This is a genomic window from Paenirhizobium naphthalenivorans, from assembly GCF_007992095.1.
Lineage (GTDB): Bacteria > Pseudomonadota > Alphaproteobacteria > Rhizobiales > Rhizobiaceae > Allorhizobium > Allorhizobium naphthalenivorans.
In genome coordinates this window covers 1-57,671 of sequence record NZ_BJZP01000019.1, presented here as the reverse complement: position 1 = coordinate 57,671, position 57,671 = coordinate 1, and the positions used below count along the sequence as shown (strand labels likewise).

Here is a 57,671-nt window from a genome sequence, read left to right as displayed (position 1 = left end):
CATTCCGGTCTACGAACCGCTGATGACGGCCGTCGATCTCGTCGCCCGGTCCTCGCTCGGCCTCGGGCTACTCATGGTCGGGGCAGGGCTAAGAATCATGGATGCCTTGCGACCGCACCCGAACGTCCTCATCGGAACGGCGCTCAAACTCCTGGTGTTTCCTGCGGTGATGACGAGTGTTGCCGTCCTGTTCGGTGTCGAGGGAGAAGTGCTGGCGATGCTGGCACTCAGCGCGGCGGTGCCGACGGCAATGAACGGCTATCTTCTCGCCAAGCAGATGGGCGGCGACGCCCCGCTTTACGCGGCAACGGCGACCGTACAGACGATCGCCGCTGTCTTCACCATTCCTATCGTCCTCTATCTCGTCGGTCAGCTCGCCGCCGGATAGAGCAGGTCGAGGACGTAACGCGCATCAAACCGGGCGTCGAGTACGCCATAGGTGTGACGCCAGCCGCCGGCGAGGCGCGATTCCAGGAAGGCGTCAGCGATCTTGCCGGCGCCCAGCTTGTAGAGTTCGGCGGCAGCGGCGGCGAGCGCCAATTGCTCGATCAGCAGACGGGCGGCCCCCTCGTCACGCTCGGCAAGAGCGGTTGCGGCGCGCAAGACCTCGACCGTCTTCTTGCCGGAAACACCGAGATCGCGCTCGAGGCCGGCAAAGATCGTCTCGAACAGATCCTTGCCACGACTCAGAACCCGCAGCAGATCGAGCGCCATAACATTGCCGGAGCCCTCCCAGATCGCGTTGACCGGGGCCTCGCGATAGTGCCGGGCGATCGGACGCTCCTCAATGTAGCCGCTGCCTCCGATGCACTCCATGGCCTCATAGATAAGAGATGGAGCGATCTTGCAGACCCAGTATTTGACCACCGGAGTCATTACCCGGGCATAGGCGGCGTCAACCGGGTTTTCGCGGGCTCGATCGAAACTGTCGGCCAACCTGAAGGCGAGCGCTGTCGCGGCCGCAACGTCGAGCGCCATGTCGGCAAGCACGCGCGTCATGATCGGCTGGTCGATCAGTTTCTTGCCGAAGACCGAGCGACCGCGCACGTGATGCACGGCTTCGGCCATCGAGGCACGCATGATGCCGGCCGAAGCAAGCGCGCAATCGAGGCGCGTCAACGTCACCATATCGAGGATGGTGTGAATTCCGTCGCCCGGTGTGCCGAGCAGGAAACCGAAAGTGTCAGAAAACTCGACCTCGGAGGAGGCATTCGAGCGATTGCCTATCTTGTCCTTGAGGCGCTGGAACTCCAAGCCGTTAGCCGAACCGTCCTCAAGCAGGCGCGGCACCAGGAAGCACCCCATACCGTCCTTGGTCTGGGCGAGCATGACGAAGGCATCGCTCATCGGCGCAGACATGAACCACTTGTGGCCGGACAGGCGATAAATCCCCTCGCCCACGCGCTCGCCCGACGAAATATTGGCGCGCACATCCGTGCCACCCTGCTTTTCCGTCATGCCCATGCCGATCGTCACCGCGGTCTTCTGCATGGCAGGCTTGTTGGACGAATCGTATTTGCGTGACAGGATCTTCGGCGCCCACTCCTTCTGCACATGCGGCGAGGCGACGAGGGCTGCAACCGAGGCGCTGGTCATGGTCAGAGGGCAAAGATGCCCGCATTCGAGCTGCGCGGTCAGGAAGAAGCGAACGGCGCGGGCCAGATGCTCGTGTCCGCGGGCGTCCGGCTGATTCTCCCATACCGACGAATGAAGCCCGACCGACATCGACCGGCGCATCAGGGCATGCCATGCCGGATGAAACTCGACGACGTCCAGCCGCTCGCCGCGAACCCCATGGGTGCGCAATTGCGGTGGGCTCTGGTTCGCCATACGCGCCAGTTCCTGTGCCTCGTGCGAGGTCACATACTTGCCGATGACATCGTATTCTTCGCGCAGGCCACGCGAAAGACCGGCACTCAGGTCTACCACCAGCGGATCGGAGCGATAGGCATTGATACCGGACCAGGGCTTGGGCTGGTTCAGTTCGGCGAGTTTTTCTTCAGTCCGGTTCATTGGGGTCATGCCGATCCTCTAGCGGAAATCGATTCGTTTTACATGGGGACCGCGCTTCTATCCACACTGCATGTGCTTGCCCCCCGGCCCCGGCTTCTTTATAGACCGCGTGACATCTCAGGAGGACGTCCATGGTCTTCTTTCCCCATCGCCATCTCATCGGCATCAAAGGCCTGACCGAGCAGGATATTACCTATCTGCTCGATAAGGCGGACGAAGCCGTCAAAATCAGCCGTCAGCGGGAGAAGAAAACCTCCACGCTGCGCGGTCTCACACAGATCAATCTTTTTTTCGAGGCATCGACCCGAACGCAATCCTCGTTCGAGCTGGCCGGAAAACGACTCGGCGCCGACGTAATGAACATGTCGGTCGGCAATTCGTCGGTGAAGAAGGGCGAGACGCTCATCGACACCGCGATGACGTTGAACGCCATGCGGCCGGACGTGCTGGTGGTGCGCCATTCGTCGGCTGGTGCCGCCGCACTGCTCGCCCAGAAGGTCGCCTGTTCGGTGGTCAACGCCGGCGACGGTCAGCACGAGCACCCTACCCAGGCCCTGCTCGACGCGCTGACGATCCGGCGCGCCAAGGGCAAATTGTCGCGCATCATCGTGGCGATCTGCGGTGACGTGCTGCATTCGCGCGTCGCGCGCTCCAACATCCTTCTGCTGAACGCCATGGGTGCGCGGGTCAGGGTCGTCGCGCCCGCGACGCTCCTGCCGAGGGGCATTGCCGACATGGGCGTGGAGGTCTTCCATGACATGAAGGAAGGCCTGAAGGGCGCCGATGTGGTGATGATGCTGCGGTTGCAGCGCGAGCGCATGTCCGGCGCCTTCGTGCCATCGGTGCGGGAATATTTCCACTTCTGGGGACTCGACGCCGAAAAGCTCAAGGTGGCCAAAGAGGACGCGCTCGTCATGCATCCGGGCCCGATGAACCGCGGCGTGGAAATCGCCTCGGAAGTGGCCGATGGCCCGCAGAGCGTGATCGAACAACAGGTGGAAATGGGGGTCGCTGTGCGCATGGCCGTCATGGAGACCCTGCTGGTCTCGCAAAACCAGGGTCCGCGTAGCGAAGGAATGGGCGCATGAACCGGCCTCTCGTCCTGAAGAATGTCCGCATCGTCGATCCGTCGCGCCAGCTCGACACGGTCGCCACCATCATTGTCGGCGAAGACGGTCGCGTGCTGGCGGCCGGCGCCGATGCGCAGAACCAGGGTGCGCCGGATGGTGCCGAGGTTCGCGATTGCTTCGGTCTGACCGCCATACCGGGTCTGGTCGATGCCCGCGTCTTCGTTGGTGAACCGGGCGCAGAGCACCGCGAGACGATCGCTTCGGCAAGTCGCGCGGCGGCGGCTGGCGGCATTACCTCCTTTATCATGATGCCGGACACAGATCCGGTGATAGACGACATTGCGCTGGTCGAATTCGTCAAGAAGACGGCGCGCGACGCGGCGATGGTCAACGTCTATCCGGCAGCGGCCCTCACCAAGAGGCTCGCCGGCGAGGAGATGACCGAGATCGGACTCCTGCAGAACGCCGGTGCCGTGGCCTTCACCAATGGCCGGCATGGATTGTCCGACAGCCAGCTGCTGCGACGGGTCATGACCTATGCGCGCGAGTTCGACGCCGTGATAGATCTTGAGCCGCGGGAAAAATACCTGGGCAACGGCGTGATGAACGAAGGGCTGTTCGCCAGCTGGCTCGGCCTGTCGGGCGTGCCGCGAGAGGCCGAAATCATCCCGCTGGAGCGCGATCTCAGGATCGCCGGCCTAACGCGGGCCAAATTTCATGCCGCGAAGATCTCGGTGCCTGAATCGGCGGAAGCGATCCGGTTGGCACGCGGGCGCGGCGCGAAGGTCACTTGCGGCATATCGATCAACCATCTGGCGCTGAACGAGAACGACATCGGCGAGTATCGGACCTTCTTCAAGCTCACGCCTCCACTGCGCGCCGAAGATGACCGCATGGCCATGGTCCAGGCGATTGCCGACGGCACCGTCGACATCATCGTCTCGTCGCACGATCCGCAGGACGTCGATACCAAGCGTCTGCCCTTTGCCGATGCGGCGGACGGAGCGGTCGGGCTCGAGACCCTTCTGTCAGCCGCCCTTCGCCTGCATCACAATGGCCATGTGCCGCTGATGCGGCTGATCGATGCCATGTCGACCCGGCCGGCCGAAATCTTCGGGCTCGAAGCCGGTTCTCTCCGGCCCGGTTCAAAGGCCGACATCACGCTGATCGACCTTGACGAGCCGTGGCTCGTTTCAAAAGAATTGCTCCTGTCGCGGTCGAAGAACACACCGTTCGAGGACGCACGGTTCTCGGGCCGGGCCGTTGCGACCTATGTCGCCGGCAAGTGCGTGCATTCTCTGTAAGACAGCCAAAGGGGGAGCTAAATGGCCAGCACCAGTTTTCTTGCAATAGGTTGGCCAGCGCTGATCGCCGTGCTGAGCCTCGGCTATCTGCTGGGCTCGATCCCGTTCGGCCTGCTGCTCACCCGCATGGCCGGCCATGGTGACCTGCGCTTGATCGGCTCGGGCAATATCGGCGCGACCAACGTTCTGCGCACCGGAAACAAGAAACTGGCAGCCGCGACCCTTCTACTCGACGCGCTGAAGGCGACCGCCGCCGCTGTGACCGCCCAGGCCATATTCGGTGGGAATGCCGGCTTGCTCGCTGGGTTTGCCGCCTTCATCGGCCACCTTTTTCCGATCTGGCTCGGGTTCAAGGGCGGCAAGGGCGTGGCGACCTATATCGGCACCCTGCTCGGCGTCGCGCCGCTGATGGTCCCTGTCTTCGCCGTGGTCTGGCTGACGCTGGCTTTCGTGACCCGCTACTCCTCACTGTCCGCTCTGGTTGCAACCCTTGTCATTCCGGTTGTGTTGTGGATACTGGGCATCCGTGACGCGGCCCTGGTCACAGCCGTGATGACGGCCGTCACCTACTGGCGGCACAAGGCCAATATCGAACGGCTGATCGCCGGAACCGAAAGCAAGATCGGCAAAAAGGGATGAGGTCATGCCGGAGGCAAGCGCAGGTCGAACCGGAATTGCGCTGACCGACCGGCAGAGAATCAACTGGCTCAGACTGATCCGCAGCGACAATGTAGGCCCCGCGACCTTTCGCGATCTCATCAATCATTTCGGCACGGCGGAAACCGCCCTTGCCATGCTACCGGAGCTCTCCCGGCGCGGTGGATCGACGCGCGCCATCCGGATCGCCACCGAGGCCGAAGCCGAGCAGGAACTGGAGACGGCCGCCCGCTTCGGCGCGTGCTTCCTCGGCATAGGCGAGCCCGACTACCCACTGGCCTTGCGACAGATCGACGGCGCGCCGCCGCTCCTTGCGGTGAAAGGCGACCTTTCGGCGGCAAGTATGCCGGCCGTCGGCGTCGTCGGCTCACGCAATGCCTCGATCAGTGGGGCGAAATTCGCCGCCCTGATGGCCCGCGACATTGGCCGGGCCGGTTATGCGATCATTTCAGGTCTCGCCCGCGGCATCGACACGGCCGCTCATCGAGCCAGTCTGGAGACCGGCACGATCGCCGCCATGGCAGGCGGACTCGACAAGCCCTACCCACCGGAAAATACCGACCTCCTGCACGAGATCTGTGACGGGCGGGGGCTGGCGATCTCGGAGATGCCATTCGGCTGGGAGGCCCGCGCCCGCGACTTCCCTCGCCGTAATCGGCTGATCGCCGGCGTCGCCCTCGGGGTGGTCGTCATCGAAGCGGCGGCGCGCTCGGGCTCTCTGATCACAGCGCGGCTCGCCGGCGATTACGGCCGGCTCGTCTTTGCTGTCCCCGGATCGCCCCTTGATCCGCGCTGCGAAGGCACCAATGGACTGCTGAAGGATGGAGCAACCGTCACCACGCGGCCGGACGATGTCTTGCAGGCGCTGGCCCCGCTCTCCCGGATTGATATCTTCTCCGGCCACGAGGCGAAGGAACCAGGCGACGAGGACCGTTCGCTGGCCTTGCCACCAAGCGACAGCGATCGTTCCCGCATCACCGATGCGCTTGGTCCGACACCGGTCGAGATCGACGACATTGTCAGACATACCGGGCTTGCGCCGGCCGCAGTCTATCTCATACTCCTCGAACTGGACATAGCCGGACGACTACTGCGGCATCCGGGAGGGCTTGTCTCCATTGCCATGATGGATTGACAGCGCGCGACGCCCCATCTGCAGGTCTCCCGCCTCGACATAGGCCATTTCGATCAGGTAACAGAGCATTTCCGCCCCCTCACTCTCGGCAACCGCGCGCAACTCGCCGAGCATCTGCCGTATGAAGGCTATGTTTTCCCGCGTGCGCGACTCGTTACCGCCCATCGTTTTCACGACCATGCTTTCCATCCAGATTTGTCGCGCAATGCGACTGCAACCCAATTACGAAAACGATAGGGCCATTTATTTTAAATTGCAATAACTCGCAACTCTATCAAAGGTTGCACTACGTTGCAGCCAGCAGAAAATACGCCTTCCCCCTTGACCGCGGCCGAATCCCCCTCCATGTCGGGGAACCGGTTTTCGGGACCACGCCGCCGTCGGCCCTGAGGGACGCCCTTTCCGCAGTACAGAGAAACGCAATGGATGTCGTAGTCGTAGAATCCCCGGCCAAGGCCAAGACGATCAACAAGTATCTGGGTTCCGGGTACAAGGTGCTCGCATCCTTCGGGCATGTGCGCGATTTGCCGGCCAAGGACGGTTCGGTCCGCCCGGACGACGACTTTGCCATGGACTGGGAAGTCGACAGCGCGTCGGCCAAGAGGATGAAAGAGATATCCGACGCCATGAAGGGCGCCGACGGCCTCATCCTCGCGACCGACCCGGATCGTGAAGGTGAAGCGATCTCCTGGCACGTCCTTGATCTGTTGAAAAAGAAAAAGGTGATCGGCGACAAGCCCGTCAAGCGCGTCGTCTTCAACGCCATCACCAAGAAGGCCGTGCTCGACGCGATGGCCAACCCGCGCGATATCGACGGTGCGCTGGTCGACGCCTATCTGGCTCGCCGTGCTCTCGATTACCTTGTCGGCTTCAACCTTTCGCCGGTGCTGTGGCGCAAGCTGCCGGGCGCCCGCTCGGCCGGTCGTGTCCAGTCGGTGGCGCTGCGGCTCGTCTGCGACCGTGAGGACGAAATCGAACGCTTCGTCGCCGAGGAATACTGGAACATCTCTGCGCTGCTGAAGACGCCGCGTGGTGATGATTTCGAGGCGAAGCTCGTCTCGCATCTCGGCAAGCGCATCCAGCGCAATTCGGTGACCAATGGCGAACAGGCCAACGGCATCAAGACACTGCTCGAAGGCGCGAAATATGTCGTCGACAGCGTCGAGGCCAAACCCGTCAAACGCAATCCCGGCCCGCCCTTCACCACCTCGACGCTGCAACAGGCGGCCTCCTCGAAACTCGGTTTCTCGGCGTCCCGCACGATGCAGGTCGCCCAGAGACTTTATGAAGGCATAGACATCGGCGGCGAGACGGTCGGTCTCATTACCTATATGCGTACCGACGGCGTGCAGATGGCACCGGAGGCGATCGACGCGGCGCGCGCCGCCGTCGCCGATCAGTTCGGTCCTCGTTACGTGCCGGAGAAGCCGCGTTTCTACTCGACCAAAGCGAAAAACGCCCAGGAAGCCCACGAGGCGATCCGCCCGACCGACTTCAACCGTTCGCCCGACAAGGTGCGCCGCTTCCTCGACGCCGACCAACTGCGTCTTTACGACCTGATCTGGAAACGCGGCATCGCCAGCCAGATGGCGTCGGCCGAGATCGAACGGACAACGGTCGAGATCCTCGCCGACAATAATGGCGATAAGGCTGGCCTGCGTGCCGTCGGCTCGGTTATCCGCTTCGACGGCTTCATCGCCGCCTATACCGACCAGAAGGAAGAAGGCGAACCGAGCGAGGACGGCGACGACGAGGGCCGCCTGCCGGAGATCAATGCGCGTGAGGCGCTCGCCAAGCAGAAGATCAACGCCAGCCAGCACTTTACCGAACCGCCACCGCGCTATTCGGAAGCGACGCTTATCAAGAAGATGGAAGAACTCGGCATCGGCCGCCCCTCGACCTACGCCGCGACCCTGAAGACCCTGAGCGACCGCGAATATGTCACGATGGACAAGCGCAAGCTGATTCCCCATTCCAAGGGGCGGCTGGTGACTGCCTTTCTCGAGAATTTCTTCACGCGCTATGTCGAGTACGATTTCACGGCTGACCTTGAGGAAAAGCTTGACCAGATCTCCGCCGGAGAGTTGAACTGGAAGGACGTCCTGCGCGAGTTCTGGACGAGTTTCTTCGCCCAGATCGAGGTCACCAAGGAACTGCGCGTCACCAATGTGCTCGACGCGCTGAACGAGGCTCTGGCTCCGCTCGTCTTTCCCAAGCGCGAGGACGGCTCCGACCCGCGCATCTGCCAGGTTTGCGGCACCGGTAACCTGTCGCTCAAGCTCGGCAAGTACGGCGCCTTCGTCGGCTGCTCGAACTATCCAGAATGCAATTACACACGCCAGCTCTCCTCCGAAGGCGGTGCGGATGCGGAGGCGTCCGGTTCCAACGAACCGAAGGCACTGGGCAAGGACCCGGCAACCGACGAGGAAATCACCCTGCGCAGCGGCCGCTTCGGCCCCTATGTCCAGCGCGGCGAAGGCAAGGAGGCCAAGCGTTCGTCCCTGCCCAAGGGCTGGACACCAGCAACAGTGGATTTCGAAAAGGCGCTATCGCTTCTTGCGCTGCCGCGCGAGGTCGGCCCACACCCCGAGACCGGCAAGATGATTACGGCCGGCCTCGGTCGCTACGGACCGTTCGTCCTGCACGACGGCACTTATGCCAATCTGGAAAGCATTGAAGACGTGTTCTCGATCGGCCTCAACCGTGCCGTCGCTGTATTGGCGGAAAAGCAGAGCAAGGGGCCTGGTCGCGGGCGGGCTGCCGCCGTGGCGCTCAAGGAAATGGGGGAACATCCGGACGGCGGTGCGATTACTGTTCGCGATGGCAAATACGGACCCTATATTAATTGGGGCAAGGTCAATGCCACGCTGCCGAAGGGCAAGGATCCGCAATCGGTGACGATGGAAGAGGCACTCGCCCTGATCGCCGAGAAGGCGGGCAAGAGCGGGACCAAGAAGACGGCGGCAAAGAAGGCGCCGGCCAAGGCCACCGCGAAACCCAAGGCAACCAAGGCAAAGGCTGCGGACGCTGATGCGGACAAGACCAAGCCAAAGAAAACAACCGCTGCCAAGCCGAAGGCCAAGGCGGCACCGAAAGCGAAAAAGAGTTAGAATTGAGCAAGACCCCGCGCGACCGCTCTCCCGATCCCGCCTCCGGCAACCGCAGGAGCCGGCGCGCGGAGGTCGCTGGCGCGAAAGGCAAGACGCCGACCATCATCCATGGCGAAATTCCGCCGCGCGAAGTGCTCCTGGAGTTCATCGCCGACAACCCGGACCGGGCCTCCAAGCGCGAGATCGCCAAGGCCTTCGGGCTGAAGGGCGAGCAAAGGGTCGAGCTCAAGGATGTCTTGCGCGCGCTGGAGGACGACGGCCTGGTGCAGAAGGATCGTAAGTCACTGAAGCGACCTGGCGCCCTTCCGCCGGTCACGGTGCTCGACATCACCACCCGCGACAAGGACGGAGAACTGATTGGCCGTCCGGCGGAATGGAACGAGGAATTGGGCGTCGCACCTGCGGTAGCCATCCGTCAGTCGAGCGCCGACCGCGCCAAGGGCAAGGCGCCCGTCGGCGGGCTGGGCGACCGGGTTCTTGCCAAGATCTTCCCCTCGAAGGACCGGGCCGGACCGGCCTATACCGCTCGTATTATCAAGGTCATCGACCGGCATCGCAATGCGCTTCTCGGTGTTTTCCGTGAAATGCCCGGCGGCGGCGGTCGGTTGATGCCGATCGAGCGGCGCGGCGAAGAAATGCAGATTGCCGCCAGCGATCTGGGCGAGGCCAAGGACGGCGACTTGGTCGAGGTCGAGATTGCCCGTACCGGCCGCCTTGGGCTGACGCAGGCACGCGTGCTCTCCGTCATCGGTTCGGTCGCCTCGGAAAAAGCGATCTCCATGATAGCCATCCATGCCCATGGCATCCCGCACATCTTTCCGCAGTCGGTCATCGCCGAGGCGGAGGCGGCCACCCCGGCCTCCATGTCGCATCGGGAGGACTGGCGCCATGTGCCACTGATCACCATCGATCCGCACGACGCCAAGGACCATGACGACGCGGTCTATGCCGAGCGCGACCCCTCGCCCGACAATCCTGACGGCGTGATCGTCACCGTGGCGATCGCCGACGTCTCATGGTATGTCCGGCCGAAATCGGCGCTGGACCGCGAGGCGGTGAAGCGCGGCAACTCGGTCTATTTCCCCGACCGCGTCGTGCCCATGCTGCCGGAGAGAATCTCCAACGATCTTTGCTCCTTGCGAGAAGGCGTCGATCGCCCAGCGCTCGCGGTGCGCATGACGTTTTCCAAGGAAGGCCGCAAGGCGGGCCACACCTTCCACCGCGTCATGATGAAGAGCGCCGCAAAGCTCTCCTACCAGCAAGCGCAAGCGGCGATCGACGGCAAGCCCGACGATAAGGCCGGGCCGCTGCTCGAACCGATCCTGAAGCCGCTGTGGCATGCCTATGACGTGCTGAAACGCGGCCGCGACCGGCGCCAGCCGCTCGAACTCGACATGCCCGAGCGCAAGATCATCCTCAAGCCCGACGGCACCGTGGACCGGGTCCACGTGCCGGAACGGCTCGACGCCCACAAGCTGATCGAGGAAATGATGATCCAGGCGAATGTCGCCGCCGCCGAGACGCTGGAGCTGAAGCGTCAGCCGCTGGTTTACCGGGTCCACGACGCGCCGAAACTCTCGAAGCAGGAGACCTTGCGCGAGTTCCTCGCGACAATCGGCCTGACCCTTGCCAAGGGCGGCAGTCTGCGTTCCAATTCATTCAATGGCATTCTCGCCAAGGCACTCGACACGCCACACCAGACCATGGTCAACGAAATGGTGCTGCGCAGCCAGAGCCAGGCGATCTACAGCCCGGAAAACATCGGGCACTTCGGCCTGAACCTGTTGAAATACGCCCACTTCACCTCACCGATCCGGCGCTATGCTGACCTGATCGTACACCGTGCCCTGGTCGGCTCGCTCGGACTTGGTGAAGGCGGTATCACGCGGGAGGAAGAGGCGGCGCTCGACGACATCGCGGCGGAAATCTCGACCTTCGAGCGGCGCGCCATGGCGGCCGAGCGCGACACCATCAACCGGCTGATCGCCCATCATTTGGCGGGCCGGATCGGCGATGAGTTCGACGGGCAGATTTCCGGCGTCACCAAAGCCGGCCTGTTCGTCACGCTTCCGCAGTTCGGCGCAGACGGCTTCGTTCCTGTTTCGACGCTCGGCCGCGATTACTATATATATGACGAAGTGCATCAGGCGCTTTCCGGTGAGAAAACCGGATTGGGATACCGGCTCGGTGATTCGATTCAGGTCAAGCTGGCAGAGGCCATACCGCTCGCAGGCGCATTGCGGTTTGAAATGCTGAGCGAGGGGCGTCCGATGCCGGCCGCGACGCGCTCGTTCCACAAATCTGGCCGACGGGGCGCGCTCAAGACGCCAGGGACGCGGCCCAAGCGACCGAGACGTTGAGCACGCACATGGAGGAGAGAAACCAGATGACCACGAGCCAGAATCAGGAAGCCATACGCTTTGGTGGAGAGGCTGAAGCCGAGCGACCACTGGGACGCTCAATTATGCGCGGACTGCTTAACCAGTGCCCGGCCTGCGGCAGCGGCAAGCTGTTTCGGGCCTATCTGAAGCCCGTCGATACTTGCGCCGCCTGTGGTGAAGAGATCTTCCATCACCGCTCCGACGACCTTCCGCCCTATCTGGTGATCATAGTGCTCGGCCATGTACTGCTCGGCGGCTTCATGATGACTGATCTTATTTTCCCGGCGTCGGAGTGGATCCACCTCGCGATCTGGGCACCACTTGGGCTGGTCACGGCACTCGCCACCATCCAGCCAATCAAGGGAGGCGTGATCGGTCTGCAATGGGCGTTGCGCATGCACGGCTTCGGCGGCGAGAGCGACGAAGGCGAAGACCTCGGCTCGAAGACCAATCCATGACCAGCCATCCCTTCGAGGAACAGGATCGCGCCTCTCAGGCGCCTGCGAGATTGCGGCCGCGCGACGCCGCCTCGCTGCTGCTCATAGATCGATCTGCGACCGCACCAAGGGTTCTGGTCGGCAAACGCGGCAGCGGCCACGCTTTTATGCCCAACCTCTATGTCTTCCCCGGTGGTCGGCGCGATCGTGGCGACAGCCGGCAGCCCTTCATGCGCGATCTCGACCCTCTCGTCCTGGCGAAACTCTGCGGTGATCTCGACAATTCGACATCCCTCACCCGTGGACGCGGGTTGGCCCTTGCGGCCCTGCGCGAGCTTGAGGAGGAAACCGGGCTCGTCATCGGGCAGCGGGATCTCGGCCGCGATCGCATCCCTCGCCTGCGCGCCGATCTGGGCAGCCTGCGCTATGTCGCGCGCGCCATCACGCCGCCTGGCAATGTCCGGCGCTTCGACACCCGCTTCTTCCTGACGTTCACGGACGAGGCCGGGGTCGACCCGACAGCGATCAGCGATTCGACCGAGTTGCACGACCTTCGTTGGCTTGACATGCACGACCTTTCCGGTCTGAACATGCCCAGCATTACCAAGACCATACTTAATGACGTGAAGGCCCAGATGACCGTCGACCCCTCCTTGCCGTTCGGCACCAGCGTGCCGTTCTACTTCTCTCGACGCGGTCGCTTCTTCCGCGAAGTTATCTGAGGACTGCCCGATGACAAATCCGGGGAACGGCGCCAACGGTCACCGCGAAGACATTCACTGGCCTTCGCTCGTCGCCGCCATATCGGCGATCACCGCCGTCGGCATTGCAATCGGCCTCGGCCTGCCGCTGCTTAGCATCATTCTCGAAAAGCGTGGCATGTCGTCGACGCTGATCGGTTTGAATTCAGCCATGGCCGGCATAGCGGCCATGGTCGCCGCCCCACTCACGACCAAAATTGCGCACCGGTTCGGCGTGGCGCGAACCATGCTCTGGGCAATCGTGCTGTCTGCGGCAAGCGGCCTCGGCTTCTACTATGCCGAACAGTTCTGGATGTGGTTTCCGCTCAGGCTCGTTTTTCACGGGGCGACGACGACGCTCTTCATCCTGTCGGAATTCTGGATCAATGCCGCCGCCCCTCCGTCCCGGCGCGGGCTCGTGCTTGGCATCTATGCCACCGTCCTGTCGCTGGGCTTCGCCTCTGGGCCCCTGATCTTCTCTCTGATCGGCAGTGAGGGCATCCTGCCGTTTGCCATAGGCGGCGTCGCCATCCTGCTGGCGGCCGTGCCAATTTATGTCGCGCGCAAAGAAAGTCCACAACTCGACGAGAAGCCGGGCAATCATTTCCTGCGCTACATCTTCCTGGTGCCAACTGCGACCGCCGCAGTCTTCGTCTTCGGCGCGGTCGAAGCCGGCGGCCTTTCTCTCTTTCCGGTCTATGCGACGCGAATCGGCTTCGGCGAATCGCAGGCCGCGCTGTTGCTGACGGTGATGGGCATCGGCAACATGATCTTCCAGATTCCGCTCGGCATGCTGTCCGACCACATAAAAGACCGCAGAGTACTGCTCACCGCCATGGCCGTGATCGGCCTTGCCGGCTCGCTGGCCCTGCCCTGGCTCTCCCAAAACTGGCTGCTGATGGCGGTTGTACTGCTCTTCTGGGGCGGTAGTGTATCCGGCCTTTACACCATCGGCCTTGGTCATCTCGGCTCACGGTTGACCGGTTCGGACCTCGCCGCCGCCAATGCGGCCTTCGTTTTCTGTTACGCTGTCGGCACCGTTGCCGGCCCGCAGGCCATCGGCGCTGCCATCGACATTTCCGGCAATCACGGTTTTGCCTGGGCAATTGCCGCTTTCTTCGGTCTTTACGTGGCGCTTTCGGTGGGCCGGCTGCTTTTCAGGGGGAAACAGACTTGACTTTTCCGGCGCGATTTGTAGTTTCGCGCCAGATTTGCCGTGGGCTTCGTTCGGTCGTCCACGGCTTCGTTTATTAGAGGCAGGACGACCATGGCCAAGGCTACAACAATCAAGATCAAGCTGCTGTCGACAGCCGACACGGGTTTCTTCTACGTCACCACGAAGAACAGCCGCACGATGACGGATAAGATGACGAAGACGAAGTACGATCCGATCGCGCGCAAGCACGTCGAATTCAAGGAAACCAAGATCAAGTAAGGCTTGATCTTTTTCCGGAAAATCAGGCGCGTTGCCCTAGGCAGCGCGCCTTTTTTTGTTGTCGCTTTCTGTCCGCCGACCCAGGTCAATATTGCCCAAACACCGGCCTTGTGCAGGCAAAGCCGCAAAAAAACAAGAAAGGCACCGCGCCTGTCCGGCAGCGGTGCCATTTCTCTTGGAAACGGGGGTCGGTCAGTACACAAATACGGCACGAGGAACCGCTATCACTTGTATACCGACCGACCGACCCCACGACCCAGGAGATGCGGCGGACCTGAGCATCATGGGGTATCGGCAGGCCTCTTTGTAGAGGCGTTCTTTCCGTTGGGTTCAACTTCGCTCAACCAAGGAGGAAAATCAATAGCCTCTTAAATCTTCCACATTTTGCTTTTGCCTATGGTTAAAATGGCAAGCAGTAGGACAGCTTAGAGCATTTTCTACGTTCAAAAAACTTATCTTTACTTACGACAATAGAGAACATTAAGAGAGCATTAATCTCAATACGGGAAACGAGCAGAATTCCAAAACGGTAGCTGAATAAAGCTACGTCCCTAGCGCAATCAAATATAAATATTTTAAAAAAATATCATCAGAAAGATATACAGCCAGAGAAGGATTTTTTACTTCAATCCACCAATGGCAATATTAAAAAGTATCGACACATCAAGACAGTCTTCAAAAACTGCTTTAAAATGCACGACCCACCCAATGCGCCGCATTGCTGAATCTCTCCAGGCACGCGAACACATTACGAAATCCAAGCCATTGCCATCAGAGGGGTAACCGTGCAATCCCCCGATCCGGTGCATTGGCATTGACGTGAGGAATTCCATTAAACTCGTCCAAGGCCGGCATAACTGGTGAGCCAATCCGCCCGTCCACTGTCAGGCCGCAGCGGCAACGACCCGATTACGCCCGGTATTCTTGGCCTGATAGAGCGCTACGTCGGCCTGCTTCATCAATTGCTCCGGTGTGTCCATGCTCTGGCCGATCGTCGCAATTCCCATCGATGCGGTGATGTCGAGCGACACGCCAGAGCCGCGCAACACGAAGGGCTTGGATTCGATGATGCCGCGCAATCGCTCGGCAATGAGGACAGCATCGCCCGGTGTCGTGTCCGGCATGACCACAACGAACTCCTCGCCCCCGTAGCGACAGGCAAGGTCGGCACCACGCACGGTCGAGCGGATTCGCGTGGCAAATTCCTTCAACACTTCATCACCGGCATCATGACCATAAGAATCATTGACCTGCTTGAAGCGGTCTATGTCGGTAATGCACACTGAAAGCGACCTCTCCCGCAGTTGGGCCCGGGAAAAAAGCATCCTCAGATGACTGTCAAGATAGCGACGATTGTGAAGCCCTGTCAGAGCATCGGTGACGGCGAGTTCGATCGTGTGGTTGACGCTGTTACGCAACAGGTCGTTGAAGCGTTTGCGCCGGATCTGGGTCAAGGTGCGCGCCACAAGCTCATTCGCGTCCAGGGGGCGAACGATGTAGTCGTTCACGCCGAGATCGAGAGCACGCACGATCGCCTGATCGTCGCCATGCTCGGTGATCAGCAGGATCGGAATAAGCCTAGTACGCTCCAGGGAGCGCAGCTGCGAGCAAAGCCGCAACGGATCGTAATCATCGAGATTGCTGTTGACGATCACCAAGTCGAAAGCGTTCTCCGCCGCATCGAATACAGCAGCCTGCGGATCGGACATGGCAGTCACTGTGGCCACCGGCTTCAGCGTTTTGATGATCCGCTCCTGCGAACTGCCGCGGCTGTCGACCAGGAGCACCTGCCCCCCTTCTTCAAGGCGGCCTTGGCTCAAACGAAACGGATCGTCGATGCCAATCGACTGCGCCGTGTCGGAGCGGATTCGCAATTCGTCGCTCAGTGTCTTCAAACGGACCAGACTCTTGACCCGCGAGACCAGTTGCAGGTCGTTGACTGGCTTGGTGAGAAAGTCGTCGGCGCCTGACTTGAGGCCGCGCACGCGGTCGGACGACTGGTCGAGGGCGGTCACCATGACCACTGGAATATGGGAGGTGCGCGGATTGGCCTTGAGACGCTCGCAGACCTCGAAACCGTCCATGCCCGGCATCATGATGTCGAGCAGAATAACGTCAACCTGGGTGCGATCGCAGATATCGAGGGCGTCCGGACCATTGTCAGCCGTCAGCACCTCGAAATATTCCGCAATCAGGCGCGCCTCAAGGAGCTTCACATTGGCCGGAATATCGTCGACAATCAAAATTCTCGCGGTCATCAGCCCCTTCCCCTCACGCGTCGCCCAGATAGGTCTTGATTGTCTCGATGAACTTCGGCACCGAAATCGGTTTGGAGACATAGGCCTCGCAACCGCCTTGGCGAATGCGCTCTTCGTCACCCTTCATCGCAAACGCCGTGACAGCGATAACCGGGATCACATGCAGTTCCGCATCATCCTTCAACCAACGCGTTACCTCAAGCCCTGAAACCTCTGGGAGTTGAATATCCATCAGAATGAGATCCGGATGGTATTTGCGGGCCAGATCAAGCGCCTCCATACCGTTGCGAGTTTGGATCGTCTCATAGCCCGAAGCCTCGATAAGATCGCGGAAGAGCTTCATATTAAGCTCATTGTCTTCGACAATCATTACCTTCTTCGGCATAAATCCCGTTCCCCTATCCCGCCGGGCAGTCGCAGATGGCCGCGCTTCGACAGTATGCACATCAAGTGCCATGTCATGCTAAGGTTATTTGGTTGAGAAATCGGTAACTCTGTCGCGAATACGGAAGACCAATGAAAAACAGCAGCATACCTGCCTCTGCCGACGAAACCGCCATCGCCGTGCTCGGCTGGCTGGCGAATGAACCCGACATGCTGGGGCGCTTTCTCGCACTGTCGGGTACGCGACCTGACCAATTGCGCCAATCGATTCGCGACCCGGCTTTCATGGCAGGAATGCTCGATTTCCTGATGGCACACGAACCGACCCTCATGGCCTTCTGCTCAGCGACCGACATCGAGCCCGAGGCGGTGGTCAACGCGGCGCATCATTATACCGGCCCGACGCTTGGTTCGGGCGAATACTGAATGACGGACGGGCGCGGCACAATCCGGCTGGGAGAACGACCACTCGTGATGTGCGACGTCGATGACGTTGTGCTGGAATTCGTCACTCCCTTCCAGGCGTTCCTCGAAAGCCGTGGTCACCGGCTGTTGTCCCGATCCTTCCGACTGCACGGCAACATCATCGACAAGAAAGCCGAAACGATGGTCGACGACAGGAGCGTCAGCGGGCTGATCGATTCCTTTTTCGCCGCGCAGGAGGCGTGGCAGAAGCCGTTCGTCGGCGTGCCCGAGACGCTGCAACGCCTTGCCAAGGAGGCCGACCTGGTGTTCCTGACCGCAATGCCGCCGCGTCACGCAAAAGCGCGCAGACAGCTGCTTGAGCGTTTCGGGCTCAACTATCCGCTGATCGCCTTGGAGGAACCGAAAGGGCCCGTCGTCCAACGCCTTCACAACGACCGCCCCCTCCCCGTCGCTTTCGTCGACGATATGGTACATAACCTGCATTCGGTGGGCGAGCATGTACCGGACAGTCTGCTCATTCACCTGCCTCCGTCTGTCGCTATACACAAGTTCGCACCCGTCGCCGCTGGCCATGTCCACCGGGTGCAGAATTGGACAGAAGCGGAAACGCTGATCATCGCTCATATCCTGTCCTGATCCGTGATTTTACCGGGAGGGAGGCGATTGCCAGCAAACGGCATGTGCATGTCGCCGCTGGAGCACCACCGGTGAAAACCGAGTCGCCTGCGACGCTCTATCTATTTGTCTATCCTCAAGTGAAACCACAAAACCGCTACACATTTTTGCTGGGATCGCTCTGGGGTGACTGGTTCGCACAAGCTGACAATAGGCGACACTGAGGACAGCGGAAAATACCTTCGAACAACACAGACCCACTCCCTTGCCTTAGGAAAGGCGAGCGCCTAATCTTATGATGTTCAATCTTTGTTCCGACCATGTCAGATGATGCGATCCCCTCTCCCGGCTTTTGTCGCGACTGCCTGACAGGGCAGCCGGAGGGGCGGTCACGCTGCCGAGCCTGCGGTAGCCCTCGCCTTGTCTACCATCCTGAGCTTTATCGACTGACGCTTGCGCATATCGACTGCGATGCCTTCTATGCCTCCATCGAAAAGCGCGACAATCCCGATCTTGTCGACAAGCCGGTTATTATCGGTGGGGGCAAGCGCGGCGTTGTCTCCACTGCCTGCTATATCGCACGCGTTCATGGCGTCCGTTCGGCCATGCCGATGTTCAAGGCGCTGGAGGCCTGTCCTTGCGCCGTGGTGATAAAGCCAGACATGGAGAAATACGCCCGCGTCGGGCGACAGGTCCGCTCGATGATGGAAGAGTTGACGCCACTCGTGCAGCCTCTCTCGATCGATGAGGCATTTCTCGAGCTGAAGGGCACGGAGCGCATGCACCACGACCCGCCGGCACGGGTTCTGGCCAGATTTGCCCGCCGCGTCGAGCAGGAGGTCGGTATTAGCGTTTCGATCGGCCTTTCCTACTGCAAGTTCCTCGCCAAGGTGGCCTCCGACCTTCAGAAGCCGCGTGGCTTTTCCGTGATCGGAGAGGCCGAGGCCCTGAGCTTCCTCGCGCCGCGGCCGGTGACGACCATCTGGGGCGTCGGCAAGGCCTTTGCCGCTACGCTGGAGCGAGACGGCATCCGCACCGTGGGGCAGTTGCAGACGATGGAGGAAAACGACCTGATGCGGCGCTATGGCACAATGGGGCAGCGTCTCTATCGGCTGTCGCGCGGCCTTGATGATCGGGAAGTGCACCTCAACGACGCAGCCAAGAGCGTTTCAGCAGAAACCACATTCTTCGATGATATTGGGCGCCATGAGGAACTCGTGCCGCATCTGCGCGTCCTGTCCGAAAAGGTTGCCTGGCGGCTGAAGAAGAGCGGTATTGCCGGGCAGACCGTGGTCCTCAAGCTCAAGACGGCCGATTTCAAGGGAAGAACGCGCAACCGGCGTCTTGAAGACCCGACCCAGCTGGCGGACAGGATCTTCCGCATCGGGCTGACGCTGCTGGAAAAGGAAGCCGACGGGACGCGCTTCCGTCTGATCGGCATCGGCGTAACGGATCTTCAGGACGAGGCGTTCGCCGACCCGCCCGACCTCGTCGACGAGACGGCGCGACGTCGCGCCGCCGCGGAGGCTGCCATGGACAAACTCCGGGACAAATTCGGCAAGGCAAGCGTTCAAACGGGATACACGTTCCCAAGTGCCGAGAATACTCGGAAGCGCTAGGTTATACTTATAACATCCCCCGCCACCTACACGAGTTCGTGAATATCGAATTTTCCTCAAACTTTCCTTAAGCATCAAATTATAGTCTGCTGAAACTCGTATTGCGTAAGGGATCCCGTATCATGCTCAAGTCGCTGGCCGCTTCTCTTGGCCTTCTCTCCGCGACCGTTCTCGCGGCGCCAGCGCTCGCTGGTGGAAACGCCGCCTACCAGATCATCGTTTCAAAGGCCGAACAGTCTCTCGTTGTCTATGACGGAGACCAAGTGGTGGCCACATCGCGGGTATCGACCGGCAAGCCGGGCCACACCACGCCTTCCGGCATTTTCTCCATCCTCGAGAAGAGCAGGTATCACGAATCCAATCTCTACTCGAGCGCGCCCATGCCGTGGATGCAGCGGCTGACCTGGTCCGGCATCGCCCTGCACGAATCAAACAGCGTCCCGCGCTATCCGGCGTCGCACGGCTGCATCCGGCTTCCCCGGAGCTTCGCCAAACAACTCTACGGCATGACTGAACGCGGTGTGCACGTGATCATCACCGACAATAAGGTCACGCCCCTGCCCTTTGAACATGCGACCTTGTTCAGCCCGCGCGTTCCGCAACCGGAAGGCCAGTTGCTGTCAGATGCCGAATTGCGCCCGAGCACAATCGACGCCTCACTGAAGTCCGTCGAAGTCGCCATGGCAGACGTATTGCCGAAGGCCGGTGCGCAGGCCAAGGTTGTACTTGAGGAACAGCCGCCGCTACGCATCCTGATCACCCGCCGCAGCCAGCGCGAGACGCTGATCGACGCGCAGGCGCTGCTCGGCGAACTCGGCTTCGATGCCGGTACCCCGGACGGCCATATCGGCAAGATGACGATCGCAGCGGTCAATGGCTTCAAGCGCTGGAAAGGTCTCAGCACCCGGGGCGATCTGATCACGCAAGGGTTTCTCGGTGCGCTCTACAAGAGCGCTGGCAGGGGTGAACCACCGCTTGGCCAGATTCTGGTACGACAGAAGTTCAAGCCGCTGTTCGAGGCACCGGTCGGCATCGCCGATCCGCAGATCGCACTCGGCACCCATTTCATCGAAGCTGTGAATGTCGATCGCTACGGCGGCAAGGCATCCTGGCAGGCACTGACGCTGGAAAACCATCTCTCCAGCGCGACTGCCAAGCGTCTCGGCATCACCACGCAGGCAGACGACACCACCACCTACGACGCAGCCACCGCGCTTGACCGGATCACGATTCCCGACGACGTTCGGCACCGGATTGAAACACTGATGAGCGAAGGCACATCTCTGACGATCTCCGATACCGGAATGGGCCCCGAGACGGGCGCCGGCACGGACTTCATCACCATCACCCACAGCAAGCCGAAGGCCTGACGGTCGCTCCGGCGACCGATCAGACCAGCTCGACGTCGATCACACCCGGCGCCGAGCGCATGGCGGCGGCGATTTCCGGCGAGATCCGGTATTTCTCGGTGAGTTCGACCTCAATCTCCCGCTGGCCGTCATCCTTGATGACAATGAAGGAAACCAGGCCGTCGCCGCGCGTGTTCAAATGAGCGGCGACCGTCTTCAGCGGACCGGAATCGCGCACATAGACGCGCAGCGCCTTCTGCATCTGAACCGACTTTTCCTCCAATGACTGTGCGGTCTGGATGCGCAAGCCAATCCCTTCCGGCCGTTCTTCCGCAGCCACCGTGATGACCAGCGACTTGCCGGATTCGAGCAGATCGCGGTATTGGTTCAGACCTTCGGAGAACAGTACCGCCTCATACTGGCCGGAAGCGTCGGAAAAGGTGACGATTCCCATCTTGTTGCCGGTACGCGTCTTGCGCTCCTGCCGTGCGATCACCGTGCCGGCGAGCCGGCCCGCCGTCGCCCCCTGGCGCACCGACTGGGAAAAATCGGCAAAGTTCTGCACCCGCATCTTGTCGAGCAGCGAGCGATAGGAATCAAGCGGATGGGCGGTCAGGTAGAAGCCCAGAACCTGGAATTCGCGCATCAGCTTTTCCGATGGCAACCAAGCCGAATAGGTCGGGAACGAAATGCGTTCCGGGCCGCTTGCCGCGCCCGAACCGAACATGTCGGACTGTCCGCTGACCGCGTTCTCCTGGGCGCGCTGAGCATAACCAAGAATCCGGTCAAGGCCACCCACCAGTTCGGCTCGATCTCGCCCGAAGCAATCGAAAGCGCCGGCGAAAATAAGACTTTCGAAAACACGGCGGTTCACCTGCTTCGGATCGATGCGAAGGCAGAAGTCCTCGATCGATTCAAACGGCTTGTCCCCCCTCACCTCGACGATGTGCTGGACTGCGGAATCGCCGACACCCTTGAGCGCTGCGAGCGCATAATAGATACGGCTCGGTCCTGCCTGGAAATGGCGGAATGAAGTCTGCACCGAGGGCGGCACGACCTCGATATCAAGACGGTTGGCATCCTGCCGGAAATCATTGAGTTTTTCCGTATTCGCCATATCGAGCGTCATCGACGCGGCAAGGAACTCGGTCGGATAGTGCGCCTTCATATAGGCGGTCTGATAGGAGACAATGGCATAGGCGGCCGCATGCGATTTGTTAAAACCGTAGTTGGCGAATTTGGCGAGCAGATCGAAGATATTATCGGACTGAGGTTTGGATACGCCGTTCTTGACGGCGCCTTCGACAAAGCGGGCGCGCTGCTTGTCCATCTCCTCTTTGATCTTCTTGCCCATTGCGCGGCGCAGAAGGTCGGCCTCGCCGAGCGAGTAGCCCGACAGAACCTGAGCGATCTGCATGACCTGCTCCTGGTAGACAATAACGCCCTGCGTCTCCTTGAGCAGGTAGTCGATCATCGGATGGATCGACTCGATCTCCTCCTCACCGTGCTTGCGGGCGTTGTAGACCGGGATGTTCTCCATTGGGCCCGGGCGGTAGAGCGCGACCAGCGCGATGATATCCTCGATGCAGTCCGGCCGCATGCCGATCAGCGCCTTGCGCATACCGGCACTTTCCACCTGGAACACGCCGACGGTCTCACCGCGGGACAGCATGTCGTAGGTCGGCTTGTCATCAAGCGGGATAGCCGCCAGATCGACCTTGATACCGCGCTGCTCCCGGACAAAATCGACGGCTGTCTTCAGCACCGTCAGCGTCTTCAGCCCGAGAAAGTCGAACTTGACAAGGCCCGCCTGCTCGACCCACTTCATGTTGAACTGGGTGACCGGCATGTCGGATCGCGGATCACGATACATAGGCACCAGCTTGGAAAGCGGGCGATCGCCGATGACGATGCCGGCGGCATGGGTCGAGGCGTGACGATAGAGCCCCTCGATCTTCTGCGCGATGTCGAGCAGGCGCGCGACGACCGGCTCCTCTTCGGCCGCCTCCCGCAGCTTGGGCTCTTCCTCGATCGCCTTGGACAGCGGAGTCGGATTGGCCGGGTTGTTCGGAACCAACTTGCAGATCTTGTCGACCTGCCCGTAGGACATCTCCAGCACACGCCCGACGTCGCGCAGCGCCGCACGGGCCTGCAACGAACCGAAGGTGATGATCTGCGCCACCTGCTCGCGGCCATACTTGCGCTGCACGTAACGGATCACTTCCTCGCGACGATCCTGGCAAAAGTCGATGTCGAAGTCAGGCATCGACACGCGTTCCGGATTGAGGAAGCGCTCGAACAGCAGCGAGAAACGCAAGGGATCGACGTCGGTGATCGTCAGCGCGTAGGCAACCAGCGAACCCGCACCCGAACCACGACCCGGACCGACCGGAATATCCTGGCTCTTGGCCCATTTGATGAAGTCGGAAACGATCAGGAAGTAGCCGGGGAACTTCATGCGCTCGATGATCGAGAGTTCGAACTCCAGCCGCTCGCGATAGTCCTTCTCCGTGTAGCCCGGCGCCATGCCCAGCGCCGCCAGCCGGCCGTCCAGCCCCTCCTCCGCCTGACGACGCAGTTCGAGTGCTTCGGCGCGCTCGGCTTCAAGGGGATCACTGGCGCCGCCGGTGAAACGCGGCAGGATAGGCTTGCGGGTATCCAGTACGAAGGCACAGCGGCGCGCGATCTCGACCGTGTTGGCCAGAGCTTCGGGCAGATCGGCAAACAGCGCCTGCATTTCCTGACGGCTCTTGAGATAGTGATCCGGCGTCAGGCGAAAGCGGGTGTCGTCGGAGACGATCGCGTTATGGGCGACCGCCATCAGCGCGTCGTGCGCTTCATAATCGGCGCGTGAGGGAAAAAAAGCCTCATTGGTCGCGACCAGCGGCACGTCGTGCTCATAGGCCATCTGCACCATGCGTCGCTCGTGGGGACGGTCATAGTCGCCATGACGCTGCAGTTCGACATAAAGCCGATCGCCAAACAGCCGCTTGAGCTCCAAGAGCCGCGTCTCGGCCTGGGCGCGGTGCCCCTCCTTGAGCGCCACATCGATCGGACCTTTCGCAGCACCGGTAAGCGCGATCAGACCGCCGGTGCCCAGTTCATCAAGCCAGGACATGGCGATATGCACCGCCTGACTTGAATCTCCACCGAGATAGGCACGACTGACCAGGTCGACCAGCCGCTCGTAGCCATCAGCATCGGCGGCCAGAAGCACGATCGCCGGATAGGCGCTCACGAAGGATTGGCCGGCCCGCTTTTCCGTCCCTCCATCCTCCATATCGATCGATAGCTGACAACCGATGATCGGTTGCAACCCGTCGCCCAGCGCCTTCTGTGAAAACTCGAGCGCAACAAAGAGATTATTGGTGTCGGTAATGGCAATCGCCGGCTGATCGTCGGCAACCGCCTTGCCGAGGATCTTCTTGAGCGGCAGAGCCCCTTCGAGCAACGAAAAGGCGGAATGCAAACGCAGGTGGACAAAACCAGGCCCCTTGCCCGGCTGCTCCGCCTCGCCCCCGCCTTCGATCATCTCTGCCATCGAACTCAATCCCCGTCACGCATCTGAATCGCATGCGATTTTCCACCGTGCGGGAGGGGAAGTCCAGAACAGTTTGGGCAGCTGTCGCAATCTCTACAGTTTTGCAGAGAGCGGAGGCCGCGTTTGGCGCAAGTCAGAGTGCCAGCATGATCACCGAGAGGCTGGCGACGAACATGGAAATCGAGGCGAATGCTGCAACGTCACGAAGAATTTCGGTCATGGCTATCTCCCTACTCGTTATGTATCCTTTATGTTCTATTTTTGTTCTATCGTCAACACCAAATTTGGTTTGGGTATAGTGGTGACATCCAGGTCCAATTGATACACGCTGACCAACCAAGTTCGATTGGAAGTGCCGCACAGTCGCAAGGCTGGAATTTCTGGTAATACGGACGGCAACGCCGGCGGTGCCATTCGCGGCGGAGGACTTCCCGCCGGCGGATGACCTCGGCTGCGTCCGGTGACAGGAACAGGATCTGGCGCCGCTTGCCGCAGCCGTCGGCGATGATGCGGACATCGGCACCTCCGGTCAGGCCCAGCGATCCGCGCCTTGGCAAACGGCTCAATCGCGGTAACGTCGCAGAACTTCGGCATCGGCAGGAACCGCTGGGAACAGACGCCGACGCTCACCTGTGGCGAGGGTCGCTTCATCGCCGCTGGCTACACCTATTCCTTCTACGACACACCCGACCCGAGGCCGGAGGCAGTTGTGACTACAATCTAACGACCGGCAAGATGAAGAGAAACGACGCGTCCCGCGGCGTCGACCCAAGATCGGTGACCGTCGAGGGCTGGACCGACGACATCGGCGACAAACCCGGTGGTCTTGAGTAGGCCTACGCCATCCACCTAGACCGGCGAAAACCGCTACACACTTTTGCTGGAAACGCTCTAATTCAGATCTGATAATCCACGATCTGCCCGTCGACCAGCGTCACGCAGCGATCCATCCGCCGCGCGATGTCGTGGTTATGGGTGGCGATCAGCGCCGCAAGACCCGACTGGCGCACAAGGGCCTCCAGTGCAGAGAAAACATAGGAGGCCGTCTCTGGATCGAGATTGCCGGTCGGCTCATCAGCTAGCAGCACAAGTGGCGCATTGGCCACCGCGCGGGCGATTGCAACGCGCTGCTGCTCGCCGCCGGAAAGCTCCGCCGGACGATGCTCCCCGCGGTGGCCGATGCGCATATAGTCGAGCAATTGGGCGGCCCGCTCACGAGCCTCCTCGCGCGACAGGCCGGCAATGAGCTGCGGCATCATGATATTTTCCAGCGCTGAGAATTCCGGCAGCAAGTGGTGGAACTGGTAGACGAAGCCGACAGAATTCCGACGGATCGCCGTGCGGCGCTCGTCGGAAAGATCCTGACAGGCCTGCCCGCCGAGCGTTACCTCGCCGGCATCCGGGTGCTCCAGTAGACCTGCGATATGCAGCAGCGTGGATTTCCCCGTGCCGGAAGGTGCGACCAGAGCGACGGTCTCGCCGCTCCTGAGACTGAAATTGGCGCCCTTGAGAATCGCAAGCAGCGTCTCACCCTGGCCATAGCGGCGGTCGATGCCCGAAAGCGAAAGTACGGTATCAGAAGACATGAAGCGGTGTCCTTATTCGTAGCGCAGGGCCTGGACTGGATCGAGGCGCGAAGCACGCCAGGCCGGGAAGATCGTCGCCAGGAAGGAAAGGCCGAGCGCCATGACGACGACGGACACCGTCTCGCCGAGGTTCATGTCGGCGGGCAATTTGCTGAGGAAGTAGAGTTGCGGGTCGAACAGAACAGTGCCCGAAACCCAGGAGAAGAAACTGCGGATCGATTCGATGTTGATGCAGACGATGACCCCGAGCAAGACGCCGGTGAAGGTCCCGGCCGTACCGATTGCCGCCCCCGTCATGAAGAAGATGCGCATGATGGCATTGGCACTGGCTCCCATGGTGCGCAGGATCGCAATATCGCTCGACTTGTCCTTCACCAGCATAATGAGCCCGGAAATGATGTTCAGCGCGGCGACCAGCACGATCAGCGTCAGGATCATGAACATGACATTGCGCTCCACCTGCAGAGCGGAGAAGAAGGTCTGGTTGCGCTGGCGCCAGTCGGTGATGAAGATCTGCCGGCCGGCAGCTTCCTCAATCTTCGGCCGCATCTCATCGATCGCATCTGGATCGGAGACGAACAGCTCGATCGACTGTACCAGTCCTTCGGCGTTGAAATAGAGCTGCGCTTCCTCCAGCGGCATATAGATGATCGACGCGTCATATTCCGACATGCCGATCTCGAACACACCCGAGACAGGATAGGCCTTGACGCGCGGATTGACGCCAAGCGGGGTGACGTCGCCTTCCGGCGAAACGAGGGTGATCATATCGCCGGCCGTGATACCAAGATCCGCCGCCATGCGCGAGCCAATCAGAACCCCCTGCCCGGCGGCAAAGCCGACCAGGTCACCGGCGCGAATATTGTTCGAAACGGTCGTTAACTTGGTCAGATCCTCGGAGCGGATGCCGCGCACCAGTGCGCCGGTTCCCGCGCCCGCCCTGCCGGAGGCCAGCGTCTGCCCCTCGACGAGCGGCAGCGCCATGGTAACACCGGGAACGGCAGAGAACTTCGTCGCCAGCTCCGCGTAATTGTCCAGCGGACCATCGACGGGCTGGACGATCATATGACCGTTGATGCCAAGGATTCGCGTGATGAGTTCGGTACGAAAGCCGTTCATCACCGCCATGACGATGATCAGCGTCGCCACACCGAGCATGATGCCAACGAAGGAGAAACCGGCGATGACCGAGATGAATGCCTCCTTCCGCCGAGCGCGCAGATAGCGCCAGGCGACCATGCGCTCGAATGCGGAGAACGGCCGGGCGGCCTTGCCGGCGTCCGGTGCGGCCGTCTCGTTGGCGGAGGCTGCATTCGTCATTTTGTCTCCTCGCTCGGGAAATTACCCGACCAGCTTGTTGATGGCAGCCTCGATCGTCATCGTCTCGCGAGCACCGGTCTTACGGTCCTTGATCTCGATTTCGCCGCTGGCGACCGACCGGGGACCGGCGATGACCTGCATCGGAACACCGATCAGGTCTGCGGTGGCGAACTTGGTGCCGGCACGGTCGTCCGTGTCGTCGTAGAGCACGTCCTTGCCGGCCTTGGTCAGTGCAGCGTACAGCCGATCGCAAGCGGCGTCGCAAGCCGCATCCCCCGCCTTCATGTTGATGATGACGCAGTCGAACGGTGCGACCGAATCCGGCCAGATGATTCCATTCTCGTCATGCGAGGCTTCGATGATGGCGGGAACAAGGCGGGTCGGGCCGATGCCGTAGGATCCCATGTGGACAAGGTGCTCCTTGCCGTCCGGACCTTGGACCTTGGCGCCCATGGGCTCTGAGTATTTCGTCCCGAAATAAAAGATGTGACCGACCTCGATACCGCGGGCAGAGAGGCGATCGGCTTCGGGAATGGCGTCGAAGGCCGCCTCGTCATGCATTTCCGAGGTTGCCGCATAGACCGACGTCCACTTATCGAAGATCGCCTGGAGACCTGCGACGTCGTCGAAATCTGTATCTGCGGACGGAATGTCGAAATCGACAAAGCTCTTGTGGCTGAAGACTTCCGACTCGCCGGTTTCGGCCAGGATAATGAACTCATGGCTGTGGTTGCCGCCGATCGGGCCGGTGTCGGCACGCATCGGTATGGCGCGCAGGCCAAGACGGGCGAAAGTGCGCAGATAAGCGGCGAACATCTTGTTGTAGGAGTGGATCGCATCCGCTTGCGTCAGATCGAAGGAATAGGCATCCTTCATCATGAATTCCCGCGAGCGCATCGTGCCGAAACGCGGACGGATCTCATCGCGGAACTTCAGCTGAATGTGGTAGAGGTTGAGCGGCAGGCTCTTGTAGGACTTGACGGACGAACGGAAAATGTCGGTGATCATTTCCTCATTCGTCGGACCATAGAGCATGGGCCGGTCCTGACGGTCCTTGATACGCAGCATTTCCTTGCCGTAGTCTTCATAACGGCCGCTTTCCTGCCATAGCTCGGCGGACTGTATGGTCGGCATCGAGAGTTCTATCGCGCCAGCCCGGTTCTGCTCTTCGCGGATGATGCCATTGACCTTGTCAAGCACGCGTTTGCCGAGTGGCAGCCAGGAATAGATCCCCTGCGACTGCTGGCGGATCATACCCGCACGCAGCATCAGACGGTGGGAGACGATCTCCGCTTCCTTGGGATTTTCCTTGAGGATCGGCATGAAATAGCGCGAAAGACGCATAACAGGTTCCAACAGTTGTGGATTCCGCGAGAGCAGCGGAATCAGCCGTGACGAAGGTGTTTTCTCGAAGCGTTCATAGCGGTTTCCCTGCGCGAAGAAAACCCGCCTGCGCCCGGCCAGTTGATCACCCACAGGCGCGTCGCATGGCACGGCGGAACGTGGCGCAGCGACAGCCACACGCCGGCCGCATCGCCTCGCCTGCGACATTTGGAACCACGTGATTTTTTTGGAGAGACTGTAGCATATATGCAAAAAATGGGGTGACAAAGCGCACAAGTTGGGCTAACTTCGGCCCACAAAAGAGGCAAGGAGCTCAAATTCTTGTCGAATTCGCGGTCAAGTCTTGGGAGGATCAGATCTTAGGCGCGCTCGTTCGCAGCCCCTTAATTGGTGAAGGATCACGCGATAATTGAACAAGGTCTTCGGACCTTGTTTTTTTTTGCTTTCCGAAGTCTTCCAGCGCAGCGCCGGGACATCAAGATTTCCATCAAAAAACAATATCTTGAAGAGACTGCCGCAGAAACAGATTCAGGCGCAGCGCCAATGCTTTCCGCCTCCCGTCCGCGGCGTCTCAGTCGAATTTCGGAACAAAATTGGGGAGGCTGTCAAGGCCGATGCCAAGGTAGCCGGTGGCGACATACCACCCGCCGTAGATGATGGCGGAAATGAGAGTGGTGATGAACACGACCCTGCCGCCGCGAAAGCGCGCCGGCGCGCTCTCGATGCTGCCCGGAACAACCTCTTCCGCCTCGGCCTGGGTCTTCATGCCGATCGGCAGAACGGCAAAGAGCGTGAGCCACCAAATGACAAAATAGATCGCGAAAAAGGAAAGAATGGGCATCTTTGGGGCTCCTCCGGCTGACCGGCGCAGCAACGCGCCAAGCTCGGAGCTCTTATAGGGTCACCGTCCGCCTGGCGCAAATCGCAAGTGGTGTGAGGTCAGACCTGCTCGAGCTCGATCAAGGTGCCGTGGAAGTCCTTGGGGTGCAGGAAGAGCACCGGTTTGCCATGGGCGCCGGTTTTCGGCTCTCCGCTCCCCAGAACCCGTGCGCCACCGCTTGCCAATTGGTCACGCGCCGCGATGATGTCTTCGACCTCATAGCAAATGTGATGCATGCCGCCGGCCGGGTTCTTGGCGAGGAAGGCAGCGATCGGCGAATCGGCACCAAGCGGCTCGAGCAGCTCGATCTTTGTGTTCGGCAACTCGACAAAGACCACCGTCACGCCGTGTTCCGGCAGAGCCTGCGCCTGCGACACATGGGCGCCCAGCGTATCGCGGTAGGATGTGGTAGCGGAGACAAGATCCGGAACGGCGATGGCGATATGATTGACGCGTCCAAGCATGACAAACTCCCTCGAAGACGATAGGCGGCGAAGCTATACCAGCTTCGCCGCAAAGGTTATTCAGACTTTGGTCACGAACACCGTGACAATCGGCTTTTTACCCCAAGCGTCATTTGCCGTGCCGCGCACGGCCCGCCGGATGCTCTCACGCACCATCGGCAAGTCCTTGCGGCGTGTGCGGGGGATGCTTTCGACCGCACCAAGCACGGCGTCATAGAGCGTATCCTCCATCGCCTCGCCTTCCAGATCGTATTGCGGCAGGCCAATGGCAACAACTTCCGGGTCGCCGAGGAATTCCAGGCGGCTGTCCAGCAGGACATTGATGGCGACATGGCCGACGTAGGAGAGCTTGCGGCGATTGCCGATGCCCATCTCCTCGAGATCGCCCAGCAGCTTCCCATCCTTGTAGATACGGCCGTGCGGCACTTGGTCGATCACTTCGGCCGGGCCTGGCGCGAGACGCAGCATATCACCGTTGCGAACCCGCGGCACGCTCTTGATCCCGGCCTGCTCGGCAAGTTCCGCCTGGGAAATCAGATGGGCAGCTTCGCCATGCACCGGCACCAGGATCTGCGGACGCGTCCACTCGTACATCTGCAGCAGTTCGTTACGCCGCGGATGCCCCGAGACATGGACCAGCGCCTCACTATCGGTAATGATATGGACGCCCTGCTCCATCAGGCCATTCTTGATCTCGATGATAGCCTTCTCGTTGCCGGGAATGGTGCGCGAGGAAAACACCACCGTATCGCCGGCCGTCAGCGCCACATTGCGCATCTCGTCACGAGAGATCTTGGCAAGTGCCGCGCGTGGTTCGCCCTGGCTGCCGGTGAGAATGATCACGACCTTGTCGCGGGGGATGAAACCGAACTCGTCCTCGGCGATGAAGGGCTTCAGCCCTTCCATGATCCCGAGGTCGCCGGCCACCGCACAGACGCGCTTCAGCGAACTGCCGAGCAACAGTACCTCGCGACCGGCCGCTTCGGCCGCCTGGGCGATCGAGCGGATACGGCCGACGTTCGAAGAGAAGGTGGTGATCGCCACGCGCCCCTCCGCCGCCTCGATGATCTGGCGAAGCCCTTCCGAGACCTGCTCCTCCGATGGGGAAACGCCGTCGCGCATGGAGTTGGTGCTGTCGCACATCACCGCGAGCACGCCCTCATCGCCAAGCGCGCGGAAGCGCGCCTCGTCGGTTAGGGGGCCAAGCGACGGATGGTGATCAATCTTCCAGTCGCCAGTATGAATGACGCTGCCGAGCGGCGTGCGGATGACCAGCGACATCGGCTGGGGAATCGAGTGATTGACGCCGACGGCCTCGACCGAGAACGGGCCGACATTGATCACGTCGCCCTGCTTGAAGGGCGTGACCGGGATTTCCGCCCGGCTTCCCTCGTATTCACGCTTGGCTTCCAACATGCCGGCGGTGAAGCCGGAGGCATAGACCGGGACGTTCAGTCCGGGCCAGATGTCGTTCAGCCCGCCGTAATGGTCTTCATGGGCATGGGTAATGATGATAGCCTTGAGCTTGTTCTTCCGCTCCGCGATGAAGCTGACATCGGCAAGCACCAGATCGACACCCGGCAGATCGGGGCCCGGGAAGGTCACGCCGCAATCGACCATGATCCATTCACGATTCGACGGCGCACCGTAGCCGTAAAGCGCGAGGTTCATGCCGATTTCGCCGACGCCGCCCAGCGGCACGAACACCAGTTCTTCGTTCTTTGCCATTCTTTCCTTGATCCAGTTCACCCGAAGAAAACGTCGCCAGCAGCGATCGTCATGCGGCCTTCAGCGCCGCGATCGAGTATCAGCATGCCTTTATCATCGATTCCGGAAAAATAACCGGAAATCGACCGGTCGGGCAGATTGACCGTTATTTTTTCACCAATCCCGCAGGCCGCCGCGCGCCAAAGATCGACGATCCGGCTGACTCCCTTGCCCTCATCCCAGAGCGCCAGAATATCCGCCATGCTGGCGAACAAGTGGGCGAAAAGCTCCGGCGGCGAAACCGTAGCCCCATTCTCGGCAAGGCTGGTGACCGGATAGGCGGTCTCACCCGGCTTCGCCGTGATGTTGATCCCAATGCCGATCACCAGCGCGTTGCGCCCGTCGGCTAGGCGCTCGGCCTCAAGCAGAATGCCACAGGTCTTCTTGCGGCCGATCAGGATATCATTTGGCCACTTCACCTCGAGCGCCGGCGCGTCTAACGGCAGGACCGGCCGGATCGCCCCGTGCACAGCAAGGGCGACAGCAAGAGGAAGCGAGGGCAAGCGCTCCATCGGCGCCGGATCGATCAGCAGAAGCGAAGCGTAGAGATTGCCGGGTTGGGAACTCCAGGCACGGCCACGCCGACCGCGACCGCCCGTTTGCGTATCGGCGGTGATCCAGAGAAAACCGAAATCGCCCGCGCGAGCGCGGGCGAGACATTCACTGTTGGTCGACGCCACCGCGCCGAGCGCCTCATGCCGGAAAACGTCAAGCGAAATCCGGCGCTGTCCTTGACGCCCGCTCAATTAAACAGCGTCTTGGCCGCAGCTTCGGCTGCCGTTCCGAGCGGACCACCCACCAGCACGTAGCCGACAACGAACAGACCGGAAAGGCCGAAGACAAGGCGCAGTTCACCGGTGATGCGGGCGAATTCGCCCTTGGCTTCGTCGAACCACATCACCTTCACGACACGCAGGTAGTAGAAGGCGCCGACGACCGATGCGAGCACGCCGATGATGGCCAGCGCATAGAGCTTGGCTTCGATAGCGGCGACGAACACGAAGTACTTCCCGAAGAAGCCGGCGAGCGGCGGAATACCGGCGAGCGAAAACATCAGCGCGGTAAGCACTATGGCCATGAACGGCTTGGTCGTGGACAATCCGGCGAGGTCGTCGATGTTCTCGACATTGCCGCCTTCCTTATCGCGCATGGCCATGATGCAGGCGAAGGTGCCGAGCGTCATGATCAGGTAGATCAGCATGTAGGTGATGACGCCGGTTACGCCGGTTTCTGTTCCCGCGGCCAGACCAACCAGAGCATAACCCATATGGCCGATCGACGAATAGGCCATCAATCGCTTGATGTTGCGCTGACCGATTGCGGCGAAGGAACCGAGCAGCATGGAGGCGATCGAGATAAAGACGATGATCTGCTGCCATTCGGCAAAGACCGGAAGGAAGGCGTCGATGACGACGCGCACGACGATCGCCATGGCGCCGATCTTCGGTGCGGCGGCCAGGAACGCGGTGACCGGGGTCGGCGCGCCCTCATAGACGTCCGGCGTCCACATGTGGAACGGCACCGCCGAGATCTTGAACGCCAGCCCAGCGAGGATGAAGACCAGGCCGAAGATCAGGCCGAGGCCGACGTGGCCGGCGGCCAGTACGGCAGTGATCTCGTCGAAACCGATATTGCCGGTGAAGCCGTAAACCAGCGACATGCCATAAAGCAGCATGCCGGAAGACAGCGAACCGAGAACGAAGTACTTGAGGCCGGCTTCCGTCGAACGCAGGCTGTCGCGGTTGATCGCAGCGACGACATAGAGCGCCAGCGATTGCAATTCCAGCGAAAGATAGAGCGATATCAGGTTATTGGCCGAGATCATCAGCATGATGCCGAGGGTCGCGAGCACCAAGAGAACCGGGAACTCGAACTTGTCGAGATGGTCACGCCGGGCATGGCCGACGGCCATGATCATCGCGGTGATCGAGCCGATCAGCGCCAAAGCCTTCATGAAGCGGGCGAAGCCATCCGCCTTGTAGGCGCCGCCGAAGGCTACGCCCTCCGCGGGAACCAGGATCATCCACAGGCCCGACGCGATCAGCAACGCGACGGCGAGGCCCATGACGGTCGTCGCCGACTTCTCACCGGAGAAGACGCCGATCATCAGCAACACCAGAGCACCGACCGCGAGGATCAGTTCCGGCGTGACCAGATGCAGACTAGCGAGGAGTGTTTCAGCGGTCATGTCCAAAGGATCCTGTCGTCAGTTCGCGATGAGCGCAACGGATTGCGCTGCCTGCAGTGCGGCTTCGTAGTTGTTCACGAGAAGGTCGACCGATGCGGCCGTGGCGTCGAAGATCGGAGCCGGGTAGACGCCGAAGAAGATCGTCAGTGCGATCAGCGGATAGAGAATGAACTTCTCCCGCAGCGAAAGATCGAGAAGACCCTTCAGGCTTTCCTTTTCGAGCGCGCCGAACACGACCCGGCGGTAGAGCCAGAGCGCATAGGCGGCGGAGAGGATGACGCCGGTGGCGGCAAAAAGTGCGACCCAGGTGTTGGCGCGGAAGGCGCCGATCAGGGTCAGGAATTCACCGATGAAACCCGAGGTTCCGGGAAGTCCGATATTGGCCATGGTGAAGACCATGAAGGCGGTCGCATATTTCGGCATGTTGTTGGCCAGACCGCCATAGGCGGCGATCTCGCGGGTGTGCATGCGGTCATAGATGACACCGACGCAGAAGAACAGTGCGGCAGAGACGAAGCCGTGGCTGATCATCTGGAAGATCGCACCCTGCACACCCTGGGTATTGGCGGCAAAGGTCCCCATGGTCACGTAACCCATGTGGGCGATGGACGAATAGGCGATGACCTTCTTCATGTCGCTCTGCACCAGCGCCACCAGCGAGGTGTAGATGATGGCGATGACGGACATCGTGAAGACGAGCGGCGCGAAGAAATCGGAAGCCAGCGGGAACATCGGTAGCGAGAACCGCAGCAGACCGTATCCGCCGAGCTTCAGCAGAATACCCGCAAGGATCATCGAACCGGCGGTCGGTGCCTGAACGTGGGCGTCCGGCAGCCAGGTGTGGACCGGCCACATCGGTATCTTCACCGCGAAGGAGGCGAAGAAGGCGAGCCACAACCACGTCTGCATCTCAGCCGGGAACTTGTGGTTCAACAGCAGGCTGATGTCGGTGGTGCCGGCATTCCAGTACATGGCCATGATGGCGAGCAGCATCAGCACGGAGCCGAGCAGCGTGTAGAGGAAGAACTTGTAGGAGGCGTAGACGCGATCCTTGCCGCCCCAGACGCCGATAATGATGAACATCGGGATCAGGCCGGCCTCAAAGAACACATAGAAGAGCACGATGTCGAGCGAGACGAAGACACCGATCATCAGCGTTTCGAGGATCAGGAAGGCGATCATGTATTCCTTCAGACGCTTCTCGACCGAGACCCAGCTGGCGAGAATGCAAAAGGGCATGAGCAGCGTCGTGAGGATGACGAACAGCATCGAAATGCCGTCGACGCCGAGATGATAGGCGATCCCGGTGCCGAGCCATTCATGCTTCTCGACCATCTGGAAGCCAGCATTCGCGTTGTCAAAGCCGATCCAGACAAAAAGCGATACGACGAAGGTGAAGACAGTCGTCAGCAGCGAAACGTTGAGGATGTTGCGGCGGCCAAGGCTGGTATCCTGGCGCGTCAGAAGCAACAGCGCCACGCCGACCAGCGGCAGAAAGGTGACCGTCGAGAGAATTGGCCAATCGGTCATCAGAAGGAACTCCCGAGCATCATCCAGGTAACGAGGGCCGCGACACCGATCAGCATCGCGAAGGCATAGTGATAAAGGTAGCCCGACTGCAGACGGACGGCCCTTTGGGTAAGTTCGGCAACACCGGCGGCAACGCCGTTGGGGCCATAGGCGTCGATGACGCCAATGTCACCCCTCTTCCACAGGAACCGGCCAAGCGCCTTGGCGGAGCGTACGAACAGGAAGTCGTAGAGTTCGTCGAAGTACCACTTGTTGAGCAGGAACTCGTAGAGCACGCGATGCTGCGTTGCGAGCACCTTCGGAGTGGAAGGCGACTTGATGTACATGAACCAGGCCGTAATGAAGCCAGTGATCATGGCCACGAACGGACTCCACTTCACCCAAGTCGGGACATGGTGGAACTCATTCAGGATCTCGTTTTCAGCCCCGGTGAACAGCGCCCCCTTCCAGAATTCGGCATATTCGAGGCCGAAGAAGTGCCCCTCGAACGCGACACCTGCGAAGATTGCTCCGACCGCCAGAACCACGAGCGGCAACAGCATAACCATCGGCGATTCATGCACGTGGTGCATGACGTCGGCCGAAGCGCGCGGCTTGCCGAAGAAGGTCATGAACGCCAGGCGCCACGAATAGAAGCTGGTGAACAGCGCAGCGACGACCAGCAGCGTGAAGGCGAAGCCGGCAACCGCCGAATTCGAGGCAAAGGCGGACTCGATGATCACATCCTTGGAGAAGAAGCCGGCAAAGCCGATCATCGTGCCCGGGATACCGACGCCGGTCAGCGCCAGCGTACCGATCGTCATGGCCCAGAACGTATAAGGGATGTGTTTACGCAGCCCGCCCATATAGCGCATATCCTGCTCTCCATCGACGGCATGGATAACCGAGCCAGCTCCTAGGAACAGCAGAGCCTTAAAGAAGGCGTGCGTGAAAAGATGGAACACGGCTGCGCCATAGGCACCGACGCCAAGCGCCACGAACATGTAGCCGAGCTGCGAACAGGTCGAATAGGCGATGACGCGCTTGATGTCGTTCTGCACCAGCCCGACGGTCGCGGCGAAGAAGGCCGTGATCGCGCCGATCAGCGTGACGAAGGTCAGTGCGTCGGGCGACAGCTCGAACAAAGGCGACATGCGGGCGACGAGAAAGACCCCGGCGGTAACCATGGTTGCTGCGTGGATGAGGGCCGAGACCGGGGTCGGGCCTTCCATCGCATCCGGCAGCCAGGTGTGTAGCAGGAACTGCGCCGACTTACCCATGGCACCCATGAACAGCAGCAGGCAGACGGCGGTGATCGCGTGCCCCTTGTCGAGGCTCATGCCGAGGAAGTTGATCACAGCTTCGGTGCTCTCAGCACCTTCGGCCGGCAGGTAGGTCTGGGTGGCGGCGAAAATCGTCTCGAAGTTGATCGAACCGAACAGCACGAAGATGCCCGCCATGCCGAGGATGAACCCGAAGTCACCGACACGGTTGACGATGAAGGCCTTCATGGCTGCGGCACAGGCGGCAGGCTTCTTGAACCAGAAACCGATCAGCAGATACGAGGCAAGTCCCACGCCTTCCCAACCAAAGAACATCTGCAGCAGATTGTCGGAGGTCACCAACATCAACATGGCGAAGGTGAACAGCGACAGATAAGCAAAGAACCGCGGCCGATGTGGATCGTGGTGCATGTAGCCGATCGAGTAGATATGAACCAGCGTCGAGACGGTGTTGACGACCACCAGCATGACCGCCGTCAGCGTGTCGATACGCAGCGACCATTCGACGTCGATGCCGCCGGACTGGATCCAGCGCAAAAGCGACACCTTGATCACTTCATGGCCTTCGCCCTGACCAAGGCCGACATTGATGAAGACGACCCAGGACAGCAGGGCGACGACGATCATCAAGCCGCTGGTGACATATTCCGAAGCCTTGGCGCCGATCTGGCGGCCGAAAAGGCCGGCAATGAGCGCGCCGATCAGAGGAAGAAAGACGATAGCCTTATAGATGAGCATAGCCGTATCAGCCCTTCATCACATTGACGTCTTCGACGGCGATGGAGCCGCGATTACGATAGAAGACCACGAGGATGGCGAGACCGATCGCAGCTTCCGCCGCAGCCACCGTGAGGATGAACAGCGCGAAGACCTGGCCGACCATGTCGTTCAGGAAGACCGAGAAGGACACCATATTGACGTTGACGGCGAGCAGGATGAGCTCGATGGACATCAAGATGACGATCACGTTCTTACGGTTGAGGAAGATACCGAAGACGCCGAGCATGAAGAGCATAGCGCTGACTGTCAGGTAGTGGGAAAGACCGATTTCCATAATTCTTGTTCCTTGACCTTTCAGCTGCCTCAGATGCCCTGGCCCGGCTTGACCTTGACCACCTTGACGGCAGTCTCGGGCGTGCGGGCGACCTGGCGGGAGATGTCCTGTCGCTTGATGTTTTCACGATGACGCAAGGTCAGCACGATCGCGCCGATCATCGCCACCAGAAGCACCAGGCCGGCGATCTGGAAGAAATAGACATAGTTTGTATAGAGCACGTCGCCGAGGGCAGCCGTGTTGCTCCGGTCGGAGAAGGCCGGGATCGGCATGGTGATCGCCTTAATGGCCTCCGGAGAAAGCGCGCTGCCACCGACGACGACGATGAGCTCGGCCGCAACCACCAGACCAACCAAGGCGCCGATCGGGGCGTATTTCAGCACACCCGACCGCAACTCGGCAAAGTCGATGTCGAGCATCATAACGACGAAAAGGAAGAGAACCGCGACCGCGCCGACATAGACGACCAGAAGGATCATCCCGAGGAACTCGGCGCCGATCAGGATGAAAAGGGCCGCCGCGTTGACGAAGGTGAGGATCAGGAACAGGACCGAATGGACCGGGTTCCGCGCGGAAATGACCATAAACGCCGAAGCCACAGCGACAAAGGCGAAGAGATAGAAAAAGAGAGCCTGAAGACCCATGTTGGTGCCTTTTCATCTTCCCCCGGGCGCGGACCCCTGCCCTGCCGCCCGATGAAGCGCCGCCGATATCCCGACCGGCTGAAACGCCCCGTTTCAAAAACCTGTGCCTCGGCGGTGAACCACAAAGCCCCCCGCCGCGGCGTCGTCATACCGCGATCAGCGGTACGGCGCATCCATTGCGATGTTGCGCGCAATTTCGCGTTCCCAGCGATCGCCATTGTCGAGCAGCCGGGCCTTGTCGAAATACAGTTCCTCACGGGTCTCAGTCGCGAACTCGAAGTTCGGGCCTTCGACGATTGCATCGACCGGGCATGCCTCCTGGCAGAAGCCGCAATAAATGCACTTCACCATGTCGATGTCGTAGCGGACCGTACGACGGGTCCCGTCGTTGCGGCGCGGGCCGGCCTCGATCGTAATCGCCTGGGCGGGACAGATCGCCTCACACAGCTTGCAGGCGATGCAGCGCTCTTCTCCGTTCGGATACCGGCGCAAGGCATGCTCACCGCGGAAGCGCGGTGAGACCGGTCCCTTCTCGAACGGATAGTTGATTGTCGACTTGGGCGCGAAGAAATAGCGCATCGACAGGAAGAAGGCGCCGACGAACTCTTTCAGGAACAGGGAACTGATAGCCTGGGAAAGACCAGCCATCTCAACCTCCAAATCTGCCGAATGAATGGATGGCCATGGTTATGCCCACCCCATGAACTTCAGCACGAATGCAACAATGACGACCATGGCGAGCGACAGCGGAAGGAAAACCTTCCAACCGAGCCGCATCAGCTGGTCATAGCGATAGCGCGGCACGAAGGCCTTCACCATGGCGAACATGAAGAACACCATCGACGCCTTGAGAATGAACCAGATGATGCCCGGTACCCAGTTCAGGAACCACACATCGACCGGCGGCAACCAGCCACCGAGGAAGAGGATGGTGGTGAGCGCGCACATCAGGCAGATCGCGGCGTATTCGCCGAGCATGAACATCATGTACGGGGTCGAGCCATATTCGACCATGAAGCCGGCGACGAGTTCGGATTCCGCTTCCGGAAGGTCGAAGGGCGGACGGTTGGTTTCCGCCAATGCCGAGATGAAGAAGATCACGAACATCGGGAAAAGCGACAGCCAGTGCCAGTCGAGGAAGGAGTTCGGCAGACCGAGCATGGTGCCGAGGCCGTCCTTCTGCGCATAGACGATGTCGGTGAGGTTCAGCGAGCCGACGCAAAGCAAGACTGTGACGATAACGAAGCCAATTGAGACTTCATAGGACACCATCTGCGCCGCCGAGCGGAGCGCACCGAGGAACGGGTACTTCGAGTTCGAAGCCCAACCGCCCATGATGATGCCGTAAACCTCGAGCGAGGAGATGGCGAAAATGTAGAGGACACCGACATTGATGTTGGCGATCACCCAGCCGTCGGCAAGCGGCACGACGGCCCAGGTGGCGAGCGCCAGCGTCACGGCGACCAGCGGGGCCAGAAGGAAGACGCCCTTGTTGGCGCCGGCCGGAATGACCGGCTCCTTGAAGACGAACTTCAAAAGGTCGGCAAACGACTGGAACAGACCCCAGGGACCGACGACGTTCGGACCGCGGCGCATCTGCACGGCTGCCCAGATCTTGCGGTCGGCCAGAAGGATATAGGCGATGAACAGCAGGAGGGCGACCAGCAGCAGAAGCGACTGGCCGATCATGATGGCCGCCGGCCAGACATAAGTGGAAACGAAACTATCCATGATCCCCTGCCTTATTCTGCCGCAGCCTGGAAATTGTTGCGGGCCAACGCCGAGCACTCGGCCATGACGGCCGAAGCGCGTGCGATCGGGTTCGTCAAATAGAAGTCTTTGACCGGCGACGCAAACGCGGATTTGGTCATCGCCCCGGCTTTTTTCGCAAGTGCGGCAATTTCAGCACCGGCGCCCGGCGCGATCTCGTCGAGATCGGCGAAATGCGGGTGGTCGGCATAGAGCTTGGCGCGAAGAGCACCGAGCGAATCAAACGGCAGTTTCTTGCCGAGCACGTCGGAAAGGGCACGAATGATAGCCCAGTCCTCACGGGCGTCGCCCGGCGCAAAGGCTGCGCGATTGCCCATCTGCACGCGCCCTTCGGTGTTGACCCAAGTGCCCGACTTCTCAGTGTAGGTCGCGCCCGGCAGGATGACGTCGGCATGGTGTGCGCCGTTGTCGCCATGGCTACCAATGTAGACGGTGAATTTGGCCGACTTCTTGGTGAAGTCCAGTTCATCCGCACCAAGCAGGAAGAGCACGTCCATCGAGGTCAGCATATCCGCGGCGGTAACACCGCCCTCGCCCGGCACGAAGCCGAGATCGAGGCCACCGACGCGCGAAGCGGCGGTATGCAAGACGGAAAAGCCGTTCCACTCGTCGGAGACGGCGCCCACGGTATTGGCGAGAGCGGCCGCATTGGCGAGAACAGCAGCACCTTCAGCGCCAGCGAGCGCACCCTGGCCAACGATGATCAGCGGGTTCTTGGCGGCCTTCAGCTTGTCGACGAAGCCGTTCTTGCCGGCAACCAGATCGGCCAAAGTTTCCGTGCCGGCGCCGAGGTATTCATACGGATAGCGCAGTTCGCCGCCTTCACCGATTACGCCGATCGGCAGGCCGCCACGGCGCCAGCGCTTGCGGATGCGGGCGTTGAGGACGGCCGCTTCGTAGCGCGGGTTGGCGCCGACGATGAGGATCGCATCCGCCGATTCGATACCTTCTATGGTCGCGTTGAAGAGGTAGCTTGCGCGGCCGTACGACGGATCAAGTCCCGTCCCATCCTGGCGACAATCAATGTTAGCCGAGCCGAGCGAGCCGATCAGCGCTTTCAGCGCATACATTTCCTCGACCGAGGCAAGGTCGCCGGCGATCGCGCCGATCTTGGCGCCCGAAGTCGACGAAACCGCCGACTTGATGGCGGCGAAAGCCTCACCCCAGGTCGCAACCTGCAGGCGACCGTCGCGGCGCACGTAGGGCCGGTCGAGGCGCTGGGTCTTCAGTCCGTCCCAGATGAAGCGGCTCTTGTCGGAGATCCACTCTTCGTTGATGGCATCGTTGACGCGCGGCATGACGCGCATGACTTCGCGGCCGCGCGTGTCGACACGGATCGCCGAACCCAGTGCGTCCATGACGTCGATCGATTCGGTCTTGTTCAACTCCCACGGACGAGCGGTGAAGGCGAAGGGCTTCGAGGTCAGCGCGCCGACCGGGCAAAGGTCGACAACGTTACCCTGCAGCTCGGAGGTCATCGCCTGCTCGAGGTAGGTGGTGATCTCAGCATCTTCACCCCGACCGATCAGGCCGAGTTCGGCAATGCCAGCGACTTCCGTGGTGAAGCGGACGCAGCGTGTGCAGTGAATGCAGCGGTTCATCACGGTCTTGACCAGCGGACCGATATACTTGTCTTCGACGGCCCGCTTGTTCTCGGTGTATCGCGAACTGTCGATACCGAAAGCCATGGCCTGGTCCTGCAGGTCGCATTCACCGCCCTGGTCGCAGATCGGGCAATCCAGCGGGTGATTGATCAGCAGGAACTCCATCACGCCTTCGCGGGCCTTCTTGACCATCGGCGTGTTGGTGTAAACTTCCGGCAACTCGCCGTTCGGGCCACCACGGATGTCGCGTACGCCCATGGCGCAGGAGGCTGCCGGCTTCGGCGGGCCACCCTTCACCTCGACGAGACACATACGGCAATTGCCAGCGACCGACAGCCGTTCATGGAAACAAAAGCGCGGGACCTCAGCGCCGGCTTCCTCACACGCCTGCAACAGCGTGAAATGATCCGGAACCTCGATCTCTTTACCGTCGATCTTCAGCTTTGCCATATTCGCCTTCCTGCCTCACGCACAGTGCGCATTGCACCACAGCTCACGCTGCAGCAGACGAGACCGACCAATTCTTGCATTGGCACGTACTCGCCGATTATTCCCTCGTCCTGGCCCCGCGCCCCGCGAAGCTGGACATCCTTGTCCTTTGCCGACCACGAGAGCCCCTGAGAGGCACACCGCGATCCCTATTTCTTGCCACCCGCCAGATTGCGAGCCTGACCTGCCCAGTCATCCCGGACCGCCCGGCCGTCGAGCCCGATCGCCTGATCAAGCGCGGCGAGCCCTTCCCCATCGAGCGCAGCGAGATCGGCGAAGCGCAAAATGCCCTTGCCATTCAGCACCTGCTCCAGCTTCGGACCGATGCCTTCGATCCTCTTCAGATCGTCGGCTCTGCCAGTCGCTCTTGGCGGTCTGGCAGGCTTGGCATCCTTAACAGGCGCTTCGGTCTCGGCCGAGGCCGCCTTAGCCTTTGCCGCCGAAGGCTTGACCATCGCTGACCTCGCCGCCGTCGACTTGTTCGCAACCGGCTTGGATGCCACAGACTTTGCCGCTTTCACCGTCGCTGGCTTCGGCTTCGTTGCCTTGACTGTTTTTACCACCTTGGCTGCGACCGGAGCCTCCGCCGGATCATTCCCTACCGGCTCGGCCTGGATGGAACCGGAGGTGTCTGCCTCTTTTTCCTCAAGCTTTCGAGCCAGCTTGTTGGTCGCCTCGACAGCACCCTGCAATGATCCAAGAAACATGCTCGTCATGTGCGTCGCCAAGCCGAAACCAATCGCGGTCGCAGCCGCAAACGCGGCCGTCGGATGCGCCATCAGAGGGTGGAGCGGCACATGCGGCATGTCCTTCAGCGCATCGGCGAGATGGCTGAAGTCAGCGGGCTCGCCCGCCTGTCCTTCTGCTGTCTTGTCCGGTGCCTTGGCCATTGACGCTCGTTCCTTACTCAGCCGCTTCCAGTACAACCCCATGCGCCATGGCGTTGCGGGTATACTGATCAATCCGCGCTTCGATCTCCGGCCGGAAATTGCGAATGAGCCCCTGGATCGGCCAGGCCGCAGCGTCGCCGAGCGCGCAGATCGTATGACCTTCAATCTGCTTGGTCACTTGGAACAGCATATCGATTTCACGCTTCTGGGCATTGCCCTTCACCATGCGCTCCATAACGCGCATCATCCAGCCGGTGCCTTCCCGGCACGGCGTGCACTGGCCGCAACTCTCGTGCTTAAAGAAAGCGGCGATGCGCCAGATAGCCTTGATGATGTCGGTCGACTTGTCCATGACGATCATGCCGCCGGTACCGAACGACGACTTGACCTCGCGCAGACCGTCGAAGTCCAGAACGACGTCCATCATGTCCTCGGCCTTGACGACCGGGCACGATGCACCGCCCGGGATAACGGCAAGAAGATTGTCCCAGCCGCCACGGATACCACCAGCGTGCTTCTCGATCATCTCACGGAAGGTCACGCCCATGCTCTCCTCGACCGTGCAGGGCCGGTTGACGTGGCCCGAGATCATGAAAAGCTTGGTGCCGACATTGTTCGGACGGCCAAAGCTGGAGAACCAGCCGGCACCCCGGCGCAAGATCGTCGGCGTCACGGCAATCGACTCGACGTTATTGACGGTGGTCGGGCAGCCGTAGAGACCCATGTTGGCAGGGAACGGCGGCTTCAGGCGCGGCTGGCCCTTCTTGCCTTCCAGGCTTTCGAGCAGCGCGGTTTCCTCGCCGCAGATATAAGCACCGGCACCGTGATGAACGATGATGTCGATGTCATAGCCGAGCTTGTTGTTCTTGCCGAGCAGCCCGTATTCGTAGCACTCGTCGATCGCAGCCTGAAGGGCTTCACGCTCGCGCATGAACTCGCCGCGCACATAGATGAAGGCGTGATTCGCACCCATGGCGAAGGAGGCGATCACGCAGCCTTCGATCAGCGTATGCGGATCGTGGCGCAGAATATCGCGGTCCTTGCAGGTGCCCGGTTCCGACTCGTCAGCGTTGACGACCAGATAATGGGGACGTCCATCACTTTCCTTCGGCATGAACGACCACTTGAGGCCGGTGGGGAAGCCAGCGCCGCCACGGCCGCGCAGACCGGAAGCCTTGACCTCGTTGACGATCCAGTCGCGGCCCTTCTCGAGCAGCTGCTTGGTGCCATCCCAATGACCACGGCTCATGGCGCCCTTCAGGGACTTGTCCTTGAGGCCGTAGATATTGGTAAAGATGCGGTCCTGATCTCTCAACATATCCTAACCCCTTACCGCGGCTTCTTGCCGAAGACCTTGATGTATTCGGCCTCGCCGCCCTTGGCGAGCGCCTTGGCCTGCTTGACCCAGTCATCTCGCTCGATGCGGCCGGCGAACTTCAGATAGCCGTCCACCCATTCCCGCTCGGCCTTTTTCCACCCAGCGACCTGGGCGAAGGTGTAAATGCCGAGACCGTTCAGAATGCCTTCGATCTTCGGGCCGACGCCGGAAATCATCTTCAAATCATCCGGCGTAGCCGGCTTTTCGACAGCGGACGGACGGTTCTTGTCGTCGAGTGCCGGCTGAGCAGAAGCGGTCGCCTTCTCAACGACTGGGGCCTCGGCCACCGTTTCCTTGACATCATTGGTTGCTGGCTTGGCGCTCTTTGGCGAAGTCTTGCCTTCCACCTCGATGAGCGTCGTCGGGCCACCGACCGGAGCAGAATAGACGCGATCGATCTGCGGGCCAGGCGTGATGTCGCTCCCCTTGCCCGCTTCAAAGCGATCGATGATGTGCTCAAGCTGGGTCGGCGTCAGATCTTCGTAGGAGTCCTTGAAAATCATGACCATCGGCGCGTTAACGCATGCGCCCTGACACTCGACCTCTTCCCACGACAGGGTACCATCGGCGTTCAACTCGAAGGGATCTTGATGGATCTTCTTCTTGCACACATTGATCAGGTCTTCTGCACCGCGCAGCATGCACGGGGTCGTGCCGCAGACCTGAACATGAGCGCGCGTCCCAACCGGCTTCAGCTGGAATTGGGTGTAAAAGGTCGCAACCTCCAGAACCCGGATATAGGGCATGGCGAGCTTGTCGGCGACGAATTCGATCGCCGCTCGGGTAACCCATCCGTCTTGCTCCTGGGCACGCATCAAGAGCGGGATCACCGCCGACTGCTGCCGGCCCTCGGGATACTTGGCAATCGTTGCCTCGGCCCAAATGGCATTCTCCTCGTTGAAGGAAAAGCCTGTCGGCTGGAATTGATCTTCGGCTAGTCGACGAACGGACATTACTTCCTCACGCCTTGTCTCAGTTTATGGATCCACACCGCGAACTCGTCAAAGACGTGAATTCACAGGCGTAGGCCGAATTGTCTTTCTGCAGGAATACGATCAACTTGGCACCGTTGGAAACGGTGGACTTGATCTCGTAGCCCTGCTTGATGAGGTCTCCCATTGATGTCGTCGAGCTGCTGGACGATAGCGCCGAGCTCTGCGCCTGCGCATTCGCGGCGAAGAGCATGACTGCGATCGTCAGCAGCGTCCGCGGCATCAGCGGTCCACCTCACCGAACACGATGTCGAGCGAACCGAGGATCGCCGAGATGTCAGCGAGCTGGTGGCCGCGGCAGATGTAGTCCATCGCCTGGAGATGCGCATAGCCCGGAGCGCGGATCTTGCAGCGGTACGGCTTGTTGGTGCCGTCCGATACGAGAAAGACGCCGAATTCGCCCTTCGGCGCCTCGACCGCCGCGTAAACTTCGCCCTCTGGTACGTGGTAGCCTTCGGTGTATAGCTTGAAATGGTGGATGAGCGCTTCCATCGACCGCTTCATCTCGCCCCGCTTCGGCGGAACCACCTTGCCGTCGATCGAAGAGATCGGACCGGTCTTCGCATCCCCCAGCAGGCGGTTGACGCACTGCTTCATGATCTTCACCGATTGGTGCATTTCGAACATACGGATCAGGTAACGGTCGTAGCAGTCACCGTTCTTACCAACCATGATGTCGAAGTCGAGATCGGCATAGCACTCATAGGGCTGAGACTTGCGCAGATCCCAAGCAGCGCCAGAGCCGCGCACCATGACGCCGGAGAAGCCCCAGGCCCAGCAATCCTCAAGGCTGACAACGCCGATGTCGACGTTACGTTGCTTGAAGATGCGGTTGCCGGTCAAAAGTGCGTCAATGTCGTCAAGCTTGGCCGGGAACTGGTCGCACCACTTGCCGATGTCCTCGACCAGTTCGTGCGGCAAGTCCTGATGAACACCGCCCGGACGGATATAGGCCGAGTGCATGCGCGCGCCGCAGGCGCGCTCATAGAACACCATGAGCTTCTCGCGCTCCTCGAAGCCCCAGAGTGGCGGCGTCAGAGCACCGACGTCCATGGCCTGGGTCGTGACATTCAGGAGGTGCGACAGGATACGACCGATTTCCGAGTAGAGCACACGGATCAACTGGCCGCGAATCGGGATCTCGACCCCGAGCAGCTTCTCGACAGCCATCGCGTAGGCATGTTCCTGGTTCATCGGCGCGACGTAGTCGAGACGATCGAAATAGGGAACGGCCTGCAGATAGGTCTTGGTTTCGATCAGTTTTTCGGTGCCACGGTGCAACAGGCCGATATGCGGATCGACGCGCTCTACGATTTCCCCGTCGAGTTCCAGCACGAGACGCAGAACGCCATGCGCCGCCGGATGCTGCGGACCAAAGTTGATGTTGAAATTGCGGACGTTGTGTTCCGTCATAACGCTAACCTTCCGTCCTTACTTCGCCGCCTTCTCGTCGCCAGGCAGCACGTAGTCCGTGCCTTCCCATGGCGAGAGAAAGTCGAAATTGCGGAATTCCTGCTTCAGCTCCACCGGCTCGTAAACGACGCGCTTGGCGTTGTCGTCATAGCGCACTTCGACAAAACCGGTGGTCGGGAAGTCCTTGCGCAGCGGATGCCCCTCAAAACCGTAGTCGGTCAGGATGCGGCGCAGATCCGGGTGATCGGTAAACATGATGCCGTACATATCCCAGGCCTCGCGCTCGAACCAGTCGGCGCCTGGAAAGACGGAACAGGCCGAAGGAACCGGCTTGTCCTCGTTGGTCGCGACCTTGACGCGGATGCGCAGATTCTGGCGCGGCGACAGCAGGTGGTAGACCACATCGAAGCGATCTTCACGCTGCGGGTAGTCGACGCCACAGATATCGACCAGATTGACGAACCCACACTGCACATCGTCGCGCAGGAAAGTCAGCAGCGCGATGATTGTGTCGGGCCTCGCCGTCAGGGTCAGCTCGCCAAAGCGCGACTCGGATGAGGCGATGAGCGCACCGCGCACCTCGGCGAGATAGGATGCAAGCTCGTTCAGGGCTTCACTCATTTGTCTCGTCCCTTCGCCTTACCGCTCGATGGTGCCGGTGCGGCGGATCTTCTTTTGCAGCAGAAGCACGCCATAGAGCAGCGCCTCCGCCGTGGGCGGACAGCCCGGCACGTATATATCGACCGGCACGACCCGGTCACAGCCGCGCACGACCGAATAGGAATAGTGGTAATAGCCACCGCCGTTGGCGCACGACCCCATCGAGATCACATAGCGCGGCTCAGGCATCTGATCGTAGACCTTGCGCAGAGCGGGTGCCATCTTGTTGGTAAGCGTACCAGCAACGATCATGACGTCAGACTGGCGCGGAGAAGCGCGCGGCGCGAAACCGAAACGCTCGACGTCATAGCGCGGCATAGAGAGCTGCATCATCTCGACCGCGCAGCAGGCAAGACCGAAGGTCATCCACATCAGCGAGCCGGTGCGCGCCCAGTTGATCAGCTCGTCGGTCGACGTGACGAGAAAACCCTTGTCTGCGAGTTCATTGTTGATCTCGCCGAAAAAAGCGTCGTCACTACCAATCGGCTTTCCGGTATTGGGGTCGATGACCCCTGTGGCCTGCGGCGCAACCAGCGTCGAGTTGGACTGGATCACTCCCATTCGAGCGCCCCCTTCTTCCATTCATAAATAAAGCCGATGGTCAGCACGCCGAGGAACACCATCATGGACCAGAAGCCGAACCAACCGATTTCACCGAAGGATACCGCCCAGGGAAAAAGGAAAGCGACTTCGAGGTCGAAGATGATGAAGAGGATCGACACCAGGTAGAAACGGATGTCGAATTTCATGCGCGCATCGTCGAAAGCGTTGAAGCCGCATTCGTATGCCGAAAGCTTTTCCGAATCGGGCGCCTTGAAGGCGACGGCAAACGGCGCGATCAACAGCGCCAGGCCGATTACCAAGGCAATACCGATGAAAATAGCAATCGGAAGGTAGGAACTGATCAGTTCAGTCATCATGTCCATCCCTGCTTGTATCGAGTGCCTGGCGGCATCTCGGGCCGATGGCCAACAAGCCGAAAAGAGTGTTGCAACGAGCCGTGGTTAGCGCAGCCTGCCCGCTTGCGCAAGACCGACCGAGGGCTTTTCACCCGATACAGCGAGGACTTTACCAGCCGGTAAAAACCGTGTCGCGCCAATTCGGTATATTATGGCGCTGCGGCGCAACAAAAGTCTAAAAATGGGAGGGAAAGAATGGCGCGAGTGACGGGGCTCGAACCCGCGACCTCCGGCGTGACAGGCCGGCACTCTAACCAACTGAGCTACACCCGCGCATTTCTCAAACAGAAGCGTTTCCGCTTCGTCACGTTCGGCTAGGCCGTCCGATGAGCGGCTAACTAAGGGGTTCGGTTATTGGTGTCAAGCGCGATCGAAGACAATTCCATGACGGACCGAATTTTGTTCACCGCATCAGGATCGATCCCCACGAACCCACGGACAACGCCCCTCTCCCTCCCCAGCGAAAAGCCCGGAAATCCAGGGCCCGGCAGCAAAACGCACCGACCGACCAACAAAAAAAACAAAAAATCTTCACAAACACTCTTGCGGATTTTTCCTGATCCGCATAGATGACGGCCACCGACGCGGCGGGCCGAGCCCGATGTCGCGGAAGGGCGATTAGCTCAGTTGGTAGAGCGCCTCGTTTACACCGAGGATGTCGGGAGTTCGAGTCTCTCATCGCCCACCATTCCCATTTTTTGATGCATTTGCTGCGGATTTAATCATCGAACCGTTAGAGCAGGCCTTTGACTTGCTCAGCATGCTATTTTCCAGTCGTGCGCGCCTCTGTCCCGCCGCACACACCCACCGGGAAAAACAGCGGATGCCACGGAATTACCAGCACGCACAACAAGCCGCATAACGTTGCAAAACAACCGTTCACGCATATCGAGATCGGCATCGACGCGAATATCAACGGGAGCGACAACCTCGCAGGCCACACCAAAGAGATTGCGCAGGAGGCCCTCCCCCATAATCAGCAGTCAGATTACGAGAGTGAAAGTGCGCCTTTCATTCACAAGCACCGGCAAGGCCGCGCGAGAAGCACCCCCCCCCTAGATCAATTGCATGGCGCCCACTATCCTACCCCTTAGACCGCCGAGAAATGGAACAAGACAAAAAAAACAAACGAACAACAAAAGAAATTTCCAAATGGCAACAGCCAAAATCACAATACGACTTTAAAAATCATGTAGTTTTCAACCTAAAATTACAAATATATTTACGAAATGAAACACAGAATATCATTAATAAGATTAAAATATATTGATAGAGATTTTCAATCTGTAGTTGATATATTCAAAGTAATCGAACAGAAGAATTCCATTAATGACTGTGCTTCTTTAGCAATGGTCGCCCAGAGTTACTACTATCAGGATAAATACGAATCGGCGGCCGAAGTTTTCGTCAGAGCAGCGAATATAGATTCGCCCGCTTCACTCAAGTTTTGCAATTTGGCGTTTGAGCTATTTCGCAAGGCCGGAAATACATGGAAGGCACTGCAAGCAGCAGACGCGATTCTGAAGCGATCACCGCGCGACCATACCGCGGCCGCCTTTCGCCGCCACCACCTCTTTGATTTTCTCCTCACTGAGGAATTGTTAGAGGCTAACAAGCAGGCGATGGCTGGCATCACAGCAAATGATGAATTCATAAGATCCTGCGAATTGCCATTTAATAACCTCATGTGGTGCGGGGACGAAGGCATCAACTCCCGGATTCGCGACCTCAGAGCCCCCCTTTTCTCAAGTGACGACCGCAAAAGGCGCCGCGCTCAACCGCATCAGTTCGCACGTAAGATCAGGATCGGATATTTCTCAGCGGACTTCTCCAGCGCCCACGCTACCATCATTTTGATGCGCGGCGTCCTTGAGTGTCACGACCGCAATGACTTCGAGATCACGCTCTATTGCAACACTCCCGACTCGCTCATCGCCAATGACGCGGGTTTCCGACAAGAGGTCGGTAAACTGGTCAGCATCAGAGATCTCACAGATGCGGAGGCACATGCTCGAATCCGCGATGACGGGATCGACATTCTGGTCGATCTTAAAGGGCACACGAGTGGCGCTCGTATCGGGCTGATAAACTCAGGCCCCGCCCCCATCCAAGTTTCGTGGCTCGGCTTTCCTGGCAGTGTAACCGGGATCGATTGTGACTATGTAATTGGCGACCCTACCGTCACCCCTGACACCAGCAAACCGTTTTATCATGAAAAATTCTGCCGACTGCCAGAGTGCTATCAGGCGAATGACAACAAAAGGCGGCCGCTGCCTCCGCCCATGAGGCGCCAAGACGCTGGCATTCCGACAGACAGAATGATTTTCGCATCGTTTAACAACGTCAAGAAGATCTCTCCTGAAACCATCGGCGCTTGGGCCAGCATACTAAGGAATTGCCCCGATAGCATTCTCTGGATGATGTGCGACAATGAAATAGCGCAAGAAAACCTTCTGCGCTACTTAGACGCGCAATCAGTGGCGCCCGACAGAGTGATTTTTGCAAGACCGATTGGTTACGAAGCTCATATCGCCAGATTGCAGGCCGCAGATTTATGCCTAGACACTTTTCCGTGCAACGGACATACGACAACATCAGACTGCCTGTGGGCAGGCTTGCCGGTATTGACAACCAAGGGAAGTAACTTTGCGTCAAGAGTGTCCGAGAGCCTTTTAGTTGCGGCTGGGGTGCCTGAACTGGTTTCCGAAAGCACCGATGAATATGTCGCACTCGCTTGCGAACTGGCCAAGAACCAAAGTCTCCTGAAAAGCCTGCGGCAGCGCCTGCTGGATAATCGATTCTCCGCTCCTCTTTTTGATACAGAGCGGTTCACTCGCCATTTGGAACGCGGCTACCGCATGATGGTCGAGCGCCGCAAAGCGGGATTGGACCCGGACAACATCGATGTGCCGGCATTTCCGCCCCGCCAAGAGCCATTCCGTTGATCAGCTTCTTCGTCTCGCAGCCCACTGCGGACAGAGCAAGGCCGGGCCGGCCTATACCTTGGGATCGGCACGAATCAGCCCTGCGAGACACGAATCGCGGCGCGGCTTTACCGTCAGGCAAACCGCGCGATCCTCAGCAAAACCGGCAACGCCGGCGACTGGGCCAGGCCCGCGCGGCGCAATGGCCATAGCACAAGCTTGAGCAACCGTTTGAGCACGAAGGCGCCGATCACAAGCGACAGACCCGCGAGCGCGGATGCGACGGCATAGAGCATCGCGCCGACCTCCAGAATCGAGCGTCCCAGGAATTTCATCACCGCGTGCGTCCCGTCGCCGAAGTGAGTCGCGACCTTTTGCAGCTTGCGCAGTTCCTTCGGGCTCTCAGCGAGCGACAGGGCTGCAACCGAGCTTCGCATGCCGCCTTTCGTTGAAATCTCACCAAGAACAGTGGCGTCATCGATCAGCGCACGGGCTGCAGTGTCGTCAACTGAGCGAACGGCAGCCGTGCGCAGCCGAGAAAGACCAAGCGCACCTTCGTCCGCAGCGGCCGTGAATTCCGCCTTCAGCAGCCGGGTGTCGACGATCTTCGCGACGTTCTTCGACAAGTAGGCGGTGAGAGGAGCCGAGAGCTTCCGGCTCCGGTAAGCACTCTTCAGGACGGAGAGACCGGCATCGGGTACGACTGTAGCACCGGCACTACCGTAGGCCGATACCGTCAAGCCGAGTCCGACCGCAGAAAGACCCAGCAGAATCGGATCGTATCCATCGTTTGAGAGATAACGAAAACCCTGGACCGAAAAGTCGCGCAGGTCGCCGACACCGATCAGGTCACTCGCCACCGAACCGGCGATTTCCGCGCCACTGTCAAGCGAACCGAAAACGAAACCTTTCGCCGCCCGGCGGCCCGACTGATAGGCGCGCCCAAGCAACGTTCCCTGGGCACGGTCGCGCAAGGCCGGCGGAAGCTCGTGGCCGTGGCGGATGGCGAGATCGCAAAGCGCTGTCGCATAGGCATGGTCGCCGTCGGCAATGGCCTGCTCGATTTCTGTAACAAACGCCTGGGTCGAGGCCATGTAGAGGCGGAACCCGGCCAGCGCGGCAGGATCCACCAACCCCAAGGCTGCGCCGGCGCTGTATACGACGGTCGCGGAATTCCACACTGCAAGCCCTGCGGCCAGCAGCGAGACAAAACGCAGAACCTTGAGCAGCGTCAATATCCGTGTCACGGCGTTATGTTATGCTTAATTCACGGTGTTTTTGCGGCGTGCATGGGCAATGGGCGGCCGAGCATGTCCGGCAACCAGACGCATCCAGCCTTGCCCGGGTGGGCACCGCTTGGTAACCGCAACAATACAGAAAATGACCTATGGAGGATCACCCATGCGCCTGCATTCATTCGGAAGAACGGACTTCACTGTCAGCGACATCGGCTTCGGCGCTTGGCAGATCGGCGGTTCCTGGGGCGAGGTCTCCGAAGCCGACGGACGGGCGGCGCTCAATGCCGCGCTCGACGCTGGCGTGACTTTCGTCGATACTGCGGACGTCTACGGCGATGGCCGCTCGGAGCGAATCATCGCCGACGTCCTGAAAACCCGCGGCGGGGCTCGCCCGATGGTGGCGACCAAGGCCGGACGGCGCCTCGATCCGCACGTCGCCGACGGCTATACCAAGGTCAATCTCGAAGGTTTCATCGACAGGTCGTTGAAAAACCTGGCGGTCGAGCGTCTCGATCTCGTCCAGCTGCACTGCCCGCCGACAGACGTCTACTATCGGCCTGAGGTCTTCGAGGCACTGGAGCAGCTCAAGCGCGCCGGCAAGATCGCCAATTATGGCGTGAGTGTCGAAAAGGTCGAGGAAGGGTTGAAGGCCATCGAATATCCGGGCGTCGTCAGCGTGCAGATCATCTTCAACATGTTCCGCCAGCGCCCGGCCGGCCTGTTCTTTCAGGAAGCGAAACGCCGCAATGTCGCGGTAATCGCGCGCGTACCGCTGGCGAGCGGCCTTCTGTCGGGCAAAATCACGGCGGCAACGAAGTTCGCAGCGGAAGACCACCGTAGCTTCAATCGCCACGGCGAGGCCTTCGATGTCGGTGAGACCTTTGCCGGCGTGCCGTTCGAAACGGGGCTGCAGGCGGTAGAGGAAGTACGCAAGCTTGTGCCCGCAGGCACGGCGATGGCGGCGTTTGCGCTGCGCTGGATCCTGATGCACGAGGCGGTCACCGTCGTGATCCCCGGCGCGCGCAACGAGGCCCAAGCGAAAGCGAACGCAGCAGTGTCCGACTTGCCGGCTATTTCGGCCGATGTCATGGCGGCGGCAAAGGAGATCTACGACCGACTGATCGCACCGCACGTGCACCAGCGCTGGTAGGACAACTGCGCAAACGGAACCAGCACAGCAAATGGCGGAGGCCGGAAGATCGCTCACCCGGCCTCCAGTCGTCTTGGGAGGACGAAGCTTAGTTGGTGCCCTTGAGGTCGACCGGGAAAAACAGGGTCTCGCCCGACGAATCATCGACACCGTCATTGTCGGTCACGGCATAGGCCTGGCCTGACGCATCGAAGGTAAAGCCTTCGAGCTTGTCGACAACATAGCCATTGGTGGCGGCTTTGAGGTCCGGCAGGAAGTCGTGGACCTCCTCCTTCTTGACCAGCGGCAGCTCGCCACCGATCTTGGCCGGCTTCAGATCGGCAAGCGCCACGCGGTAGAGCTTCTTGATCTTGGCCGCATCGCCGATCTGGTTGTCGCGTTCGATGATGTAGACGTAGTCGCCATGGGCGGAGATTTCCGAGAGGCCGACCCAACCGGCTTCACCCTTGTCCAGCGGATAGCGCACAGCGCCCCACTCCTTGGACTTCGGATTGTAGGAGACGAGCTTGACCGTCCCCTTCTCGTCGTCCTTCCACTCGCGCTGAACAGCCATCCACAGCGTCGCATCATCGCCCGAACCGATCATGGTGACACCCTCGAAACCGAAGCGGATCTCGTTCTTCAGCAGATCGGCAGGAAGCGCGATCTCTTCCTTAATCTCGCCCTTGTTGCTGACATGGTAGAGTGCATGCGGTGTAAGCTTGTCCGAATTACCTTCGGAAGCCAGCCAGAAGCCGCCCTTGCCGTCAAGCGTAATGCCCTCCATGTCGAGTTTCTGCGCTGCCTGGCCGCCGCGGGTGACCGGCAGGGCAGACACGATCCTGGCCGGCTTGGCAGTGGCGTCGATGGTGAAGATTGTCGGCTGCATGCTATAGAAGCTGTCGTTGACCGCGTAGAGCTGGCCAGCCTTTTCAGCATCGCCGACGAGACCGGAAAGCGCGCCCCAACCGATCGGCGAATCATCGACCATATCCGACTGGATCATCGGATAGGCCTTCTCGCCTTCAGCCAGTTCATAAAGCATGACATGCGAACGGGCGCCTCCATCCTCGACCAGGTCCACCTCGTTGGCGGTGGCAAGCAGGTTGCGGCCCGGAATGGCGACGACGCCTTCAGGCGAAATGCCCGACGGCAGGATCTGCATCAGTTCAGGCTCGGCGCCTGTGTCCTTGTAAACCGCGGCGACGGAGGCGCGCTCGGACAGAACGAAGAAATACCTCTGGTCGCCAAAGGTTGCCGTTTCCAGGCCTTCGAGTTCGACACCCTTCTTCTTGGCGCGCTTGTCAGGGAAATGGCCGAGACGGGCGATTTCCAGCTCAAGCGACGGCCCCGATTCGAACAGTTCCTTGCCGGTCTTGTCGAAGATCGTGAAGCTGCGCGAACCGCCCTCATAGTCACCCTCATTGGCGATGACGATTCGGTTGTCGTCGAGCCACTTGACGGCGTCGGGTTCGCGTTTGACGCCTTCCAGCTTGCCAGTGAATTTCAGCGCGCCATCAGTCTTGGTGTCAATACCGGCAATGTCGACCGCGCCGGCGGAGAAGTGCGACTTCACTTCACCCGTCTTGCCATCGATGATGACGATGTGGTTGTTCTCCTGCATCGTCAGCGCGATTTCGCCAAGACTGTTGATCGAAACGAATTCCGGTTCAGGATCTTCCGGGGCGATTTCGGCCAGACCGGTCACGTCGACATGCTTGATCGTTGCGCAATCAGCCACGCCGTCCTTGAGCGAAACGATGATCAGGTCGCCGGCCGGCATCTGCGGCAGGGCTCCGTCGTTCAACTCTTCGTCGCGCTCGTTCTCGATGGCGATCGCGGCGAAGGTCTTGTCCGGGGAAATGGCGACCGAATCTGGCTGACCGCCGAGGTCACAAGAGGCCTCAACCGTCTTGGTAGCGAGATCGACAACATCGAGCTTGCCCGAAGGCTTCACATAGCTTTCGGAGGTATTGACGGCGACGAGGGCTTTACCGCCCGCGATACCGACCGAAGTCGGTTCGCCACCCATCATCAGCGCGCCGCCGGCCTTTGGAGCCCTGGCGTCCGAAATGTCAACGAATCCGATCGCGCCAAGCGGGCTATCGGAATAGACGAGCGTCATACCATCTTCGCTGGCCGCAATGATTTCAGCGGAAGAAACGGACTTCACGTCCTTGTCGGCCGGCATGTTGGCGGCGACAGGGAAGGACGCGATGCGATTGAATACCTGTTCGGCACTGGCCGGAACGGCAACGGATGCCAGCAACGCCGCGGTCAGCGCTGCGCGGGAAAGACCATATGTCATGGGGAAACCTCCTGTTTCCGTGAAAAGGGACAGGGAGCCTTTTGCGTCATGGCGATGACAAGCGGATGACAAAGGAGACATTCCTCTGTCGGCGCCTCGTGTCAGGCTGCGGCCCGTTCCTTGCGCATTTCCACCGTCATCAGGAACAGCGAGCCGCCGAGGATCAGAGCCGCGCCGAGCCAGAGATAGCCGGCGGGCGCGTAGCCGAAGACCAGCCAGCCGGCGAGCACGTTGAGCGGCAGCTTCAGATCATCGAAGGGCTGAACATAGGCGGCGTCGGCCGCCTTATAGGCAAGCGTCAGCAGATACTGGCCGACGACCGTCAGCAAACCGGCAGAGAGCAGCAGCACCAGTGCCAACCCGGATGGCACCACGAAGCCGGAAGCCAGGGCCAGACCAGCGTTGATCGGCGTCAAAAGCACCAGCAGCCAGACAGTAACGGTCTCAGGCGGCTCGAAAGCCGTCAGGTTCTTCATCAGCAGCGACGAGCCGCCCCATAGCAACGCAGAGAGGATCGGCAGCAGCGCTGCCGGCGCAAAACTCTCCGACCAGGGTTGCAGGATGATCATCGCCCCGGCAAAGCCGACAAGCGTCGCGGCCCAACGGGTTCGCCCGACCTCCTCGCCAAGAAACAGCCTGGCGCCGATGATGATAAAGAAGGGCGAGGTCATCACCAGCGCGATCGCCTGCCAGATCGGCACGGTGGCGAGACCGGCGACCCAGGCCTGCACGCCAAGCGCAGCAAGCAGCACGCGCAGAAGATGGCGTCCAGGATAGCGCGTACGCATGGCGCCAAGGCCAAGCCTAAAGAGCAAGGGTACTGAAAGCACGAGGGCGAAGCCATACTGCCAAAAGGCAGCCGAGGCGGGTGAAAAGGCGAGTGTCATTGCCAGCCATTGCGTGGCGACATTGAGAATTGCAAAGGCAATACCCGCCAGCACCATGTAGGAAGCGCCGACAAAAGCCCGAGAACGGGAGAGCGTAAGGGAGCTCTGATTCATGTTTCTTTCCTTCACAAAGGACCAACACAAATCAGGACGCATGAGGGCAAGTGCGCAGCCAGCCGCGCATGCGGTCTGCCACACCTGAATGCCGTGCGATCGAGACCGACGACACACTGGAGCGAGGCCTCCCCACTCCCGGATCGCCTCCGGGAATACGGTGCATGCCCCTTGCCTCATTCTCTTTCATCCGGACTGTGACCGTCGGCTCCGGAATTCAACCGGATCTGCTGACCTTTCCGAGGCGGCGCGGGCCACCATGAAAAGCGCTCGCGGGCTCGGAGAATACCTCCCTACCGCCGGTGGGGACTTTCACCCCGCCCTGAGAACGAATGCCGGAAACCCGGCACGGCAAGGGATAGGCCAAGCCCCAACCCCGCACAAGCGGCGCAGATGAAAAAGT

At 60.3% G+C, this 57,671-nt stretch carries 49 protein-coding genes, 2 tRNA genes and 1 riboswitch (1 of these 52 running past the window's edge); of the genes, 19 read left to right on the top strand and 32 right to left on the bottom strand.

Going from position 1 to position 57,671, the window contains the following annotated elements; genetic code table 11:
- Positions 1-388: the 3' portion of an AEC family transporter gene (locus tag RNA01_RS16745; protein WP_147181363.1), read on the top strand. It extends 548 nt beyond the left edge of the window; 388 of the gene's 936 nt are visible here — the last part of the coding sequence; its start codon lies off the left edge, out of view; its stop codon occupies positions 386-388.
- Here RNA01_RS16745 and RNA01_RS16740 read toward each other — a convergent pair.
- A complete protein-coding gene (locus tag RNA01_RS16740) occupies positions 370-2,022 on the bottom strand; it encodes an acyl-CoA dehydrogenase family protein (protein ID WP_147181362.1) in 1,653 nt (550 codons plus the stop codon). The genes RNA01_RS16745 and RNA01_RS16740 overlap by 19 nt on opposite strands.
- Positions 2,023-2,144: 122 nt before the next feature.
- Here RNA01_RS16740 and RNA01_RS16735 point away from each other — a divergent pair, with 122 nt between their 5' ends.
- From RNA01_RS16735 to dprA, 4 genes are read left to right on the top strand one after another with little or no spacing between them, the layout of a single operon-like run.
- Entirely contained in the window at positions 2,145-3,101 is a 957-nt protein-coding gene (locus tag RNA01_RS16735; RefSeq protein WP_147181361.1) for an aspartate carbamoyltransferase catalytic subunit, read from the top strand.
- Positions 3,098-4,387: a dihydroorotase gene (locus tag RNA01_RS16730; protein WP_147181360.1), complete on the top strand. Its 1,290-nt coding sequence runs from the start codon at positions 3,098-3,100 to the stop codon at positions 4,385-4,387. Before RNA01_RS16735 ends, RNA01_RS16730 begins: the two co-directional genes overlap by 4 nt.
- Before the next feature lie 21 nt (positions 4,388-4,408).
- Complete coding sequence (gene plsY, locus RNA01_RS16725) at positions 4,409-5,026, top strand: glycerol-3-phosphate 1-O-acyltransferase PlsY (protein ID WP_147181359.1); 618 nt, start codon at positions 4,409-4,411, stop codon at positions 5,024-5,026.
- A 4-nt stretch (positions 5,027-5,030) separates the two neighbouring features.
- Entirely contained in the window at positions 5,031-6,179 is a 1,149-nt protein-coding gene (gene dprA / locus RNA01_RS16720) for a DNA-processing protein DprA (RefSeq protein ID WP_147181358.1), read from the top strand.
- On the opposite strand, the gene RNA01_RS16715 is transcribed toward dprA, so the two are convergent.
- Entirely contained in the window at positions 6,132-6,359 is a 228-nt protein-coding gene (locus RNA01_RS16715) for a hypothetical protein (protein WP_147181357.1), read from the bottom strand. The two genes, dprA and RNA01_RS16715, sit on opposite strands and share 48 nt — an antisense overlap.
- Positions 6,360-6,601: 242 nt before the next feature.
- On the opposite strand from RNA01_RS16715, the gene topA reads away from it, so the two are divergent.
- The 6 genes from topA (at position 6,602) to rpmG (ending at position 14,282) form a co-directional block, all read left to right on the top strand.
- On the top strand, positions 6,602-9,289 hold the full coding sequence (topA, locus tag RNA01_RS16710; protein ID WP_147181356.1) for a type I DNA topoisomerase: 2,688 nt from the start codon (positions 6,602-6,604) through the stop codon (positions 9,287-9,289).
- Positions 9,290-9,390: 101 nt separating this feature from the next.
- Positions 9,391-11,649, top strand: a complete 2,259-nt coding sequence (gene rnr / locus RNA01_RS16705) for a ribonuclease R (RefSeq protein WP_235916707.1) — start codon at positions 9,391-9,393, stop codon at positions 11,647-11,649.
- 26 nt (positions 11,650-11,675) lie between these two features.
- The gene (locus RNA01_RS16700; RefSeq protein WP_147181354.1) at positions 11,676-12,128 is read left to right on the top strand and encodes a DUF983 domain-containing protein; all 453 of its coding nucleotides are present in this window, start codon (positions 11,676-11,678) and stop codon (positions 12,126-12,128) included.
- Positions 12,125-12,829, top strand: coding sequence for an NUDIX hydrolase (locus tag RNA01_RS16695; RefSeq protein WP_174824564.1), 705 nt, complete (start codon positions 12,125-12,127; stop codon positions 12,827-12,829). Before RNA01_RS16700 ends, RNA01_RS16695 begins: the two co-directional genes overlap by 4 nt.
- Before the next feature lie 10 nt (positions 12,830-12,839).
- The gene (locus RNA01_RS16690) at positions 12,840-14,024 is read left to right on the top strand and encodes an MFS transporter (protein WP_147181353.1); all 1,185 of its coding nucleotides are present in this window, start codon (positions 12,840-12,842) and stop codon (positions 14,022-14,024) included.
- Positions 14,025-14,114: 90 nt separating this feature from the next.
- A complete protein-coding gene (gene rpmG, locus RNA01_RS16685; RefSeq protein WP_015915679.1) occupies positions 14,115-14,282 on the top strand; it encodes a 50S ribosomal protein L33 in 168 nt (55 codons plus the stop codon).
- Between the two features lie 884 nt (positions 14,283-15,166).
- Here rpmG and RNA01_RS16680 read toward each other — a convergent pair.
- Both RNA01_RS16680 and RNA01_RS16675 read right to left on the bottom strand, forming a co-directional pair.
- Positions 15,167-16,540: a PleD family two-component system response regulator gene (locus tag RNA01_RS16680; protein ID WP_147181352.1), complete on the bottom strand. Its 1,374-nt coding sequence runs from the start codon at positions 16,538-16,540 to the stop codon at positions 15,167-15,169.
- A 13-nt stretch (positions 16,541-16,553) separates the two neighbouring features.
- Complete coding sequence (locus RNA01_RS16675) at positions 16,554-16,925, bottom strand: response regulator (RefSeq protein ID WP_147181351.1); 372 nt, start codon at positions 16,923-16,925, stop codon at positions 16,554-16,556.
- A 131-nt stretch (positions 16,926-17,056) separates the two neighbouring features.
- On the opposite strand from RNA01_RS16675, the gene RNA01_RS16670 reads away from it, so the two are divergent.
- The 4 genes from RNA01_RS16670 (at position 17,057) to RNA01_RS16650 (ending at position 20,954) form a co-directional block, all read left to right on the top strand.
- Positions 17,057-17,350 carry a DUF3572 domain-containing protein gene (locus tag RNA01_RS16670; RefSeq protein ID WP_147181350.1) on the top strand — a complete coding sequence of 98 codons (294 nt, stop codon included), beginning with the start codon at positions 17,057-17,059 and terminating at the stop codon, positions 17,348-17,350.
- Positions 17,351-17,986: a hypothetical protein gene (locus tag RNA01_RS16665; RefSeq protein WP_147181349.1), complete on the top strand. Its 636-nt coding sequence runs from the start codon at positions 17,351-17,353 to the stop codon at positions 17,984-17,986.
- Positions 17,987-18,285: 299 nt separating this feature from the next.
- Complete coding sequence (locus RNA01_RS16655) at positions 18,286-19,584, top strand: DNA polymerase IV (RefSeq protein ID WP_147181347.1); 1,299 nt, start codon at positions 18,286-18,288, stop codon at positions 19,582-19,584.
- Between the two features lie 122 nt (positions 19,585-19,706).
- On the top strand, positions 19,707-20,954 hold the full coding sequence (locus tag RNA01_RS16650; protein ID WP_147181346.1) for a L,D-transpeptidase family protein: 1,248 nt from the start codon (positions 19,707-19,709) through the stop codon (positions 20,952-20,954).
- Between the two features lie 19 nt (positions 20,955-20,973).
- Here the strand turns inward: RNA01_RS16650 and dnaE are convergent, their stop codons facing one another.
- Complete coding sequence (gene dnaE, locus RNA01_RS16645) at positions 20,974-24,465, bottom strand: DNA polymerase III subunit alpha (protein WP_147181398.1); 3,492 nt, start codon at positions 24,463-24,465, stop codon at positions 20,974-20,976.
- Positions 24,466-25,024: 559 nt separating this feature from the next.
- On the opposite strand from dnaE, the gene RNA01_RS23725 reads away from it, so the two are divergent.
- Positions 25,025-25,198 (top strand): hypothetical protein, encoded by a 174-nt coding sequence (locus RNA01_RS23725; protein ID WP_170253492.1) that lies wholly within the window; start codon positions 25,025-25,027, stop codon positions 25,196-25,198.
- A 172-nt stretch (positions 25,199-25,370) separates the two neighbouring features.
- Here RNA01_RS23725 and RNA01_RS16640 read toward each other — a convergent pair whose 3' ends face one another.
- The 24 genes from RNA01_RS16640 to RNA01_RS16525 form a co-directional block, all read right to left on the bottom strand.
- Positions 25,371-26,060 carry an ABC transporter ATP-binding protein gene (locus RNA01_RS16640; RefSeq protein ID WP_147181345.1) on the bottom strand — a complete coding sequence of 230 codons (690 nt, stop codon included), beginning with the start codon at positions 26,058-26,060 and terminating at the stop codon, positions 25,371-25,373.
- A gap of 12 nt (positions 26,061-26,072) precedes the next feature.
- Positions 26,073-27,380, bottom strand: coding sequence for a lipoprotein-releasing ABC transporter permease subunit (locus RNA01_RS16635; protein WP_147181344.1), 1,308 nt, complete (start codon positions 27,378-27,380; stop codon positions 26,073-26,075).
- Positions 27,381-27,401: 21 nt separating this feature from the next.
- The gene (gene proS, locus RNA01_RS16630; RefSeq protein ID WP_147181343.1) at positions 27,402-28,724 is read right to left on the bottom strand and encodes a proline--tRNA ligase; all 1,323 of its coding nucleotides are present in this window, start codon (positions 28,722-28,724) and stop codon (positions 27,402-27,404) included.
- A 571-nt stretch (positions 28,725-29,295) separates the two neighbouring features.
- On the bottom strand, positions 29,296-29,565 hold the full coding sequence (locus tag RNA01_RS16625) for a DUF1467 family protein (RefSeq protein ID WP_147181342.1): 270 nt from the start codon (positions 29,563-29,565) through the stop codon (positions 29,296-29,298).
- A gap of 98 nt (positions 29,566-29,663) precedes the next feature.
- A complete protein-coding gene (gene mce / locus RNA01_RS16620) occupies positions 29,664-30,068 on the bottom strand; it encodes a methylmalonyl-CoA epimerase (protein ID WP_147181341.1) in 405 nt (134 codons plus the stop codon).
- Positions 30,069-30,128: 60 nt separating this feature from the next.
- Positions 30,129-31,796: a ribonuclease J gene (locus RNA01_RS16615; RefSeq protein WP_147181340.1), complete on the bottom strand. Its 1,668-nt coding sequence runs from the start codon at positions 31,794-31,796 to the stop codon at positions 30,129-30,131.
- Between the two features lie 17 nt (positions 31,797-31,813).
- Complete coding sequence (locus RNA01_RS16610; RefSeq protein ID WP_235916702.1) at positions 31,814-32,581, bottom strand: biotin--[acetyl-CoA-carboxylase] ligase; 768 nt, start codon at positions 32,579-32,581, stop codon at positions 31,814-31,816.
- A complete protein-coding gene (gene nuoN / locus RNA01_RS16605; protein WP_147181339.1) occupies positions 32,578-34,023 on the bottom strand; it encodes an NADH-quinone oxidoreductase subunit NuoN in 1,446 nt (481 codons plus the stop codon). Before nuoN ends, RNA01_RS16610 begins: the two co-directional genes overlap by 4 nt.
- A gap of 18 nt (positions 34,024-34,041) precedes the next feature.
- Positions 34,042-35,553, bottom strand: coding sequence for an NADH-quinone oxidoreductase subunit M (locus RNA01_RS16600; protein WP_147181338.1), 1,512 nt, complete (start codon positions 35,551-35,553; stop codon positions 34,042-34,044).
- Positions 35,553-37,553 (bottom strand): NADH-quinone oxidoreductase subunit L, encoded by a 2,001-nt coding sequence (gene nuoL / locus RNA01_RS16595; RefSeq protein ID WP_147181337.1) that lies wholly within the window; start codon positions 37,551-37,553, stop codon positions 35,553-35,555. The genes RNA01_RS16600 and nuoL overlap by 1 nt, the downstream gene beginning before the upstream one ends.
- Positions 37,554-37,560: 7 nt before the next feature.
- Entirely contained in the window at positions 37,561-37,869 is a 309-nt protein-coding gene (gene nuoK / locus RNA01_RS16590) for an NADH-quinone oxidoreductase subunit NuoK (protein ID WP_147181336.1), read from the bottom strand.
- Between the two features lie 29 nt (positions 37,870-37,898).
- Positions 37,899-38,513, bottom strand: a complete 615-nt coding sequence (locus tag RNA01_RS16585) for an NADH-quinone oxidoreductase subunit J (RefSeq protein ID WP_147181335.1) — start codon at positions 38,511-38,513, stop codon at positions 37,899-37,901.
- 156 nt (positions 38,514-38,669) lie between these two features.
- A complete protein-coding gene (nuoI, locus tag RNA01_RS16580) occupies positions 38,670-39,161 on the bottom strand; it encodes an NADH-quinone oxidoreductase subunit NuoI (RefSeq protein ID WP_147181334.1) in 492 nt (163 codons plus the stop codon).
- 39 nt (positions 39,162-39,200) lie between these two features.
- Positions 39,201-40,244: an NADH-quinone oxidoreductase subunit NuoH gene (gene nuoH / locus RNA01_RS16575; protein ID WP_147181333.1), complete on the bottom strand. Its 1,044-nt coding sequence runs from the start codon at positions 40,242-40,244 to the stop codon at positions 39,201-39,203.
- 11 nt (positions 40,245-40,255) lie between these two features.
- Positions 40,256-42,337: an NADH-quinone oxidoreductase subunit NuoG gene (gene nuoG / locus RNA01_RS16570; protein WP_147181332.1), complete on the bottom strand. Its 2,082-nt coding sequence runs from the start codon at positions 42,335-42,337 to the stop codon at positions 40,256-40,258.
- A gap of 188 nt (positions 42,338-42,525) precedes the next feature.
- Positions 42,526-43,266 carry a helix-hairpin-helix domain-containing protein gene (locus RNA01_RS16565; RefSeq protein WP_147181331.1) on the bottom strand — a complete coding sequence of 247 codons (741 nt, stop codon included), beginning with the start codon at positions 43,264-43,266 and terminating at the stop codon, positions 42,526-42,528.
- Between the two features lie 13 nt (positions 43,267-43,279).
- Complete coding sequence (nuoF, locus tag RNA01_RS16560) at positions 43,280-44,584, bottom strand: NADH-quinone oxidoreductase subunit NuoF (protein WP_147181330.1); 1,305 nt, start codon at positions 44,582-44,584, stop codon at positions 43,280-43,282.
- Between the two features lie 11 nt (positions 44,585-44,595).
- Positions 44,596-45,597, bottom strand: coding sequence for an NADH-quinone oxidoreductase subunit NuoE (nuoE, locus tag RNA01_RS16555; RefSeq protein WP_147181329.1), 1,002 nt, complete (start codon positions 45,595-45,597; stop codon positions 44,596-44,598).
- Positions 45,598-45,616: 19 nt separating this feature from the next.
- Entirely contained in the window at positions 45,617-45,859 is a 243-nt protein-coding gene (locus tag RNA01_RS16550; protein WP_147181328.1) for a hypothetical protein, read from the bottom strand.
- Positions 45,859-47,049 (bottom strand): NADH-quinone oxidoreductase subunit D, encoded by a 1,191-nt coding sequence (locus RNA01_RS16545; protein WP_147181327.1) that lies wholly within the window; start codon positions 47,047-47,049, stop codon positions 45,859-45,861. Before RNA01_RS16545 ends, RNA01_RS16550 begins: the two co-directional genes overlap by 1 nt.
- Positions 47,050-47,067: 18 nt before the next feature.
- The gene (locus RNA01_RS16540; RefSeq protein WP_147181326.1) at positions 47,068-47,670 is read right to left on the bottom strand and encodes an NADH-quinone oxidoreductase subunit C; all 603 of its coding nucleotides are present in this window, start codon (positions 47,668-47,670) and stop codon (positions 47,068-47,070) included.
- 18 nt (positions 47,671-47,688) lie between these two features.
- Complete coding sequence (locus RNA01_RS16535) at positions 47,689-48,270, bottom strand: NuoB/complex I 20 kDa subunit family protein (protein WP_147181325.1); 582 nt, start codon at positions 48,268-48,270, stop codon at positions 47,689-47,691.
- Positions 48,261-48,626 (bottom strand): NADH-quinone oxidoreductase subunit A, encoded by a 366-nt coding sequence (locus tag RNA01_RS16530; protein WP_147181324.1) that lies wholly within the window; start codon positions 48,624-48,626, stop codon positions 48,261-48,263. Before RNA01_RS16530 ends, RNA01_RS16535 begins: the two co-directional genes overlap by 10 nt.
- 238 nt (positions 48,627-48,864) lie before the next feature.
- A tRNA-Asp gene (locus RNA01_RS16525) sits at positions 48,865-48,941 on the bottom strand.
- Between the two features lie 339 nt (positions 48,942-49,280).
- Here RNA01_RS16525 and RNA01_RS16520 point away from each other — a divergent pair.
- Both RNA01_RS16520 and RNA01_RS16515 read left to right on the top strand, forming a co-directional pair.
- A tRNA-Val gene (locus RNA01_RS16520) sits at positions 49,281-49,356 on the top strand.
- A 541-nt stretch (positions 49,357-49,897) separates the two neighbouring features.
- Positions 49,898-51,613, top strand: a complete 1,716-nt coding sequence (locus RNA01_RS16515; protein ID WP_147181323.1) for an O-linked N-acetylglucosamine transferase, SPINDLY family protein — start codon at positions 49,898-49,900, stop codon at positions 51,611-51,613.
- A 113-nt stretch (positions 51,614-51,726) separates the two neighbouring features.
- On the opposite strand, the gene RNA01_RS16510 is transcribed toward RNA01_RS16515, so the two are convergent.
- Positions 51,727-52,839 (bottom strand): hypothetical protein, encoded by a 1,113-nt coding sequence (locus tag RNA01_RS16510; RefSeq protein WP_147181322.1) that lies wholly within the window; start codon positions 52,837-52,839, stop codon positions 51,727-51,729.
- Positions 52,840-52,993: 154 nt separating this feature from the next.
- Here RNA01_RS16510 and RNA01_RS16505 point away from each other — a divergent pair, with 154 nt between their 5' ends.
- The gene (locus RNA01_RS16505; protein ID WP_147181321.1) at positions 52,994-53,980 is read left to right on the top strand and encodes an aldo/keto reductase; all 987 of its coding nucleotides are present in this window, start codon (positions 52,994-52,996) and stop codon (positions 53,978-53,980) included.
- An 88-nt stretch (positions 53,981-54,068) separates the two neighbouring features.
- On the opposite strand, the gene RNA01_RS16500 is transcribed toward RNA01_RS16505, so the two are convergent.
- Positions 54,069-56,267 (bottom strand): esterase-like activity of phytase family protein, encoded by a 2,199-nt coding sequence (locus tag RNA01_RS16500; protein ID WP_147181320.1) that lies wholly within the window; start codon positions 56,265-56,267, stop codon positions 54,069-54,071.
- A 101-nt stretch (positions 56,268-56,368) separates the two neighbouring features.
- A complete protein-coding gene (locus RNA01_RS16495; RefSeq protein ID WP_147181319.1) occupies positions 56,369-57,268 on the bottom strand; it encodes a DMT family transporter in 900 nt (299 codons plus the stop codon).
- A gap of 174 nt (positions 57,269-57,442) precedes the next feature.
- Positions 57,443-57,602, bottom strand: a riboswitch (FMN riboswitch).
- Positions 57,603-57,671: the final 69 nt, after the last annotated feature.

Bases quoted from the DNA above. Each gene is read 5' to 3' on its own strand.
- RNA01_RS16740 (WP_147181362.1), bottom strand. From the start codon at position 2,022: ATGACCCCAATGAACCGGACTGAAGAAAAACTCGCCGAACTGAACCAG.
- RNA01_RS16735 (WP_147181361.1), top strand. From the start codon at position 2,145: ATGGTCTTCTTTCCCCATCGCCATCTCATCGGCATCAAAGGCCTGACC.
- RNA01_RS16730 (WP_147181360.1), top strand. From the start codon at position 3,098: ATGAACCGGCCTCTCGTCCTGAAGAATGTCCGCATCGTCGATCCGTCG.
- plsY (WP_147181359.1), top strand. From the start codon at position 4,409: ATGGCCAGCACCAGTTTTCTTGCAATAGGTTGGCCAGCGCTGATCGCC.
- dprA (WP_147181358.1), top strand. From the start codon at position 5,031: ATGCCGGAGGCAAGCGCAGGTCGAACCGGAATTGCGCTGACCGACCGG.
- RNA01_RS16715 (WP_147181357.1), bottom strand. From the start codon at position 6,359: ATGGTCGTGAAAACGATGGGCGGTAACGAGTCGCGCACGCGGGAAAAC.
- topA (WP_147181356.1), top strand. From the start codon at position 6,602: ATGGATGTCGTAGTCGTAGAATCCCCGGCCAAGGCCAAGACGATCAAC.
- RNA01_RS16700 (WP_147181354.1), top strand. From the start codon at position 11,676: ATGACCACGAGCCAGAATCAGGAAGCCATACGCTTTGGTGGAGAGGCT.
- RNA01_RS16695 (WP_174824564.1), top strand. From the start codon at position 12,125: ATGACCAGCCATCCCTTCGAGGAACAGGATCGCGCCTCTCAGGCGCCT.
- RNA01_RS16690 (WP_147181353.1), top strand. From the start codon at position 12,840: ATGACAAATCCGGGGAACGGCGCCAACGGTCACCGCGAAGACATTCAC.
- rpmG (WP_015915679.1), top strand. From the start codon at position 14,115: ATGGCCAAGGCTACAACAATCAAGATCAAGCTGCTGTCGACAGCCGAC.
- RNA01_RS16680 (WP_147181352.1), bottom strand. From the start codon at position 16,540: ATGACCGCGAGAATTTTGATTGTCGACGATATTCCGGCCAATGTGAAG.
- RNA01_RS16675 (WP_147181351.1), bottom strand. From the start codon at position 16,925: ATGCCGAAGAAGGTAATGATTGTCGAAGACAATGAGCTTAATATGAAG.
- RNA01_RS16670 (WP_147181350.1), top strand. From the start codon at position 17,057: ATGAAAAACAGCAGCATACCTGCCTCTGCCGACGAAACCGCCATCGCC.
- RNA01_RS16665 (WP_147181349.1), top strand. From the start codon at position 17,351: ATGACGGACGGGCGCGGCACAATCCGGCTGGGAGAACGACCACTCGTG.
- RNA01_RS16655 (WP_147181347.1), top strand. From the start codon at position 18,286: ATGTCAGATGATGCGATCCCCTCTCCCGGCTTTTGTCGCGACTGCCTG.
- RNA01_RS16650 (WP_147181346.1), top strand. From the start codon at position 19,707: ATGCTCAAGTCGCTGGCCGCTTCTCTTGGCCTTCTCTCCGCGACCGTT.
- dnaE (WP_147181398.1), bottom strand. From the start codon at position 24,465: ATGATCGAAGGCGGGGGCGAGGCGGAGCAGCCGGGCAAGGGGCCTGGT.
- RNA01_RS16640 (WP_147181345.1), bottom strand. From the start codon at position 26,060: ATGTCTTCTGATACCGTACTTTCGCTTTCGGGCATCGACCGCCGCTAT.
- RNA01_RS16635 (WP_147181344.1), bottom strand. From the start codon at position 27,380: ATGACGAATGCAGCCTCCGCCAACGAGACGGCCGCACCGGACGCCGGC.
- proS (WP_147181343.1), bottom strand. From the start codon at position 28,724: ATGCGTCTTTCGCGCTATTTCATGCCGATCCTCAAGGAAAATCCCAAG.
- RNA01_RS16625 (WP_147181342.1), bottom strand. From the start codon at position 29,565: ATGCCCATTCTTTCCTTTTTCGCGATCTATTTTGTCATTTGGTGGCTC.
- mce (WP_147181341.1), bottom strand. From the start codon at position 30,068: ATGCTTGGACGCGTCAATCATATCGCCATCGCCGTTCCGGATCTTGTC.
- RNA01_RS16615 (WP_147181340.1), bottom strand. From the start codon at position 31,796: ATGGCAAAGAACGAAGAACTGGTGTTCGTGCCGCTGGGCGGCGTCGGC.
- nuoN (WP_147181339.1), bottom strand. From the start codon at position 34,023: ATGACCGCTGAAACACTCCTCGCTAGTCTGCATCTGGTCACGCCGGAA.
- RNA01_RS16600 (WP_147181338.1), bottom strand. From the start codon at position 35,553: ATGACCGATTGGCCAATTCTCTCGACGGTCACCTTTCTGCCGCTGGTC.
- nuoL (WP_147181337.1), bottom strand. From the start codon at position 37,553: ATGCTCATCTATAAGGCTATCGTCTTTCTTCCTCTGATCGGCGCGCTC.
- nuoK (WP_147181336.1), bottom strand. From the start codon at position 37,869: ATGGAAATCGGTCTTTCCCACTACCTGACAGTCAGCGCTATGCTCTTC.
- RNA01_RS16585 (WP_147181335.1), bottom strand. From the start codon at position 38,513: ATGGGTCTTCAGGCTCTCTTTTTCTATCTCTTCGCCTTTGTCGCTGTG.
- nuoI (WP_147181334.1), bottom strand. From the start codon at position 39,161: ATGGCTGGTCTTTCCCAGGCTATCAGTTCCCTGTTCCTGAAAGAGTTC.
- nuoH (WP_147181333.1), bottom strand. From the start codon at position 40,244: ATGGATAGTTTCGTTTCCACTTATGTCTGGCCGGCGGCCATCATGATC.
- nuoG (WP_147181332.1), bottom strand. From the start codon at position 42,337: ATGGCAAAGCTGAAGATCGACGGTAAAGAGATCGAGGTTCCGGATCAT.
- RNA01_RS16565 (WP_147181331.1), bottom strand. From the start codon at position 43,266: ATGGCCAAGGCACCGGACAAGACAGCAGAAGGACAGGCGGGCGAGCCC.
- nuoF (WP_147181330.1), bottom strand. From the start codon at position 44,584: ATGTTGAGAGATCAGGACCGCATCTTTACCAATATCTACGGCCTCAAG.
- nuoE (WP_147181329.1), bottom strand. From the start codon at position 45,597: ATGTCCGTTCGTCGACTAGCCGAAGATCAATTCCAGCCGACAGGCTTT.
- RNA01_RS16550 (WP_147181328.1), bottom strand. From the start codon at position 45,859: ATGCCGCGGACGCTGCTGACGATCGCAGTCATGCTCTTCGCCGCGAAT.
- RNA01_RS16545 (WP_147181327.1), bottom strand. From the start codon at position 47,049: ATGACGGAACACAACGTCCGCAATTTCAACATCAACTTTGGTCCGCAG.
- RNA01_RS16540 (WP_147181326.1), bottom strand. From the start codon at position 47,670: ATGAGTGAAGCCCTGAACGAGCTTGCATCCTATCTCGCCGAGGTGCGC.
- RNA01_RS16535 (WP_147181325.1), bottom strand. From the start codon at position 48,270: ATGGGAGTGATCCAGTCCAACTCGACGCTGGTTGCGCCGCAGGCCACA.
- RNA01_RS16530 (WP_147181324.1), bottom strand. From the start codon at position 48,626: ATGACTGAACTGATCAGTTCCTACCTTCCGATTGCTATTTTCATCGGT.
- RNA01_RS16515 (WP_147181323.1), top strand. From the start codon at position 49,898: ATGAAACACAGAATATCATTAATAAGATTAAAATATATTGATAGAGAT.
- RNA01_RS16505 (WP_147181321.1), top strand. From the start codon at position 52,994: ATGCGCCTGCATTCATTCGGAAGAACGGACTTCACTGTCAGCGACATC.
- RNA01_RS16500 (WP_147181320.1), bottom strand. From the start codon at position 56,267: ATGACATATGGTCTTTCCCGCGCAGCGCTGACCGCGGCGTTGCTGGCA.
- RNA01_RS16495 (WP_147181319.1), bottom strand. From the start codon at position 57,268: ATGAATCAGAGCTCCCTTACGCTCTCCCGTTCTCGGGCTTTTGTCGGC.